The 57,671-nt window shown below is 49.6% G+C and carries 41 protein-coding genes, 1 tRNA gene and 1 riboswitch (1 of these 43 running past the window's edge); of the genes, 21 read left to right on the top strand and 21 right to left on the bottom strand.

All coding sequences use genetic code 11. The features are described from left to right. Together BUB59_RS11105 and BUB59_RS11100 are read left to right on the top strand one after the other, a co-directional pair. Positions 1-883: the 3' portion of a serine/threonine protein kinase gene (locus tag BUB59_RS11105; RefSeq protein WP_073229943.1), read on the top strand. The gene continues 215 nt to the left of window position 1, outside the view; the window shows 883 of its 1,098 coding nt (coding positions 216-1,098); the start codon falls outside the window, past its left edge; the stop codon is at positions 881-883. Between the two features lie 134 nt (positions 884-1,017). Further along, the gene (locus BUB59_RS11100; protein WP_073229941.1) at positions 1,018-2,499 is read left to right on the top strand and encodes an AdipoR/hemolysin III family protein; all 1,482 of its coding nucleotides are present in this window, start codon (positions 1,018-1,020) and stop codon (positions 2,497-2,499) included. A gap of 108 nt (positions 2,500-2,607) precedes the next feature. On the opposite strand, the gene BUB59_RS11095 is transcribed toward BUB59_RS11100, so the two are convergent. Further along, the gene (locus BUB59_RS11095; protein ID WP_234980030.1) at positions 2,608-5,124 is read right to left on the bottom strand and encodes an Ig-like domain-containing protein; all 2,517 of its coding nucleotides are present in this window, start codon (positions 5,122-5,124) and stop codon (positions 2,608-2,610) included. A 184-nt stretch (positions 5,125-5,308) separates the two neighbouring features. Here BUB59_RS11095 and BUB59_RS11090 point away from each other — a divergent pair, with 184 nt between their 5' ends. Then, a complete protein-coding gene (locus BUB59_RS11090) occupies positions 5,309-6,166 on the top strand; it encodes a TIGR02147 family protein (RefSeq protein WP_073229939.1) in 858 nt (285 codons plus the stop codon). Positions 6,167-6,184: 18 nt separating this feature from the next. Here BUB59_RS11090 and BUB59_RS11085 read toward each other — a convergent pair whose 3' ends face one another. The 3 genes from BUB59_RS11085 to BUB59_RS11075 form a co-directional block, all read right to left on the bottom strand. Beyond that, positions 6,185-6,946 (bottom strand): hypothetical protein, encoded by a 762-nt coding sequence (locus BUB59_RS11085; RefSeq protein WP_073229936.1) that lies wholly within the window; start codon positions 6,944-6,946, stop codon positions 6,185-6,187. 19 nt (positions 6,947-6,965) lie between these two features. Continuing rightward, positions 6,966-8,066 carry a TIGR04133 family radical SAM/SPASM protein gene (locus BUB59_RS11080; protein ID WP_073229934.1) on the bottom strand — a complete coding sequence of 367 codons (1,101 nt, stop codon included), beginning with the start codon at positions 8,064-8,066 and terminating at the stop codon, positions 6,966-6,968. A gap of 161 nt (positions 8,067-8,227) precedes the next feature. Next, positions 8,228-10,138, bottom strand: a complete 1,911-nt coding sequence (locus BUB59_RS11075; protein WP_143160358.1) for a T9SS type A sorting domain-containing protein — start codon at positions 10,136-10,138, stop codon at positions 8,228-8,230. A gap of 146 nt (positions 10,139-10,284) precedes the next feature. Here BUB59_RS11075 and BUB59_RS11070 point away from each other — a divergent pair, with 146 nt between their 5' ends. Then, positions 10,285-11,130 (top strand): TIGR02147 family protein, encoded by an 846-nt coding sequence (locus BUB59_RS11070; protein ID WP_073229930.1) that lies wholly within the window; start codon positions 10,285-10,287, stop codon positions 11,128-11,130. Then, positions 11,123-12,676: a hypothetical protein gene (locus tag BUB59_RS11065; protein WP_073229928.1), complete on the top strand. Its 1,554-nt coding sequence runs from the start codon at positions 11,123-11,125 to the stop codon at positions 12,674-12,676. The genes BUB59_RS11070 and BUB59_RS11065 overlap by 8 nt, the downstream gene beginning before the upstream one ends. Positions 12,677-12,735: 59 nt before the next feature. Here BUB59_RS11065 and BUB59_RS11060 read toward each other — a convergent pair whose 3' ends face one another. Further along, positions 12,736-13,617: a prepilin peptidase gene (locus tag BUB59_RS11060; RefSeq protein ID WP_073229926.1), complete on the bottom strand. Its 882-nt coding sequence runs from the start codon at positions 13,615-13,617 to the stop codon at positions 12,736-12,738. A gap of 99 nt (positions 13,618-13,716) precedes the next feature. Here BUB59_RS11060 and BUB59_RS11055 point away from each other — a divergent pair, with 99 nt between their 5' ends. Then, positions 13,717-19,080, top strand: coding sequence for a hypothetical protein (locus BUB59_RS11055; RefSeq protein WP_143160357.1), 5,364 nt, complete (start codon positions 13,717-13,719; stop codon positions 19,078-19,080). Continuing rightward, on the top strand, positions 19,080-19,550 hold the full coding sequence (locus BUB59_RS11050; protein ID WP_233246385.1) for a DUF6941 family protein: 471 nt from the start codon (positions 19,080-19,082) through the stop codon (positions 19,548-19,550). The genes BUB59_RS11055 and BUB59_RS11050 overlap by 1 nt, the downstream gene beginning before the upstream one ends. Before the next feature lie 110 nt (positions 19,551-19,660). Here the strand turns inward: BUB59_RS11050 and BUB59_RS11045 are convergent, their stop codons facing one another. Continuing rightward, complete coding sequence (locus tag BUB59_RS11045; RefSeq protein ID WP_159433364.1) at positions 19,661-20,212, bottom strand: 4'-phosphopantetheinyl transferase family protein; 552 nt, start codon at positions 20,210-20,212, stop codon at positions 19,661-19,663. Positions 20,213-20,311: 99 nt separating this feature from the next. Here BUB59_RS11045 and BUB59_RS15030 point away from each other — a divergent pair, with 99 nt between their 5' ends. Both BUB59_RS15030 and BUB59_RS11035 read left to right on the top strand, forming a co-directional pair. Beyond that, on the top strand, positions 20,312-20,860 hold the full coding sequence (locus BUB59_RS15030; protein WP_073229920.1) for a hypothetical protein: 549 nt from the start codon (positions 20,312-20,314) through the stop codon (positions 20,858-20,860). Positions 20,861-20,927: 67 nt separating this feature from the next. After that, positions 20,928-21,001 (top strand) — tRNA-Val (locus BUB59_RS11035). Between the two features lie 173 nt (positions 21,002-21,174). On the opposite strand, the gene BUB59_RS11030 is transcribed toward BUB59_RS11035, so the two are convergent. From BUB59_RS11030 to BUB59_RS11015, 4 genes are all read right to left on the bottom strand, one after another. Then, positions 21,175-22,344, bottom strand: a complete 1,170-nt coding sequence (locus BUB59_RS11030) for a hypothetical protein (protein ID WP_073229918.1) — start codon at positions 22,342-22,344, stop codon at positions 21,175-21,177. Then, positions 22,308-22,769: a hypothetical protein gene (locus BUB59_RS11025; RefSeq protein ID WP_143160355.1), complete on the bottom strand. Its 462-nt coding sequence runs from the start codon at positions 22,767-22,769 to the stop codon at positions 22,308-22,310. Before BUB59_RS11025 ends, BUB59_RS11030 begins: the two co-directional genes overlap by 37 nt. Positions 22,770-22,914: 145 nt before the next feature. Next, positions 22,915-24,582, bottom strand: a complete 1,668-nt coding sequence (locus BUB59_RS11020; protein WP_073229915.1) for a putative transporter — start codon at positions 24,580-24,582, stop codon at positions 22,915-22,917. Between the two features lie 56 nt (positions 24,583-24,638). Beyond that, the gene (locus BUB59_RS11015; protein ID WP_073229912.1) at positions 24,639-25,169 is read right to left on the bottom strand and encodes an FISUMP domain-containing protein; all 531 of its coding nucleotides are present in this window, start codon (positions 25,167-25,169) and stop codon (positions 24,639-24,641) included. Between the two features lie 232 nt (positions 25,170-25,401). Here BUB59_RS11015 and BUB59_RS11010 point away from each other — a divergent pair, with 232 nt between their 5' ends. Continuing rightward, on the top strand, positions 25,402-26,289 hold the full coding sequence (locus tag BUB59_RS11010) for a LysR family transcriptional regulator (protein ID WP_073229896.1): 888 nt from the start codon (positions 25,402-25,404) through the stop codon (positions 26,287-26,289). A 6-nt stretch (positions 26,290-26,295) separates the two neighbouring features. On the opposite strand, the gene BUB59_RS11005 is transcribed toward BUB59_RS11010, so the two are convergent. After that, positions 26,296-27,123, bottom strand: a complete 828-nt coding sequence (locus BUB59_RS11005; RefSeq protein WP_073229894.1) for a hypothetical protein — start codon at positions 27,121-27,123, stop codon at positions 26,296-26,298. A gap of 63 nt (positions 27,124-27,186) precedes the next feature. Here BUB59_RS11005 and BUB59_RS11000 point away from each other — a divergent pair, with 63 nt between their 5' ends. After that, positions 27,187-28,488, top strand: coding sequence for a CotH kinase family protein (locus BUB59_RS11000; protein WP_083540295.1), 1,302 nt, complete (start codon positions 27,187-27,189; stop codon positions 28,486-28,488). A 24-nt stretch (positions 28,489-28,512) separates the two neighbouring features. On the opposite strand, the gene BUB59_RS10995 is transcribed toward BUB59_RS11000, so the two are convergent. Continuing rightward, positions 28,513-29,268 carry a phosphoglycerol geranylgeranyltransferase gene (locus BUB59_RS10995; protein ID WP_073229890.1) on the bottom strand — a complete coding sequence of 252 codons (756 nt, stop codon included), beginning with the start codon at positions 29,266-29,268 and terminating at the stop codon, positions 28,513-28,515. A 78-nt stretch (positions 29,269-29,346) separates the two neighbouring features. Here BUB59_RS10995 and BUB59_RS10990 point away from each other — a divergent pair, with 78 nt between their 5' ends. Continuing rightward, positions 29,347-30,333, top strand: a complete 987-nt coding sequence (locus BUB59_RS10990) for a GSCFA domain-containing protein (RefSeq protein ID WP_073229887.1) — start codon at positions 29,347-29,349, stop codon at positions 30,331-30,333. Between the two features lie 98 nt (positions 30,334-30,431). On the opposite strand, the gene alaS is transcribed toward BUB59_RS10990, so the two are convergent. After that, complete coding sequence (alaS, locus tag BUB59_RS10985; RefSeq protein WP_083540294.1) at positions 30,432-33,074, bottom strand: alanine--tRNA ligase; 2,643 nt, start codon at positions 33,072-33,074, stop codon at positions 30,432-30,434. 230 nt (positions 33,075-33,304) lie between these two features. On the opposite strand from alaS, the gene BUB59_RS10980 reads away from it, so the two are divergent. Both BUB59_RS10980 and BUB59_RS10975 read left to right on the top strand, forming a co-directional pair. Further along, positions 33,305-35,284, top strand: coding sequence for an ATP-binding response regulator (locus tag BUB59_RS10980; protein WP_073229883.1), 1,980 nt, complete (start codon positions 33,305-33,307; stop codon positions 35,282-35,284). After that, positions 35,284-38,355, top strand: coding sequence for a DegV family protein (locus BUB59_RS10975; RefSeq protein ID WP_073229881.1), 3,072 nt, complete (start codon positions 35,284-35,286; stop codon positions 38,353-38,355). The genes BUB59_RS10980 and BUB59_RS10975 overlap by 1 nt, the downstream gene beginning before the upstream one ends. An 84-nt stretch (positions 38,356-38,439) precedes the next feature. Here BUB59_RS10975 and BUB59_RS10970 read toward each other — a convergent pair whose 3' ends face one another. The 3 genes from BUB59_RS10970 to BUB59_RS10960 all read right to left on the bottom strand — a co-directional run bounded on the left by BUB59_RS10970 (position 38,440) and on the right by BUB59_RS10960 (position 42,042). Then, on the bottom strand, positions 38,440-39,588 hold the full coding sequence (locus BUB59_RS10970) for a family 16 glycosylhydrolase (protein ID WP_234980028.1): 1,149 nt from the start codon (positions 39,586-39,588) through the stop codon (positions 38,440-38,442). A 174-nt stretch (positions 39,589-39,762) separates the two neighbouring features. Continuing rightward, on the bottom strand, positions 39,763-40,965 hold the full coding sequence (locus tag BUB59_RS10965; protein ID WP_073229879.1) for a type II secretion system F family protein: 1,203 nt from the start codon (positions 40,963-40,965) through the stop codon (positions 39,763-39,765). Between the two features lie 9 nt (positions 40,966-40,974). Then, positions 40,975-42,042, bottom strand: coding sequence for a type IV pilus twitching motility protein PilT (locus BUB59_RS10960; RefSeq protein WP_073229877.1), 1,068 nt, complete (start codon positions 42,040-42,042; stop codon positions 40,975-40,977). Positions 42,043-42,096: 54 nt separating this feature from the next. On the opposite strand from BUB59_RS10960, the gene BUB59_RS10955 reads away from it, so the two are divergent. Next, entirely contained in the window at positions 42,097-42,612 is a 516-nt protein-coding gene (locus tag BUB59_RS10955) for a TlpA family protein disulfide reductase (RefSeq protein ID WP_073229875.1), read from the top strand. A gap of 1 nt (position 42,613) precedes the next feature. On the opposite strand, the gene epmA is transcribed toward BUB59_RS10955, so the two are convergent. Together epmA and BUB59_RS10945 are read right to left on the bottom strand one after the other, a co-directional pair. Next, positions 42,614-43,579: an EF-P lysine aminoacylase EpmA gene (gene epmA, locus BUB59_RS10950; protein WP_073229872.1), complete on the bottom strand. Its 966-nt coding sequence runs from the start codon at positions 43,577-43,579 to the stop codon at positions 42,614-42,616. A gap of 12 nt (positions 43,580-43,591) precedes the next feature. After that, positions 43,592-45,052, bottom strand: a complete 1,461-nt coding sequence (locus tag BUB59_RS10945; RefSeq protein WP_083540298.1) for an FISUMP domain-containing protein — start codon at positions 45,050-45,052, stop codon at positions 43,592-43,594. Positions 45,053-45,150: 98 nt separating this feature from the next. Between BUB59_RS10945 and BUB59_RS10940 the strand changes: the two genes are divergently transcribed. Beyond that, positions 45,151-46,389 carry an aminotransferase class V-fold PLP-dependent enzyme gene (locus BUB59_RS10940; RefSeq protein WP_073229868.1) on the top strand — a complete coding sequence of 413 codons (1,239 nt, stop codon included), beginning with the start codon at positions 45,151-45,153 and terminating at the stop codon, positions 46,387-46,389. A 66-nt stretch (positions 46,390-46,455) separates the two neighbouring features. Beyond that, entirely contained in the window at positions 46,456-47,271 is an 816-nt protein-coding gene (locus BUB59_RS10935) for a hypothetical protein (protein WP_073229865.1), read from the top strand. Between the two features lie 104 nt (positions 47,272-47,375). On the opposite strand, the gene BUB59_RS10930 is transcribed toward BUB59_RS10935, so the two are convergent. Beyond that, complete coding sequence (locus BUB59_RS10930; protein WP_073229863.1) at positions 47,376-49,502, bottom strand: glutamine synthetase III family protein; 2,127 nt, start codon at positions 49,500-49,502, stop codon at positions 47,376-47,378. A gap of 432 nt (positions 49,503-49,934) precedes the next feature. Between BUB59_RS10930 and BUB59_RS10925 the strand changes: the two genes are divergently transcribed. After that, on the top strand, positions 49,935-50,915 hold the full coding sequence (locus BUB59_RS10925; RefSeq protein WP_234980027.1) for a sigma-54 interaction domain-containing protein: 981 nt from the start codon (positions 49,935-49,937) through the stop codon (positions 50,913-50,915). A gap of 88 nt (positions 50,916-51,003) precedes the next feature. Here the strand turns inward: BUB59_RS10925 and BUB59_RS10920 are convergent, their stop codons facing one another. Together BUB59_RS10920 and BUB59_RS10915 are read right to left on the bottom strand one after the other, a co-directional pair. Beyond that, the gene (locus tag BUB59_RS10920) at positions 51,004-52,233 is read right to left on the bottom strand and encodes a YncE family protein (RefSeq protein WP_083540292.1); all 1,230 of its coding nucleotides are present in this window, start codon (positions 52,231-52,233) and stop codon (positions 51,004-51,006) included. Positions 52,234-52,302: 69 nt separating this feature from the next. Then, on the bottom strand, positions 52,303-54,309 hold the full coding sequence (locus tag BUB59_RS10915) for a TonB-dependent receptor (RefSeq protein WP_073229858.1): 2,007 nt from the start codon (positions 54,307-54,309) through the stop codon (positions 52,303-52,305). A 28-nt stretch (positions 54,310-54,337) separates the two neighbouring features. Next, positions 54,338-54,562, bottom strand: a riboswitch (cobalamin riboswitch). A 262-nt stretch (positions 54,563-54,824) separates the two neighbouring features. Here BUB59_RS10915 and BUB59_RS10910 point away from each other — a divergent pair. From BUB59_RS10910 to BUB59_RS10900, 3 genes are all read left to right on the top strand, one after another. Further along, positions 54,825-55,706: an electron transfer flavoprotein subunit beta/FixA family protein gene (locus tag BUB59_RS10910; RefSeq protein WP_073229856.1), complete on the top strand. Its 882-nt coding sequence runs from the start codon at positions 54,825-54,827 to the stop codon at positions 55,704-55,706. Between the two features lie 3 nt (positions 55,707-55,709). Then, positions 55,710-56,735, top strand: coding sequence for an electron transfer flavoprotein subunit alpha/FixB family protein (locus tag BUB59_RS10905; protein ID WP_073229854.1), 1,026 nt, complete (start codon positions 55,710-55,712; stop codon positions 56,733-56,735). Positions 56,736-56,745: 10 nt separating this feature from the next. Further along, the coding region (locus tag BUB59_RS10900) for an acyl-CoA dehydrogenase family protein (protein WP_200778833.1) at positions 56,746-57,671 on the top strand (926 nt) is incomplete at its 3' end.

Here is a 57,671-nt window from a genome sequence, read left to right as displayed (position 1 = left end):
GACGGGTCGTAAGACTGCCGAACAGGAAATCGTAGTTAAGATTTGCAAGTATTGGGTTCCTCCTGGAAAGAATCGCATTCATCGTCTGAACATGACCTTGAGCGCATTCCAGGACGAAATCCGCATTAACAACCTGATCCGCGCCACGAATATCGAAGGCGTGGTCCAGAGTATGGGCGGCGGAATTGCAGGCCGTCATCCCTACCTGAAAATGGAATTCATCAAGGGATGTTCCCTGGACAAGACCTTCCACGAAGGCCTGAGCGATGACGATATTCTTCACCGCGTGTCCCAGCTGGCCTATCTAGCCAATACCATCAGCCAGCTGCACTACTACCAGGTTGTCCATAAGGACTTGAAACCGAAGAACCTGCTTCTTTGTCAGAATCCCGAACACAAGAACAACCACAAGATTCTTATCTGCGACTTCGGTTACGCCCAGGCAAAGATGCGCGAAACCATCACGGAATACGGCGGGCAAATCACCCCCTATTATAGCGCTCCGGAACAGGCCATCATGGGCGAGAATCTTTCTGCATCCGTGGATTATTTCAGTTTCGGCATGATCATTCACGAATACTTGACAGGTAAAAAGCTGTTCCCCAAGGCCATGGATATTTTCATGGAAGACGGCTACCGCGTAACAGACCGCTATCTGGAATACATCAGGCGCGGTCGTGAGAACGTTTTTCACGATTCAAGATTCCCCCACCTGTCTCAATGGATTGACAGTTTGACCATGTTCGACAGCTTTGAAAGAATGCAGAACAGCCCCAACCTCTTTGACATCGCACACAAGCTGCGTGAACAGGTGAACGCACAGGGATATCGTGACGTAAACACGGACTTCCTGTGGAACCAGCTCCGTGAATACAATCACTAGAGCATTTTTCCTATCACATTTTGTTTTTTAGATCATCCCATTTTATGGACGGGATGTATATTCTACTTATGCAAGTATCTAAACAGACTTTTAAGAAATATTTTAGGCTCGTCACGGTCCTTCTAAAAAAAGGGATGCGTCGTCTCAAGCCTAGCCATTACGTCATCATAGTCCTGATTCTTGGATTGGGCATTTTTAATGCCACCACCGCGCTCTCCCCCTACATGAAGCAGCACAAGCGGGAAGCTAACATCGAAAGAACTTTTAACCAGTGGTGGAACGACGCTGGCGAAGAGCAGTTCCGCTCCGTAGGAATCCTTCCGTCCAAGAAAATCAAGCAGGAAGAATTCGCCCGTTATCGCGAAAAATATCTGGCACAGAATCCCTCCCTCATCCCCGAAACCCGCATTGAGCAGCTCAAGGCGGAATACAAGGAATGGTGGGACATGGGCGGTGGCCGCGAACAGTTCTTCCAGGAAACAGGACGTTTCCCCGACCCCAAGGATTACGTCAAGCTGGAAAACAAGTACGTGGACAAGTATACCAGTCAGGTTCTCCGCTACAGCATGGCATTCACCCCCCGAAAGGAAAACTTCGAGAATTTGGCCACCAGCTGGATTCTTTTCCCTAACGTCATTAGCTTCCTGATTTTTGCAGGTTTCTTTACCTTCGCCTTTATTCGCCTAGAATCCCGCTGGAGATTTTTACTCTTCCTGGGAGCATTCGCCCTAACTGCTGTGATGGGCGGCATCCTGACTTACGCATTGGCATCCACCAGCTTCTTTGACCACTATGCTGGGGATCGCTACATGGGACTAAGCCTCACCTTGGCATTTATGCTCGGGGCGGCCGCTTTCGGCCCTAAGCGTCTTGAGATTTCCCAGCTGGTCAAAGCCATTGCGATTGGCGGCATCGCTCTGGACATGATTATCAACTGGACTGTTAATCCGGGATTATTCGGGGCAGTTACAATCCTGACTCCCGTTGTATTCGCCCTAGGCGCCCTGGCAGGATTAAAGATTGAAACCCGCAGGAAGACGAAGGAAGAAATCTCCCGAGAGAATATGGAGGAAAAGCTTCGGAACAACGTCAACCGCAATCTCATGGCAGAACGGAAGGCCAAGACCCGCACCTCCATCGAGGAAGGTTTCAAGGCAGCCAAGGAAGGCATGATGGAAAACGCCCAGAGAATTCTGCAGCAAGCCTTCAACAACCTGTTGCAGGAACATCCCGTGGACACCGCCCTCGTCAAGAGCTTAACCCTTCGCCTGACGGGTTCCGACTGCTTTATCGACTTTTCCAGCAATCAGTGGCTGGAGTGGGGCGAAATCGCCAAGACGAAAAACGCCCCGGAAGCCGCAATTCTTCTTTTGAAGAAAGGCCTTTCCCTGGAGCAAAACAAGAACTTCGCCCGTCGCGCCCTTTATATTCTCGGTGAAATCTGCGTGAACAACGGAATTGAACGGGAGGAAGGCATCAAGCGTCTGGAAATGGTGATCCAGATGAACGAGAACGACATGATGGCAAAACAGGCTCGCCGTATGCTGGAAAACGCAGCTTCCAAAACAACGCAGCAAACAAATAGCGCAGAACCACCACAATCCCAAGCTGAATAATCCTTAGTACAACCCGTAGGGACGATACTATCTAGTAACAAATAGGGCTGGTCCAAATGGACCAGCTCTTGTTGGGTTTTGTTGGAGGAAGATTTCTTTACGTCTGGATTATCGAGTCTGGATGTAGCGACGGATTACAGAGCCACCCGCCTTTGTCATCTCGACTACAACCACACGAGCAGCAGGCATCTTGCTGGGCTTCACTTCGCCAGAGAAGAGCGGGCGTCCCTGCATATCGAAGATGCGATAGAAGTGTGCTTCCGCTTCGGTTCCTACGGTAGCGATACTGCGGATAGCGTCCTTCTGTTCAGGATCCGAGACCACTATCTTGCCAGACTTTACGAAGGTAGAATCATTATTGGAGGCAGAGACCTTAAAGGCGAATTCACCTGCTTCCGTGGGAGTTCCGCTGATAGAAACCTTCTTGTTGGCGTTATCAATGTCAGTAATAATGCCCTTGGGTAAACCCTCAACTTTAACAGTTTCAGCGCCAGTCCAGGTGTAGCAGAAATCCGTAATGGAATCGCCCAAGTTAATGGACTGGCTGGAGGAACCGCCACCGCACTTGGTTACTTCGGGATAGCTTTCTCCCACCACTTCGAAGGTCACGAATTCGGACATGTGGGAAAGTCCGTTATTATCCGTCACCACAGCAACTGCGGAATATACGCCGGCAGCGAGATTGTTCACCTTCACGCTATAAGGTGCAGCGGTTGCGGAGCCCACCTTGTCGTTACCGATATAGAAGTCAATGCTCTTGATAGAGCCATCGCCGGCGCTCTTTGCAGCAGTCAGAGCAACGCCCTCACCCACTTCAAACTTTGCACCAGCGGTGGGAGCAGACATCTTGACTTCTGCAGCAGTCTTGCTGATGCCAAAAGCTTGGTTGTAGGAGGGCATGGAACCATAACGGCCGCCAACACCCACAAGGTTAGGCAATTCCGTAGGAATGTTAGCCACAGTACGCTTTTCCCAACTATAGCTAGGGTTGAAAGTTTCCGCCTGGGGAACACCGGATGTTACGGTACCGTTGTAGCGATGCTGTTGCTTTGTATTATCAAAGGTGACACCGCTAAAGTAAACGTAGCCGTTGTCGCCCCATTCAGCCAAGTAGCCGTTACCATTCTTGATGTAGCTATTTTCGTAGCGAACGTAAGCCTTTGCAGTAGCGCTATGACCATTGGCGCCCGCCACGAAGAATCGGTTTCCATCCACCAACTGGTTATAGATGTGGACCTGGGAGCCATCGTTTTCACCGGTAACTTTCGGGACTCGGCCATAGGTATTATGCCAGTAGCTGTTTGCAAAAGTCAGATGGGCATCTTCCACCAGGGACATGTACGGGTCGGTTCCCCAGCAGTTGTATTCGTTGGCACCATCGTTATCCATATAACTGATGGTAGCATTGTCCACGAATTCCATGTCAATGCCATCGCTGATCCACTTGTAACTAATGTGGTCTGCCCAGAAATTCTTGATGTGAGTGTTCTTGTCACCGCTGGTTTCCAGACCGTCACCAGCTTCGATGAGGTGCGGGTTCACATCGTAGATGGCCAGGTTGCGGTATATGTTATTATGGCCGCCTTCATAGGCACGGTTATTCAAGGAAGCACCGCGAAGATTTGCACCACGACCCATACCGATTAAGCTCTTGTTGGCCTTGATAGTAATCCAGTTGCTCCAAGCCTGAAGATTTTCACTTTCCTGAACAATCTGCAGGCCAGATTCACCCAGAGAGGCGCAAGAATTCTTTTCAAAGGCGATGCGATAGAAAGTATTGGTTTTGCCAGTAACCGCATTCTTTTCGGAGCAGGTGGTCTTACACCAAGTGCGACCGGCCTTTGTCGCCTCGGTAACGGCATTGCGGAACTGGCGGAAATCGTAAGTACCTTCGGGAACGAGAATCGTCACTGCGTCGGTGGACTGCAAGTACTTGCGAACTTCTGCGGAATCCTTTGCGATAACAATCTTGCCGGCGTCACCACCTGTAGTTACAGAACCAAAACCTTCAGCCTTAACATTCAGGTTAAACAATAAAATGGCATTCTTATCACTTTCGCTGCTGGTCCAGATCCACTTGGACTGTGTATTCGCGGCGAATCCGCTGAGGGCCGCGCCACTAGGCAACTTATTGTTTGCGTAGCTGAGGATGGTTGCGGCACCCCACTGGGAAAGATCGCGGCCCTTGTTCTTCCAAGCGGTATTACCCACGCTGGGTTTAGCCTTCCAATCGCTGCCACTGTAGTAGGAACGATCCAAGTCGTCAATCTGTACCATAACGCCAGGAGCGCCAGAACCATTGACGCCCACCACAGAGAAGGCGTTTTCACCGGGAAGGAGAGTCATAGGGATGAAGCGGACGCGTCCAGCCTGATTATCCTCGGCCAGCAGGGACCCGTTATGGTAGAGGCGATATCCGCCGTCTGCCACGATCCACACACCAGGACCCTTTCCTGCGTTGTAGGTAACGGCAATGAGCTGAGAGCCCACCTTATCGCCACCTCCCAAATTCACATCCGCAGGAAGCGTCACCACTTCACCGGCAGATACGGCGGCTTGACACATCCCAAATGCTCCAGCCAGCATCATACCTGCGAAAACATTTCCCATTACACTTTTTCCCATTTTACATCCCTTTCTAGACAACGGACTTTTTTATCCAATTACGTCCAAACACAAGTACAATTTACCCTAAAAACGGGGTATTTTCCACCATTTTTTCTTTCCGACCCACTTTACCGTTGTTTCTAGACAACGGCAAAAATGTTTTTTCCATTCCCCTTTTCGTCCTTTTTCTTACATTTTGAGTATGAACGAACCGCAAAAACAGAAAAAAGTCTTCGAATACCTGGATTACAGGGAATTTTTGAGGGACTATTACAACCAGAAGAAGGCAGCAAACGCAGCTTTCTCCCTGCGAGTATTTTCTGACAAGATCGGTTTTAAGGCGAAAGACTTCATTAGCCGCGTCATGAACGGCGAAAAGAATTTGAGCCAGCAAAGTATTCCTAAGGTAGCCTCAGGTCTTCGCCTAGGCAAGCACGAAACGGAATTTTTCATCGCATTGGTGGAATTCAACCAGGCTGAAACTACGGAAGACCGAAACACCGCCTTCGAAAAAATGCAGGCGGCCCTCAAGGTGGTTCGTTTTGCAGAAAAGCAACATTTGCTGGGCCACGCCCAGTACATGATTTATTCCCACCCCCGCCATCTTTTTATTCGCAGTTTGATTGGAATGTTCGGATTTGACGGGGACTACGGGGCACTGGCCAAATTGGTAAATCCAAAAATCACACCGGAAGAAGCCAAACAGTCCGTCAAGCTACTGGAAGAATGCCAACTCATAAAGAAGGATGAGAACGGCAAGTACATCCTGACGGAAAGCGCAATTACTACAGGGGACCGCACTTCTAAACTGGCCCTTCGCGGATACCATCAGAACTGCCTCAAGATGGGGGCAGATTCCATCGATCGGGACCCACCGGGAAAGCGTCACATTTCGGGGCTCACCTTAGGCATTAGCCAGGAAGGTTACGAACGCATTGTTGAACGTATCAACGCTTTCCGTAAAGAAATTGCCCTCATCGCCGAAGAGGATGAGGGCAGTGATAAGGTTTTCCAGATGGAATTCGCCTTGTTCCAGGTTGGCGGAAAGAGCGAAAAATAAATCAGGATCGTTTTCGAATTATTTTGAAGTAGAGACGCCGCACTTGTTTACAAGTTTCTGGAATTCCGCCAGAGCCTTTTCCTTCGCCGCGTTTACAGCAGCCTGGTCTTCATTGTACAATTGAGTGTACTTTTCATCCTTGATGACAGCCCCATCCTTGCACCAATATTCCCAGATGTCGTTGGAGTTTTCAAACATGGGGCTGCCGTACATTGCCGCCAAGCCGCCTTCCAGTTCTTCCTTTACATCGTTCAAACACTGCGTTTTTGTCTTGGACAACTCGCCCGATTCAAGGGCTTCATCAATTGAATTTAAGACTTCGCTTCTCGCTCGAGACTCTCCTCGGTATTCAGCACTTCCCCACTCAGGTTCATACTGGCGGGCGAATTCAAGCCCCCCATGTTCCGCGCAGGTAGAATCCCCACGGGCACGAACACTCTTCAAGTCAATTTCTTCCGTAGGATAGCCCCTTACCCAGGATTTGTCCTCTCCGGAACTACTGCTTTCAGGATTGGCCACAGAGCTGCTACTAATCATTTCATCGCAGCCCTGTTCGCAACTGTCGGAACTGGTAATGGACGAGGAACTTTCATCGTAAACAGGACCTACCCCATAAAGGGCGATCATACCCCCGCATTCAATGCTTTCGTCATCCTCACCACAAATAGAGTCTCCCCCACCAATATAGGCTTTCGGTTCAGAGCTATTGTCATCACAGCTAGCCCAGAAGAAAGCGGTCAAGCTCAATGCAAGTTTCGTGAATGTTTTGCGGATATTCATAACTACACCTCCAAAAAAACTACTTGCCAGCAGCTTCCTTTTCCATTTCCATGGCATGCTGCAAACGCTTTACGTGGCAATACATCAGTTCACCCGTTTTCTCATCACGGAGATGAAGGCTGGAGCCTTCACAGTAACGCCAATACTTACACTTCTTACAATCGCCAGTACGTGCCCAGCTATGATCGCGCATCACCTGATAGCGGTTCTGCCATACATCCCACAGGTCGTCCTTATAGATATTACCCTGGATGTAGTCTCCGCGAAGGCTGGGACAGGCGGAAATATCCCCATTGGCAAGAACAGAACTGACATTTACGCCGGCACGGCAGAAGAAGGGATAGTTACGAGCTTCCTTTTCGTAGCTGCCCAGGAATCCTTCGCAACCGTAATTAGCGTTGATGCGACCCTGCTGTTTCGTTTCGCGGATAAAGTCAAAGACCTGCTTGAATTCATTGTCCGGCAACTTGAAGATGGGATTGTTGGCGGCACGACCCTTAGGGAACACCGTTGCAATACGCCAGCGTTTCACACCAATGGCAATAAGCATTTCGCGAATCTCCGGAAGTTCCGGCAAGTTTTCGCGGTTCACGCAAGTCATTACATCAAAAGTCAAGCCAGGTGTACTTGCTGCCATCTTGATGGCACGCAAAGCATTATCAAAACTCAGTTCCGATCCGCGGAAATGATTGTGGCTATCGTGAAGCCCATCCAAACTAATGGTCAGAGAGCGAAGCCCCGCATTCAACAAGGCCACGAATTTTTCAGGAGTCATGGCGAGTGCGTTACTGACCATGCCCCAGGGGTAACCCCGCTTCTTGATTTCGTTACCGCATTCCACAAGGTCCTGGCGCATCAGAGGCTCGCCACCGGTAATCACCACCATAAAATGTTTCGGGTCAATATGGGGAGCAAGACTATCCAGCACCTTCATGAAATCTTCACGAGGCATATCGGGAATAGCGTCCTTCAAGCAGTCGCTACCGCAATGCAGGCAATGCAGATTACAGCGAAGGGTACATTCCCAAAAGAAATAAGTCAGCGGGTGAGTCGCAATTTCGTTGTGCTTATAATGACGGTAAAATTCGAGAGCAAGACGTTTTTTCAGATTAATATGCATAAGTAAACCTAACCACTTTCACGTTCTGTAAGATACATTCTTCAAAATCTCACGTCAAACTTGAAACAGGTAAAAAAAGCGAGATAAAATGTCTTTTTAAAAAGAAAGACGCCAAATGACGTCTTTCATGATACATTTTGTTCTATATAGAGAATTTTTCTTTACGGCAAATGAATTTGCTGGATTCCAAGAACCTGTTTTCCCTGAGAAATACGGACAACATAGGAGCCGCCGGAAAGGTTATTTCTGAGGTCTATGGAAGTTGCGGAACCATCAAAGTGGGAAACCAGAACCGCATTTCCCTGCATATCGAACAACTTAACAGTCTTCGCACCTGCAGAAGGCGAAACAATGTTCAGCAAACCCGCAGAAACATTCATGCGAAGAGAATTCATTCCCGTCGATTTACCAATCACGAGCTTTTCAGAACTGCTGGATTCAGGAACCATTTCACTGGAACTGCTTAGAACCTCTTCTTCCGGACATTTAGAGATATTCATGGACAGGCTGGTGGTAAAGCAGGCTCGTTTATCCCCATCGTTCACCACACTATAAATTCCGGGAACATTCGAAACTCCCCCGAGATTGGTGTAAGTAAAATTGGCATAATACTCACCCGCGGAAAGAGTCTTCTTTACGGTCACTCGCTGGTGATTGGCATTTCCATTAGGATCGTTATCGACTTCAAAAGCCGATTTATCATAATCAATATACCAGACTAGCACCCCATTCTTACCCCCCGACGCCTTTCCAATATAAGCATCATACTTAACAGCAGGGCGATACTCCACCACATAGTATTCATCATTGTGGTTGGGATTGGTAATAGAATAAGCTTGCATGTCAGAAAGGGCGCTCAGGGAATAAGTGGAGTCAGCCTTTACTTCGATCAGTTCCATCCACCCCATGGATTCTCTTTCAAAAGCAGAGTATGCGGGAGGCGTATTCCAGTTTCCGTTATACATCCCAATAGTCATCACATCATAGGGAGCCGGACCTTTTATAGAAGAATTGTTGACGGAATAAAGGTCCGCAAGACCTAGTACATGACTGAACTCGTGAGCAAAAATACCCATAGCATTTAGGGTTCTCTGAGCAGGATCATCATCATACTGGGCAATAAACAGATATTTGTCAAATGTATATCCTTTGCTCTTGTAACCCTTATTCCAGGCAGAACCCGCCCCATTATACTGCATCCAGTACATATGTCCCCAGAAATCACTACTCTGCTTTAGGGCATCCTCTTCCTTACCCGGGAACAGAAACACGAAGCCATCTACGGAAGTGCCACTAAAACAATACTTGGCCGCATTGCTCATAAAGTCTGCACGAGCAGTCAACGCCTCCACGCCCGCCTTCGTGAAATTACCCTCGCTGTAGGAACTACCAGAACCAAAGCTAGTCAGGGCGACGCCTAACTGCAGGGGATAAACATCAAAATGGAGGCTCAGTTTTCCGCCAGAGGAGTACAAATAGTAATCCCTAAGACTACCGATATTTCCATCCTTGCTATAACCTTCCTGATTCAGCATGTTATAAACTTCTGCGGAGTCCGCATAAGGCTTATCCGTGGTGCCAATCAAGAGAACGGGAATCCATCGTTCTCCTGTTGTCCATTTTTCCGGAGTTGGACGGTTCAATACCGCAGGGGTTTTACGGAGAGCTACGGGGCCTAGCGAGTCCCCCTCCGTATTTTCTTCAGGATATTTATCCACATGGGCGGCACGATGTCTTTTCTTCACATCCTGCTTATCCAGCTTTTTCAAGAACTTCTTGTCACTTTCAGAACGTTTATGAGCATTACGGGCCTTAATCTTGGAAGCTTTACCATCTTCATCTGCATAGACATAGCTGCCATTACCATCCCCCACCACTAAATAACCATCTTCGGTGGTGGTATAATGATAGTGTTCGTCCCCGAAACTCTGGACCGTCACCTCGGAACCATCCGCGTTTTTCACTGTTTTCAACTGATCAGGTGGCGCCGGATGGGCAAAAAGTGAACTGGAACAGAGTCCAAAGCCCAAAAACGCAGCAGGAATAACACGCAAGTGATTAAGTACACCCATAAAAAACAAACCTCCGCATTAAAAATAACCCCTTTTTTCACAAAAAAAGCGCAATTTGACGTAAAAAATGTACCACAAATCACATTTTCAGAACGTTCTCAAAATTTTTCTCACTTTTGTAAAGTTTTTTATCTAAATTTGAGAACGTGGAAAACTATATCGACATATTTCAGTTTACTCATTTCCGTAAGTATTTGGAAGAATATCAGGCCGCTCGCGTACAGTCCGACCCCTCTTTTACCCGCACCGAAATCTGTAATCTGCTGGGCATGGAAAAGTCCCGCAGCTATTTCGCCGACGTGCTCCGCGGTAAAAAGGTCAGCCCCCGCATGGTGGCGAAGTTTATCGAAGTCCTTGGCCTGGAAAAGAAGGAAGCCAAGTACTTCGAAATCATGGTAAAGGTGGACCAGGCCAAGAACGACGCCCTCCGCAAGGACGCCATGGAAGAATTGCTGCAGATGCATCCTAATCCGCAGCACATTATGAACACCGACGCCTACGAATATTACAACCACTGGTATAACAGCGCCCTGTTCGCCATCCTGGATGCCATGGACGTCACCGACGATATGGCCCCCGTACAGAAGAGAATTTTCCCGAAGGTTCCCCTAGGCAAGCTGAAAGATTCCCTGGACCTATTGCAACGTCTGGGTCTTGCCCGCCAGAACGAAGAAGGATTCTGGAAGCCCACGAAGGAATCCATCAGTAGCGGCCCTTACAATAACGCCGATCTGGTGAAGCAATACCAGTTACAGTGCTTCGAGTTATCTAAGCAAGCTTTAATGACTCCGCCTAAGGCCCCCTCCATCATGAGTACCTTGACTTTCAGTGCCTCCACCAAGGCATATAAGGAACTGGAAGCCGCTGTACAGGAATTTAAGGCAAAGGCCCGCCAGATCATTTCTCAGGATACTGAAAAAGCGGATGGAGTCTACCAGCTGAACTTACACATGTTCTCAAACCTTGAGAACAACGGGGGGAACAATGGCTAAGAAATACTTGAACTCTCTGGCAAATGCAAGTCTGAGCATCGCAGCCCTAGTGGCCGCAGGCTGTTTCGTCGCAGGTTGCGCCGAAGACACTACCGCAGGTGTATTTACGGAAACGGAATCTGGCCAGCAGGCCTCCATCGACGTAAACGGAGACAAACTGGTAGTTGACGGCAAACGCACCTACGCCATGGTAGACGTACAGGGTGTCGCCGTAGATGAAAACGGCAACCAGTTGAAAAATGCCCGTGTACTCCTAAAACGCGCCCATATGGACGTAGACAGCGTTCAGGAATCTACTACCGACGAAAACGGCATCTACAAGTTCGACCAGGTGATTTATAAGACCACCTACACCGATGACACCACCCTTGTGGAATACATGAACTACACCCTGCAGGTCATGTCTAGCGACAATTCCGTTGGCAGCTATGAAGTCCTTACCTTCGAAAACAGCAAGCGCGTTACTGAAGGGGAAAACGTCTACCTGGAAGCTCCGGAACAAACCGCCCACAAGACAGTAAGCGCAGAACTGAAGACCTACGGTTACAAGCAGGGTCGCAACGTCTGTCTAGACTACTCCGGCATTTGTCACGAAATAACCGCAGATGAAGCGGAAGCAGGAACCTTCATCATGGAAAACATTCCTGAAGGATTCTACTACAACCTCTGTTCCGTCTATACAGACGAAATGGGAACGGAAAGCAAATGCGCCTTCCTGGACGAGATCCTGGTGACCAAACCTGTGGTTGACACCCTTTCCTACGCATTGCCTGCCGAAGCAGTTTCCCTGCTGGATTCCCTGGAAGACAAGTCCGTCCCCAACATTCTGGTGAGGATCAAGTCCAGCGCAGACGACCCCCTGATGGTAGGCAGCGACTTCTCCAAGCCCATCGCCATCACCGACAACGATGAATACTTCTGGACAGGAATCACCCTGAAGGGAGCAGATACCGCCAACTATAAACTGTTGGAACACAATCCCTCCGATGTTGAATCCAGCGTTCTCATGGCACAGCGCGAAGTGAAGGACAAGAGCCTTCCCAATTCCCTTACCAACGATGGACGAAACAACATTGGCGTAAGCTTCAAGGTCAAGGCTAACGGCGCAGACAGTGAACAGGAACTTGTGATCCTGAGTACCGTAGATTCCGCAAGCGGCAAGGCCGTCGGCTACGAAGTCCGTCAGTGTGAAACCGGATCCAAGAACGTCTGCATTCGAGTTTACAGCGGTCTTGATTCTGTAGCTACCGATACAACAGTCTATGGCAAGACAAATCTTCTGGATGGTGAAGAACACCTGTTCTCCCTGGCTGTAGTCAAGTCCCACCTGACGGTAGCCGTAGATGGTAAAATCATCCGCGATACAGACCTGAAGGTAAGCGAAGGCTTCGGCACCTACAGCGCAAAGGACGTCATGACCATCGGAAGCACCTCTCTGGACGATTTCCTACTGTTCTCCATGAACGAAGACATTCGCAAGAAAGGCGAACCCAACTGGAATCGTCTGAAAGCCTGGATGATCGCCCATCAGACCTTAAGCAAATAAGACAACAGAGTACAGGAAAGGCGACCTTCGGGTCGCCTTTCTTATTTTGACGTTTTTTGCTACTCGCCAATAACAAACTTGAAGTATAGTTCAAGAAGTTTATTGCCCCACAGGTAAACTACGGGAGCGGCAATAGCTAGGAAGGGCCCGAAGGGGATTTGGCCCGGGGCATCTTCCGAATCGTCCACGGAAGCCTTTGCGGCCACCTTCGCCTGCATCTTGGCATAAGGAATCATCACGATGATACCGATAACAGCCGCGATCACCAGAGTCATAACAGCCAGCTGGGCACCCATCAAGGCGCCGTATCCAGCCAGAAGCTTAACGTCCCCAAAGCCCATGGCGTCCTTCTTGAACACCTTACTGGCGACAACGCCCAGCAGGTAGAGGCCGCCGCCTGCAGCCACCGCGCCGATGAAGCTAGATAGAGGCGTAATCCCGCCAGGAATCAAGGACAGCAGAAGACCAGCCACAATCCCGCCAATGCTCATGGAATCAGGAATTAATTTGTACTTAAAATCCACCGCACAAACGGGATATACTGCCAAAAGCAGCCAGAACATAGCCAGAGCGTCAGCCCAGACCACAGGTGAAGTGACCGGAGCGCTGAACAATTCCGGGACGACACCTCCATAATTCACGGCGACGGAGGCGAAAAGAGCCAGAGCGCCCAATAATCCGCACAAAGACTCCCCGATGGGATAAATAATGTTTAGGGGTTTATGGCAGCAGGCTGTCTTCCCTCTTAGAATAATCCAGCCAATAATAGGCAGATTCAGGTAAAGGGGGATTCTCTTTTTGCACAGCGGGCAGTGAGAAGGCGGGTTTACCAGGGAAATTCCCCGAGGCATTCGGTACACAATTACGTTGTAAAAACTCCCGACACAGGCGCCAAAAACAAAAAACACGATTAACCAGTACCAAAGAGGAATAACATCCATTTCAAAGCTCCATCTGTGTATCAAATCGTTTACACTTTCCGTTTAAAAAAGATAGATTATACAAATAAAATTAGTGTTTTGTTTATGGAAGGTTTTACCATGGGTTTACATCGTTTTCTTACAATCATCCTTGATTTGGCCTTGTTAGGCACTCTGGTCAGCTGCTCCAGAGAATCCCCCCTCAAGGAAAACGTCAGTCTACAGAACAACCATTCCAGAGTCTACGTTTCCACAACCAATTTCGAGAATCCCCAGGCATTCCTGGATTCACTTGCCAACACCCCGGTAAACGCAGCGGATTCCCTACCCGACACCCTGACGGTCTCTATAAATGATACCATCTACCTGATGGGTATCCTCCCCCGTAACGTGGACAAGATCTACCGTTTCCAGTGGAACTTGACCAAGAAGGACGGCAAGGACACTATAATCATTGGTGATAACGCCAAGCCCCAGGCATGGGCATACGCAGAAGCAGGGGTGTACTATCCCCTCTTCATTGCAACAGATGGTAATAACGCAACCGACACTGCAGGCACCAATACCAAGCAAGCCTATATTAAAGTCATCGATACTAAGCCTGAACTCAAGGTTCCCACAGACACCCTATGGACCCGTCATGACGGAGACATCACCTTTCCCATTACCGCAACCGATTCTTTCGGTTCTATCGAGAAGATTCTGGTGGATCTAGATGCCAGCGGAAAGGGCGATGCCAAGGAATGGGAATTCACCCAGTCCGAAGACAAGAATGACGTTTACTACATCACCATAAAAAATGATTCCGCCTATATCGATTCCATGGGTAACCAGAAGATTTACGTCATTGTTGTCGATGATGACGGAAACGAAACCAAGGACAGCGTAAACCTTCACTTCAACCAGCTACCCAAGCTCACGATCATCAGTCCTGAAGACGGATCTCGCCATTACACCTCCGAGGGAGCATTCTTCTTCTACTACAAGGTGACGGACGTAGACAATTCCAAAGATATCCGCTACACCATCTGGGCACAGAAGTCCCTGAGCGGCAAGCCCCCTACCACCGCATTTACAGACGACGACCTAATCGTTGAAGATTACGTTTTGAATATGTACGAACCTCGCAATGACGCAGGTGAAAACGTCATTACCCTGCTAAACGACCCCTCCAAGAAATTGGAAGGACGTATCTACTGGGAAATGCTGGCTACCGATGGTTACGACACAGTATGGATGGAACGAATCAAGACGAACAGCAACACCAGCCGCCCCTGGAATTTCTTTATTGGTCAGAAGAATTCCACCGAAGCAGTCTTTACAGGTGTTGCAAAGTTTGAAAATCGGACCAGCCACTCCGGCATTCGCGTAGAATTCAGCGATGGCAACAAGATTTATGACGCAGTCACGGATGCCAACGGTAACTACACCGTTGTCGTAGACAGCAGCGGAACCTTTAACGTCACCGCAAAGTCCTCTACAGAAAAGGAATACGCCCTCTACACTCTAAAAGACTTGTACATTGAATCCGGTGAATATCCTGTTCCGGAAATTGTCCTGAAGGATACGGTTGCTCCTGTAATCCTGGTGGATAATGTAGACACCCTCCGCGTTCGCGAATACAACATGACCGTATACAGCCGCGATTTGGGCAGCTTCATTGACACCCTATTTGCGACATTGGACGACAAGTCCCAGACTTTGACCTGCGGTAAGGTACACAAGGAACCTGTCGTCAACTGCAAGATGAACCTCACGGAACTCACGGACGGCGTCCACCATCTGGTCTACAACGCCAAGGACATCTCCGGAAACAAGACCGAAATCAAGCAAGACATCGTAGTAGACGCAACCACCATGACGCTGGATGTGAACGGAGCTCAGAAGGACGTGATCGCCTCTACCGGATCCCTGGTATTTACCGCCCAGGTGAACAACGCACTTCCAGCAGCAGACTCCGTCATCTGGACTTGGGAAGAACAAGATGGCGATGACATCGTGACCAAGACCAAGAAGACTGCCGCCGATGAAACAGGTAAGGCAACCTTCACCCTCGCATTTGACGACATCCCCACCGCCAAGCCTGACGTGGACTACATCATGACGGCCACTTACAGCGAGAACGGCGTTCTTCTGGAAAGCAAGGTGAAGTTCGGAATTCTGGGACTGAACCCTGTGGTGATGTTCACCGAGCCTGGCTTCAAGACCACCGTTACCATTAACGACCCCATCACTTTCAAAGTAAAAGGCATCAAGGGTCAAGGCGGAAACGACTATACCATTAGCTGGAAATGCGGTGAAAATATTTCCGAAGGATACACCTGTCCCACCAACGAAGAAAGCGGCAAGCTGGCCTTTAGCAAGACCGGCACCTATAAGGTAATCGCAACCGTGGTAGACGTTGTGGACCCCGACATGAAGGGCGCAGACACCGTGACCGTGGAAGTCATTTCCGATCCGCCCTCCGCAAGCGCAAGTGTTGTAGACCCCAGCAGCAAGGGCTACAAGATCCACAGCGAAATTCAAGTTCAGGTTAACGCAAACGACAAGTATGGTACGGTAAACAAGATCAAATGGAACTGCTTCAACGCCCAGAAGGGAGTGACCCCCATTCTCGATCCGGATCAGGAAAAGGCAATCACCGAACCGGCAGCAAGTATTTCGGAAACTGTTTCTATCACGTTGCCTGGTACAGAAACGGACACCTACACCTGCTTCTTCAAGTCTGTCGATGATGACGGTGAAGAAAGTGAACCTGACACCCTGATATTCAAGACATTGCTGGACCTTCCCACGGTTACCCTGGCTACCAAGTCCGCCACCGTAAAGATCAATGCAGTTACGCCCATCAAGGCAATCGCACATGACGAACTGGGTTCCATCGTAGAATACAACGTGGCATGCAGCGAAAAATTGAACGAGCTGAAAGATCCCAGCTGGACCGTAATGCCCGGTGCAGAAACATCCGTCAGGATGCCCTCTACCGACATGGATAAATACTACTGTGTCGTAATGGTAAAAGACGATGACGGCAACGAAGCTCGTGACACAGCCACCTACAAGATCGTTGTAGGCCGTCCCACTGTAACGGCCATTCTTCCAGAAGTATACGAGACCGTAACCATTAAGGATACCATCGAAGTAAGTGCCATCGCCAAGGATTCCCTTGGAACCCTGGTAAAGTACGAATGGGGCTGCGGCGCCGCAGGTTCTGACAACATCGGTACAAACACCACTAGCACTTCCAGTTCTTACGCAAAGCTGGTCATGCCCTCTACAGCGCAGGACAACTACCTGTGCGTCATCCGCGTCACCGATGATGACGGAAATACCGCCAAGGATACCGTCTCCATTAATATCATTCTTGCTCCACCAACCATCACTGTAGCTCAGGACAGCCTGACCATCCGCGAGGGCTATAACATCCAGTTAGGAGCTACAGCAACGGACAACAATGGAGTATCTTCCGATCCTGGTTCCATCGTCAAGCGCGAATGGAGTTGCGGCACTCCGGAACAGATTGCACTGAACTGGAAAACCGTTTCCGATTACGATACCGTGTGGAAAGCCCCGGCACCGGAAGCTTACTACTACTGCGTCGCACGCGCAACCGATAACGACGGCAACATGGTAACAGACACCATGACATTTAAGTTCACCACGGACCAGCCCAAGATCTGGGTCAAGGATGAAACGATCACCCTGAACATTGGTGATGCATTCTCCCTGGATGCAACCGTCAACGACGTCTGGCAAGGCATCAACTGGTTCACCTGGGAATGCGTATCCAAGAACGACGGCAGTTCCCTTGAAAAATCAGTAACCAAGTACAGCTACGAGAAGAACAACAAATCCTTCGCAGTTCCTAAGGATTCCAGCTATTCCGAAAAGGGTACTGATATGTATTGTATCGTATCCGCCGAAGAAGCAAGTACCAAGGCAACATTCAGCGATACGACCATCGTCCGTATTATGGAACAGCATCCCGAAGGCGTCATTACCGCTGCAGATACAGTTTATCCGTGGAGCGGCGATGAATCCATGGACGACCAGGCCATCTACTTCTACACAAAGGAATGGGGTGGCATGAATTCCAAACTAGGCGAATTGGGCGACAAGAACAACCAGACCTTTAACTGGAAGTTCAGTAACCTAGGCACAAAAAGCACCAGTTTCTATCTAGGCAACCCCGACGGTACCATCGACACGAGTTCTCTTGAATTCAACGCAGCATTCATCAGAAGCACCAGTGAAGGATCCATGACCATCACTCTGGACTACTACGACAGTACCATGAATCCCACCACGGCAGCATTCAAGGCCAGACACCAGGCTAAGGAAGTCAAACGTACGGTTTACTTCCGCAAGGCATGGAGAAACTTGGCCCAGGACACCGTTCTTGACGTGACCAAGATGGATGTCGCACCAAACATGATTATGGTGAATAACGTTCCTGTAATTGCCTATCTTGCCAACAAGAATACGGTGAAGGTAGGTACCTTGAAGGACGGCGCTCTTTCTAACGTTGTATCCGCCACCACTACAGATTCCATCACAACCATCAAGATGGCAACTGACGGAACGGACCTGTACGTAGGCGTTCTTGAAACTTCAAACAAGTTCAGCATCTACAAATCTGCCAAGGCAACCTCCGACCTCGCAAGTGCAGGTTCTATCACATCCGTCATTAGTCCCGCGCTGCTTTGTAACCCCTCTACCAAGGCACCCATTGTTGTGTACGTAAAGAAGTCTGACGAACAAAACTACCTGGCAACATTGAACGGCACCTCCACCTGGAATTCCAAGAACATCATTTCCATCAAAAACGGTGATGCATTCATAAAGTTCAGGGAAATTTCCGCACAGTTTATGTCCGATGGTAATTTGATCGTTGTGGCGGTCGACAACACATCAAACTACAAAGCCACTAGCGCATTGTTCAACAGTTCCTACACCCAGCAAACCATCAACAAGAATTTTGCCAATGACGTAAACTCCATCAGCCTCGCAGCAGCAAGCACTGGAACCCTCTACATGGCATTCCTGAGTAGAAACGTTGAAACCTATGGACCCTACGTATACAAGGCTAGCATAAGCAACAAGAACATCAGTTGGATCAAGACAGGAGACGCCTTCTCCAAGCGTATGTCCAATTACTGGACCTATCACATCAACATTACAGCAAAAAATGACAATGTTTATGTGGCGATTGATGACGGGGGACGCCCCAACCTGGCTCAGGTTCACGTATATAAACTGAATGGAGACAATTGGTTCTTCTACGGAGAAAACCAGTTGCCATACTTCTCCGGAAATTTCTACTCTGCAAAAAGTTACTTCCTTCGCGGTTCTATTCCAACTCTGGCTCTTGATAACGACGGAAAAGTCTATATTTCCATGCTAGGTCGTGCATCTAGCGAAGCATCTAATAACAACGGGCCCATCATCATGAAGTATGTGGCCGACAACTGGGAGATCCATTAATGAATATTGAAATTGCAGCTATCTGTGACGCAGCAACCGCAAACGGCATGGGCGGACGCCTGAACATGCTGGGCGCATTTGATCGTATTTTCGCCCCGCAGTTCCCTATGGCAATTCCTCAGTGCTCTGCCGCATTCCGCATCCGCTACCAGCGTGCAGAAGCTGGCCAGCATGACCTGAGCCTGGTGTTCGAAGACGTGGTGGGCAAGCCTATCGTTCCTCCCATGCAGTCCAAGATTCCTCTGGAACCGGTTGCACAGGGTTTCGACACCGCAGCTGTGAACCTGGTTCTGAACCTGCAGCGTCTGCCGATCCAGCGTCCGGACAAGTACATCATCCGTCTTTCCGTAGATGGCGAAGAATTGATCAGCCTGCCGCTGTACGTTCTGGAAGCCCCCAAGCAGCCGGGCGCACCGATTGCTGAAGGCGAACATTCCCTCGGTGACGGTCCTGTCGACGGCAACGCGTAATAAGACCGTTCGCACAGTACGTTAGGAAGCGAACCTACGATTTGTGCTCACTCTCGCAAAAGGTCCTCGTTGATACGAGGGCCTTTTTTGCTGACATCTCTCAAGCAAAATTAGTCCGTCGTGACGGCGATGCAGAGGCTGGCGGGTCCGTCCCAGGGGAGGTCGACGAAATGGACTAGACAGGAACGGTCAGGTTGTGGATTGTCCAGGACATCACGACTGACGGAACCTTCAAAGAAGGAGCCACCGACACACTTGAAAAGAGCTTCCTTACGACACCACAGGCGGTAGAATTCCTGCTGGCGGAGGTTCTCGTCCAAGGATTCCAGATAGGTGTTTTCCCGAGGGCTGTAGAAGCGCTTGGCTACCCGCAGGTGCTTGGGAGAATGGACTTCCATGTCCACACCCAGATGGAGCCCCACGTTGTTTTTTAGCGAGTGGCGGGGACCATAAGCCACCACACATTCACGTCCGGAGTGAGTCCAGTTGACGTCAAAGTCCAGCTTGGGGAACGTTGGCCTCGGGGTGCCACTAGCGGATTCACTCTCCACCAGGATAAGATCGCCGGCGGTTACGGGAGTGCCAATATAGTCGGACAAAATCTTGAAGATGACTTCCCGATGGGGAGGAACGCCTTCCCCACCTTTGGGAAACGCAGCCACATGAACCCCCCCGCAGGGCGTGTCCACATCCATCCGTCTTATGTTGAAATCGTCTACCATAAGGATATCCAACCCAAAGATAATTTCTAGTTTAGGGCTATGAACTTCAAGACCGTCAAAACCACTCTCGCATTGGCTACCGGAGGGCTCCTCCTTTCGTGCGCAGAAATAAACAGCAGTTGGGAAGTAGACGGTGGCGGCTACATCAAATATAAGGTGAACGGCGAAGGCCCCTTCACCATCGAGCTGTCCGAAGACGACGTGGAAGTTCCCGATGCGTACCGCCATTACCTCTACCTCAAGACAAGGAAAGAAGAAAGTAAGCGAGGCGATCAGATTTCCTTAATGGTAAGCGCCCCCAAGACCGCAAGCAAGCTGGATCCAGTAAGCAAGGCCAACGTCAACGGACATATCCAGGACATTACCTGGATGGAATTGCAAAATTCAGAGGGTCAAGGTCCTCTGGTAGACGATAGTAGCCACAACAGCTACATCAAATTTGACGAAATCATCAAGGATTCTCTGTATACGGCAGATTTGAACCTGTATTTCCAGGACTGCCGTAGGGGGGCCTGCGACGAAAATCTGCCCCCCATCCATGTTACAGGCCGCCTAAGATACTGGATCCCCATGGACGAACGGGACTGAACCAACAAAAAACTTCAAAAACCCTTGACAAAGCCCCACAACATTTCTATCATTGGGCTACCTTAATGGTCGATTAGCTCAGTTGGTTAGAGCGCTACCTTGACATGGTAGAGGTCACAGATTCGAGTTCTGTATCGACCACTGAAAAAGAACCTGTTGCTTTTGCAACGGGTTCTTTTTTTATGCAGGGGGCTCCGCGCCCCATGGACCCCTAAGAAAAAAGGATTCGGCGTAAAACCGAATCCTTTTTCACTTTTAAAGAGAAGCGAAGCTTTCTCCTCAAATACGTCTCCGATAGATACTTCGTTCAGCGTCTAGAAAGACTTCACGTTTACGAACGCGCTTTCAGTCAAGCGGCCGTTCACTTGCAGGGTCACGATGTAACGGCCCTTGGCCAAGGACGCAAGATCCAGGGTCTTGTTATAAACACCTGCTGCAAGTTCCCCAAGGGTCTGTGAATAGACGGAACGTCCACGGACGTCCATGAGGCGGATTACCACCTCACCTTCCTGAGCTGTACGGAACTGAACGTTGGCGACGCCACCTGCAGTAGAAACCTTCAGACCGGACTTTCCAGAAACCACGGTAGAGGCAACGAACAGCGGGCCTTCGCCAGGAATTTCATATTCCGTATTCATCGGCTTAGCCTTCTTGAAGTAAGGATAGGACATGCCTTCGTCGATAGTCCACACGTTTTCAAAGTCCCAGCCCACATAGTTTGCTTTCGTCACCATCTGGACCGTAGTGCGGGCGGAATCACCGGTAACCTCACCGGACTTTTCAACATCGTAGTAGTTATTCTGCCTCGTTCCTGATCCATAGGCAATGCCACCTACATTTTTCACGCCCTTCAGCTCGTTGGCGGAATAAGACCTTTTGATGGTTCCACCGTCTATACCGCCCGCAATGCCGGAAACATAGCTATCACCTTCAACTTTACCAACGGAATAAGCGTTGGTCAACGAGGTTTCCAGAAGGCCAACAACACCGCCCACATAGTCATCCCCAGAAACATTACCTGTGCTGGCGAGCTTGTTGTACAGGCTTTCACCAGTAGTTCCCTGTACACGACCTATAAGTCCGCCCACACGATCCTCCCCAACAACAGTACCATTATAGGAAATCACATCTTCAACATTTGCCCAAGAAGCGCGCCCCGCAAGCACACCGACATCATTACCACCCTTTACGGTTGCGTTTTCAAAAACAAGATTTTTCACGGAACAAACACCAAGTCCAGCAAACAGGCCTACACCGTTGGCTTCCGGCTGGTTAATGGTCAAGTTCTTGATCGTATGCCCCTGGCCATCCAGTTCCCCAGCAAAGAAAGCCCCATCAGATCTTTTAATAGGCTTAAAGTCAACGCCCTCAAAGTCAAGATCCGCAGTCAAGAAATAGAGGCCTCCATTGGGATGATACATATCCTGACCAATCTTCTGAAGTTCTTCTACAGAGGAAACTTCAAATATGTTGGATGCCGCCATATGGCTAAATCCACCCCAGAGGGTATATCCTGGTCGCCTGCAAGAACAGTCAGTTTGTCGAAATTGACATTAACCAACTTCGCGTAATCCAAGGACTTGATAAAACCGACGCCGTTCTGCCCTTGGGTCTGGATCTTCAGATTTTTAATAGTATGGTTTCTGCCATCAAAGGAGCCACTGAAATTCGTTTTTTCCGCAGCATCCTCCAAAGTACCGATGGGCGTAAACAGAGATGCAGAAGCATCGATGTCTGCCACCAGTACATAATGATTACTATAAAGATAAGATCCCGAGCCAATGGCCTTCAGGTCATCGTAATCTTCAATCTGCCAGGGATTCGATTCCGTACCCGCGCCCTTCAAGGTTCCGTTTGCGGCAAATGCAACCATGGGCAACAGAGACAATACGCTTAAAAGCTTCCTCACATAAACCTCCTTTATACCCCGCAAATATAACAAACACGCATTTTTTTTGAAATAACCCATTTTGATTATGCCTTATCCAACATATAAAAAGTCCCGGTTCCAAAGAACCGGGACTTCACTCATTTGATTGGAAATTCAGGAGGGTTTATGCCACGCTGTACAGAATAATCGCTAGCACCTGGCCACTGAGGATTCGGAGTAGCATGGTCAAGGGATAGACGGATGCGTAGCCCACGTTCACAGCTTCGCTGTTGGAAAGGCCGTTAGCAAATGCCAGGGCGGGAGGGTCCGTCATGGAACCGGCGATAGCACCGCAGAGGCTCAGGTAGTTGACCTTGAAGACCAGCTTACCGACGATACCAGCAATCATCAGCGGGATGAAGGTAATCATGGCGGCGAGGCCCATGTAGTAGAATCCGTCACCGTTCAGAAGAACATCGAAGAACTTGATGCCAGCATTAAGACCCACGCAAGTGAGGAACAGGGTGATACCCAATTCACGAAGCATTAGGTTTGCACTTGCAGCCATGAAGAAGTTCAACGGGCCGATCTTACGAGCGCGGGACAAGACGATGGCAATAACCAGAGGGCCACCAGCAAGACCCAGCTTCAGCGGGGTGGGCATGCCAGGAATTGCGATAGGGATAGAACCGACGATGATCCCCAGGAAGATGCCTACGAATGCAGGAATGATTTCCGGATGTTCCAGCGCCTTCAGGGAGTCGCCCAAGTACTTGCCGGCAGCGTCGATGCTTTCCTTCGTTCCCACCACCAGGATCTTGTCTGCAAATTTCAGACGGAGGTCCAGGCTACCCGTGAATTTAAATTCGCCACGAACCACACGGCTGGCGGTTACACCAAAGCGTTCCAGGGCAAGTTCGCCCAAGGTCTTTCCCAGCACTTTCTTGTTGGTCACCAGGATACTGCGGGTTTCAAGTTTGGAGTCCGTTTCCGTAATGGGTTTCGCCAGACGGCTACCAATGATTTTTTCCATCTGGGCAACAGCTTCCGGGAAGCCCACAATATGGAGGCAATCCCCTTCCTGCAGCACCACCTTGCCGTCAGGCATGGAAACGTTACCGTCACGAAGGAGGCGGGTAATGACCACACCGCTGGAGCGGATGTCCGGAATTTCCTTGATCATGCAGCCAAACAGGTTCTTGTTATCCAGAGAGAGACTGCAGGAAACAATGTCCTTGCGGGTAGCTGCAATTTCGGCAGCGTAATCGTCGGCAGACTTCTGAGGATTCTGTCTGAAGAAAACTCGTATGAGGATCATCACCAGAATGATGCCGATGACGCCAAACGGATATGCAACAGCGTACCCGATACCCGTGAGGGATGTGTCTGCTCCGGCCGCGACAAAGGCTGAATTTGCGGCACCAAGAGAAGGCGTATTTGTGACAGCGCCACAAAGCATCCCTATAAGCACGGGTACGTTGTTATGCATATCCGTAAAGAAGTAAAGACAGAGAGTAACAATCACACCCATAAGCACAATACTTACAGCAAGAATGTTCAACACCAGGCCGTGACGGCGAATGGAGTCGATGAAGCCCGGGCCCACCTGCATACCGATGGTATACACAAAGAGGATCAGGCCAAATTCCTGCATGAAGTGCAGAACGTTGGGTTCTATGCGAAGGCCCAGATGGCCCATCAAAATACCTACAAAGAGAGCACCTGCTCCCCCAAGGCTAATACCTTTGACCTTGATTTTACCCACCATAAGGCCAAGGGCTGCGGTGAAGGAAAGCACAACAACTTGCTGAGCGACTGATGTTCCGGTAAAGAGATTAACGAGCCAATCCATATTGCAAATTATGAGTTATGAGTGATGAGTTACGAATTATAATTCATAATTTATAATTATTTCTTGATGCAGCGTACAGAGTAGGCAATGCTCTTGCTGAAGTTATCGTAAGCAACGCCATCGTCAGTCACGCGGACAATAGTAGCGCGGGCATCATCATAGGAATCTGCAGTCCAGAAGCTTGCGCTTACGCCTTCATCAGCGAACTTACCGTTACTTGCATAGCGGTAGCCTGCCTTCAGCACATTGAGAGCCTTCATGTCGACAGCTTCAAAATCAGCCTTGGAAGGAAGAGCCCAGCCATCGGGGCAGATGGTGTTTGCAGATTCATAAGGATAGAGACGGCCATACTTTTCGCAGTTGTCGTGATTGCTTGCATAGCAGAAGCTGGAGTCAGAATCGAAGCGGGCCAAGTTTTCAGCCATCCAAACCTTGCCACCGGTCTTTACAGTCTTATAAGTCTTTTCCTGGCAAGAGAGGGTATTTGCAGTTTCGTCATAAGAACAGGAATTAGCCTTATCGCATGCAGTGAAAGTAAGAGTTGCAAAAGCAACGAGGGCCATGGTAGCAATGAACTTGAGCTTCATAATTCAATCTCCTTAAAGTGGGATTTTTTGTTTTAAAATTTTAAGAGCTCTTTTTACGCAGCCAAATGTAGATGGATTCATCACTTTTGACTAATATTTTTTCAGTATTGAATTCATAATCACAAGTGATTAGTACAAAAAACTTTCATCACGTCAAATTATCATGTCATAATCAAATATTATGAATCAGAAGTCTAGAAACCTAGACTGGATTTGCTTATATTTACAGGCAATGGAACTGACTCAGCTTAAATACTTTCTGGAAGTGGCGCGTACAGAGCATGTAACTCAGAGCGCCAAGAATCTCTGTATCGTGCAGCCCGCCCTCACCCAGGCAATCCACAAGCTGGAAGACGAACTGGGCGTAGCCCTATTCAAGACCGCCGGCCGCAACATCAAGCTTACTGAAAGCGGAAAGTTTTTCTACGATAAGCTGCAACCTCTTTACGAAAGTATGATGGCCCTGCCCGATCAGTTGCGAGCCACTGCCGACCAGCAGAACAACAATGTGAAGCTGAACGTTCTGGCAGCCTCCACCCTCATTACCCATGCGGTTATTGAATACAAGCAGGACAATTCCGAAATGAACGTGGACTTGGTCCAGAACGAAGAGACCAACGTCTTTGACATTTGCGTAAGAACCTATTCCACCTATAGGCCGGAACTGGACAACACCAACAGCGACGAAACGTTCATCTATAGCGAAAAGATTTATCTGGCAGTTCCCAACACTGCCCAGTACAAGAAGACGGAATCCATCTCCCTCTTCGACCTGAAGGACGAAAAATTCATCAAGCTTTACGGTTCCAAGCAGTATCGCAAGATCTGTAACGAATTGTGCAACCGCATCGGTTTCCATCCCAACGTCACTTTTGAAAGCGATAACGCAGCCGCCATCAAAGAAGCCGTTGCCGCAGGCATCGGCGTCAGCTTCTGGCCGGAACTTTCCTGGGGTAAGATGGACCACAAGAAGATTAAACTTCTTGAAATCACCAACACGGAATTCAAACGCGATCTGGTGATTTCCTTACGTCGCAACAAGCAGGACAATTCCAAGACGGAACAGTTCTACAACTTCCTGACCAAGTACATTCACCAGAAGTCCAGAAAGCACGGCTAACACTCCTTAATTGAAGGAGATATGGGCACCAATCCGGTGGCCCGTCTCAAAGCCAAAGAGGGTTCCCGTGTGGATTTCATAATCCATACCCACCCCAAAGGGAACCTTCATAAAATCAAAATACCGCCTGACGGACAATTTCATCTTAAAGCCTTGATAGATGTCATCCATCTTCTGATAGGCTTTTTTCATATTGAGGTTTTTCGATTCCTCAATACGTGCCTGGAAAAGCGCCACGCCCGAGAAAGCCCAAAGGGGTGATTCACCCGGTTCGTCAAAGGGACGCCAAGCTACACTTGCTTTCAGCCCCAGTTCGTCACCAGGCTTGTAGTTCTTATCTTCTAGGAAGGTGTTATAGCGGAACGAGGCGCCCAGTTCCAGATTCTTTGCCAACCGCAACACGCCATAGGGCTCCACATTCAACCGATGGAAACGATTCTTTCGAGAGCCATCCCTCGGAGGAAAACGCCAGTTCACATCCACACCGAAATTGCGGTAAACCGTCGTCTCGAAACCTAGATAAGTCTCGTTAAGCCCGCTTACATGAAGATTGGCATAATTATGGATATAGCCCTCGGTGGAATACTCGTAGCTGTAGCTGAGCATGCGGTAGGCACCATCCAGATAAATCCCGAAACAATCACAAGGGGCGTATTCCGCAGAAAGAGACAAATCCCCGCTATACACGTCCTCATCCAGCTCCGCCTCGAAGGCGTATTCCACAAAGGTGCGGGGAGCGGCAACGGGACGCAAGGATTCCACAGCCCCTCCACTGCCCAGCCCTAAAAAGCAGGCGCAAAGCAAAACCAAAATGTTGCGGAAGGATTTATTCATGATGCGTTAAATATAGTTAGCGGCCGGACCAATGCGTATAAATTATTTATTTTAGAGAGGGTTATGAGGTTTCCATTGGACATTCTAAAAAATACAGGCAAGGAGATCCTGCGGCATATAAGTACCGCAGGTCTTGGGCTGCTTGCAGCCGCTTTCCTGTCAGGATGTTTCTGGGACGAAACTGATCCCGTCCTGTTGGACGCTAACGGCAAGGAATACCTTCCCCTAGACGATTCGGAATACCCATACGCAGGCCTCCCCCGCGTCGTTATTGAAACCAAGGACTACGCCCAGATTCGAGATGTCACTACGGAACACAAGGCCAAGCTGCAAATTTATGGAGCCGATGGTCCCCAGGATTCAGTATTGGAATTAACAGTTCGCGGCCGCGGAAACTCCAGCGCCAAAATGCCTAAATACGGATTGAAGTTGGAATTCAATGAAAAGCAATCCATGTTCGGAATGCCCCAAAATCGAGATTGGGCGCTGATCGCCAACTACGGTGACAAGACATACATTCGCAACCACATGATCTTTAGGCTTTCGGAATGGCTAGAAGCCAGCTACACCCCTAGGGATCAATTCGTGGAACTCTTCCTCAACCGCAAATACATGGGGCTCTATCAATTCACGGAAACCGTGAAGGTGGCCAAAAATCGCGTAAACATTCCCAAGAACGAATATTCCTTCCTATTCGAAAAGGAAGACTCAAAAAAATTGGATACTCCTTACGTCTCCACCAAGCAGGATCGAAGTTTCCACATCAAAAGTCCAAAGAATCTTACGAAAGAATCCGCCGAACTTCTTAGAGAAAAACTGATTTATTTCGAGTATTATTTATCTCAAATCACCTACAACGCCCAAAACCAAATGGACGATTGGATCGACCTGGAATCTTACGTTCTGCAATATTGGCTGCAGGAATATTCTAAAAACGAAGATGGCAATTTTTCCCGAAGCATTTTCATGACCTGGGAAAAGGATCAGCCCATTCATTTCGGTCCTATCTGGGACCTGGATCTCGGCTTCGGAAATCAGTCCTATCCCAAAAATCGCGGTGCCGATGGATGGTACATCCGCAATGGACACTGGCATCGAGACATCTTCAAGGATCGTGACGTCAGAAATAAGGCCGCCAGTTTTTGGGCGGAACACCGAGAGCAGTTCCGCGCCCTCATCGACAGCATTCCTCTATACGTAAGCGAGATCCGAGACGCTATCGACAACGAATACAAGCGCTGGCCCATTATCACGAATACGGAGAACTGGGCATTAAAAAAGCCCTACGACTCTTATGAGGAAGCCGTAGAGAACTTAAAGGACTGGACCTTAAAGCGATTCCAGTGGATCGAGGACAATCTTTAAATTCGCTGAGTTGCTCCGAAGCGTCTATCCCTTGGTATGGATAGCGGCGGCGAATTCAGACAGAAGCTTCGGGTCCTGAACCTTTTCCCACAGGGTGCCGGTCACAATGATATTTGCGCCAGCAGCTACACGAACCGCAGCAGTCTGAGGGTCCTTAATGCCACCACCGGTAATGATGGTCATTTCGGTAGCCTTACGAGTATAGGCAATGTGTTCCACAGGAACCGGTTCTTCGGCACCACTGCCCGCTTCCAAATACACATAGCGCATACCCATCAACTCTGCAGCGATAGAGTTCACCATGCTGAGCTTGGGCTTGTTGGCAGGAACCGGCATGGTGTTGCTAATGTATTCCACCGTAGTACGTTTACCGCTGTTAATCAGCTGGTAAGCCGTAGGAATAGCTTCCATGTTCAAGGCACGGACCAGGGCGCCACCGCGAACCTGTTCGTCGATCAGGTAGTTGGGATTGCGACCGCTGACCAAAGTCATGAACAGCATGGCATCAAAGCCCGGCACCACCTGAGAGGCGCCACCAGGGAACAGAACAACGGGAAGATCCACGTTTGCCTTAAGAGCGGCAACAGCCTTGGGCAGAGTAAAGTTACCCAGATAGGAACCGCCCACCAGGAGCAAGTCCGCGCCGTTTTCGGCAGCCATGGCACCAGCCTTCACGAAGGCGGCTTCATCAGAAGTGTCCGGATCCAAGAGCACTGCGAACAGGGCGCCGCGCTTTTCGATTTCTGCATTCAGACGAGCTTCAGTCTTTCCGATTTTCATAATATGCCTTAAAAGCTAAAATTATGGGTTCAATATAGCACTTTTCGTTCAAGATTCTATTATGTTTGTCTTTGAATTATGGAACTTTTCACGAAAATAGACATTCCCCAGGCCGATTTCAGAATCGACTACAAGTCCAACCTGGTATTCATCGGTTCCTGCTTTGCAGAAAACATCTCCAGGCGTTTCGCGGACAGAAAGTTTCATGTCCTGGCAAATCCCCTAGGCGTCGTCTACAACCCACTTTCCATTGAAAACCAGATTGCAAAAATCGTAGGTTCCCCGGAGTTTGGAGATGGTTGCGCCGATAATTGGAGTCGTTGGGATTACCAGGGATCCTATCCCAGCGAGGAGCTCCGTCAGGTAATAAAAAACACTCGTGACAGTTTAGCCAAGGCCGACGTGGTGTTCATTACTTTAGGCACCGCATTCGTGTACTTCTTGAAGGAAACGGGTAAAGCCGTGGCCAACTGCCATAAGGAACCCGCTAATTTATTCGAAAGAAGACTGATTGCAGTTGAGGAAGCTGCAGAAGCGATAAGGAACATTTGCCACTGGATTCTTCGCTCCGCTCAGAATGACGAAAGAGTGGCTCAGAATGACAACGGGACGACTCCGAAGGATGTCAAAATTGTCTTCACAGTTTCACCGTTACGTCATTTGAACGATGGCGCCCACGGGAACAATCTTTCCAAAGCAACGCTGCACTTGGCCATCGAAAAGGTTTTGCAGGAGTTCGCCGATACCGCTGGAGCAAATAGTTCCGCAGTGTCCTACTTCCCTAGCTACGAAATCGTCATGGACGAGCTGCGGGATTACCGTTTCTACGCAGAAGATATGAGTCACTTAACTGCCACCGCCGAGGAATACATCTTCGAACGCATGCGCGATACCTATTGCAATGAAAAGACTATCGCCGACATGAAGCAGGTGGAAAAATTCATGAAGACAGTGAACCACAGAATCGTGGACACATCTTCACCCAAGGCTGCAGAATTGACACAACTGATTGCAGAAAAAGCAGAGCAATTAGAAAAGCAAATTCTCGGATTAATACTTCGCTAAAAAACACAAAAAGACTCCGTTCTTCACGGAGTCTTTTCGCTAGACCCTTCGACTACGCTCAGGGTGACATTTGGGAGAGGCGCGCGGCCTCCTCCTGATTAGCCCAACTTAGCTCTAATCCAGTTGTTGGCATCCTTGATAGCTGCGGAAATCTTTTCAGGTTCGCGGGTACCAGCCTGAGCGCGGTCCGGACGGCCACCGCCCTTACCGTTACATGCTGCAGCAAGGTCACGAACCATGTCGCCAGCCTTGATGCCCTTAGCCTGAACGTCCTTGCCCACGATCACAGCGATGGAGCCAGCGCCGTTAACCTTGTTAGCAATGACAGCCACAGCGCCCTTGTCCAGCTTGTTCTGGATACCGTCCAAGAGTTCCTTGTACTTGTCTTCCGGCATGTCGAATTCGCGAACGTAGAGCATCACGCCCATCACGTCCAGAGCGCCGTTCAGAACATCGCCAGCGATCATGGTTGCCAGTTCCAGCTTCACGGACTGCAGAGTCTTTTCCAGAGACTGAGTCTTTTCGAAAGCCTGCTGGATACGTTCCAGAACTTCGGCATCCTTACAACGGAGGCGATCGCGGAGAGCGTTCACAATCTGAGCGCCAGCGCGGAGCATGGTCATGGCACCGCGGCCAGAAACAGCTTCGATACGGCGAACACCAGCAGAAACGCTGGATTCAGAAATAATCTTCACCATGCCGATGTTACCGGAGTTCACCACATGCAAGCCACCGCAAAGTTCCTTGGAGAATTCTTCGCCGTTTGCACCCATCTTCACGACGCGTACGGTATCGCCGTACTTTTCGCCGAAGAGAGCCATAGCACCAGAAGCCTTAGCTTCGTCCACGCCCATGACGTCGGTGTGAACCGGCAGACATTCCATGATCTTTGCGTTCACGATGTCTTCGACCTTCTGAATTTCTTCGGCAGTCATACCGTTGAAGTGAGTGAAGTCAAAGCGGAGAACTTCCGGAGAAACGTAGCTACCCTGCTGCTGAACGTGAGTGCCAAGTACTTCGCGGAGAGCGGCCTGGAGCAAGTGAGTTGCGGAGTGGTTGCGACGGATGTCAGAACGGCGTTCGTCATCAACGGTTGCCATGAAGACGCCGCCCATGGTTTCTTCGTTAGCTTCGCCCTTCACCACCTTGGCGCGACAGAGAGCGGTGTCGTTCACCTTGACGGTGTCGAACACAGCAAGTTCAAGATCCTTGGAAACAAGAGTACCCTTATCGCCAACCTGGCCGCCCATTTCTGCATAGAACGGAGAGGTTTCCAGAGCGATGGAGAGAACGCCCTTGTCTTCGCGATAGCGAACAACCTTAGTTTCGCAAGCGGACAGTTCGTAACCCACGAAGTTGGTGGAAGCTTCAGAGTACTGGGTCCAGCCTTCGGTACCCATGGTGTTGATGCCCTGCTTCATATTGGCGCGAGCACGTTCCTTCTGTTCTTCCATGCACTTTTCAAAGCCAGCTTCATCGATGGTGAGGCCCTTTTCTTCGGCCAGGATGCCAGTGAGGTCCGGCGGGAAGCCATAGGTATCGTACAGCACAAAGACCTTGTCACCGGGAACGACCTTAGCAGAACCCATTTCAGCAACGATGTTTTCAAAACGTTCGAGACCTGCATCCAAAGTCTTGATAAAGCGATCTTCTTCGCTCTTGATCACTTCGGTAACGAAAGCCTGACGCTGACGGATTTCGGGGAATGCATCACCCATGGTGTCAGCAAGAACCTGAACCAGCTTGTAAATGAAAGCGTCCTTCTGGCCAAGCAGGCGAGCAAAGCGGCTTGCACGGCGAAGGATACGACGGAGCACGTAACCGCGGCCTTCGTTAGAGGGCAGAGCGCCATCGGCAATAGCGAAGGACACTGCACGGATGTGGTCGGCAATCACGCGGTGGGGGGTGCCGTTCACGTCGTCGGTGTAAGGTACGCCGGAGAGTTCGGCAACCTTGGAGATAATCGGGGTGAACACGTCGGTATCGTAGTTGCTCTTCTTGCCCTGAAGAATAGCGCAGATACGTTCAAAGCCCATGCCGGTATCAACGTTCTTGGCCTTCAGCGGAATGAGAGAGCCATCGCTGATACGTTCGTACTGCATGAACACATTGTTCCAGATTTCGATGTAACGGTCGTTTTCACCGTTCACGCCCAGGATCGGGTCCTTGAAGGTTTCCATCTGGGTAGCAAGGTCACCACGGTCGTAGTGGATTTCGGAGCAGGGGCCGCAAGGACCGGTGTCGCCCATTTCCCAGAAGTTGGAGTGAGCGTCGAAACGCATGATGCGGTCATCGGGGAGACCGGAAACGTCCTTCCAGATCTGCCATGCTTCGTCATCATCTTCGTAAACGGTTGCAAAGAGACGTTCCTTGGGGAGCTTCCAAACTTCAGTCAGGAGTTCCCATGCCCAGCTAATTGCTTCTTTCTTGTAGTAGTCACCGAAAGACCAGTTACCCAGCATTTCGAAGAAAGTGTGGTGGTAGTTGTCGCGACCCACAACGTCAAGGTCGTTATGCTTACCAGAAACACGGAGGCACTTCTGGCTATTGCAAGCACGCTTCCAACCCTTGGGATTGTCACCCAGGAAGATGGCCTTGAACTGGTTCATACCAGCGTTAGTGAACATCAAAGTCGGGTCATCGTGGGGAACCACGGGAGAACTGCGGACGAACAAGTGTTCCTTGCTCTCGAAGAACTTGATGAAGGATTCGCGCACCTGCGCAGAAGTCATAGTAGGCATAATGTGTCCCTTTATAATTATACAGGCGCAAATTTAGAAAAATCAGGAGTTTTTTCTACCAAACCGTCTTTGGAATACTAGCGTACACAGGCCTAACGAGTCTTTTTCCACTTTACGCACTATTTTATTATAATAACCTTACATATTTTTCTATTTTGTTCCTTTGTATGGAAGAGCAAAAAGAGTATAAAACCCTATATCACATCGTATATCTAATCATCAGTACATTAATGAGCATTTTGCTCGCCACGGTCGCCACTCTCCTAAACTGGGGCGAATGGATTGTGTACGTCATCGCGGCCATGATCGTTTTTTCGTGGTACCTCCACATTTCCAGGGTGGTATCCAACCAGACTCGAATGGCAATTTATACGCTAGAAGTGGCAGGACTAATGCTCTACTACGGATCCGACCCCGTTAGCGTAGCAGACCTCCCCCTAGTAGTCATCATTTTCATTTTTCTTTCTGCAATCAACAACGCAAAAACGCCCGTGTTGATTCTCGCCCTGATTTTTCCCGTCGAACTTGCATACCTCATTATAACAGGCCGATTTGAAGCAAAGCCCGACACCACCATGGCCATGCGACTAGTTCTAGGAGCACTTTCCATCTTTAGTGCAACGGCCATCGCCCTATTCCATCAGAAATTCCAGCAGGTAGAACGAGATTCCCGACTGAACTTGGAAAAGCAAGCCATTACCGCCCGTGAAGACAATAAAATCTTCATGGAAAACATCTCCCATGAATTAAGAACGCCCATCAACGCCGTCAACGGAATGAGCCAAGTGATTTTGAAAAAGGACCTGGACGAGGAACTTTTCAATAGCATGGATTCCATCTACAAGGCAGGGCGTAGGCTTTCCGACGACATCAGCAACATTCTGGACTATTCAGAAATTCTTACCAACAAGTTGCAGCTTTCGGAAAACGATTACGAAATCATGTCTGTAGTCAACGACATTTCCACAGGATTCATCTGGTACGATGAATACGACCAGCTGGAGCTCGCCATTGACGTTAAGCAGGATGTTCCCGCCATCCTTCATGGCGATGAAGGAAAGATCAGACGCATCCTCACCCTCCTTCTGGATTACTCCATGAAGGATACCACCAAAGGCGGACTTTACCTGGGAGTATCCTCCAGCCCCCATGATTACGGTTGCAACCTGAATATCGACATTCTTAACGTCGGCAAGAGTTTGACCAAGGACGAGATTGCTGACATCTACGCCAGTTTCAATACTTCCAAAAACATGGTCAAGGGAAAGAACGGTTTGGAGCTGGGTCTTGTGGTCGTCCACGGAATCGTGGCAAAGATGGGCGGTTTCATCAAGATTGACAGCCCCGACAACGCAACGAGCCGCATTCACGTTTCATTCCCCCAGAAGGTGGTTAGCCCCCGTCCCACGTTGGTCCTGAAGGATGCCGAAAAATACAAGGTGGCTTGCTATTTCAACCAGGACAAGTACGTCTACCCGCAAATCAACGAAATCTACAAGCGCATTATCGAGAACTTCAAGAGTATTGTGGGAATCGAAATTTACGTAGCAGATTCACTCAGTCGCCTAAAGAACATCATTTCTTCCAGAAGTATCACCCACATCTTCGTGGCTGAATGGGAATACAAGATGGATCCGAAATACTTCGAAACCTTGAGCGAGACATACCATACCAGCATCTTCGCAGGAAAGAGTTTCCAGCTACCGAACCATAGCAATATCAACATCTTCAGAAAGCCCATCTACACCCTTTCCATCTTGAACAATCTTCAAGCACTTACCCCGGGTCAGAAGGATTTCCAGCATTCTGATGAATTTGAAAACGCCCAGTTTAACGGAATGAAAGCTCTGGTGGTTGACGACGACGCACTGAACCTCCGTGTTGCTCGCGAAATTCTCCAACAGTTGGGAATGAACGTACAGACGGCATCCAGCGGGGAAGACGCCATCGAACGCTGCAACTTCGAGGAATTTGACATCATCTTTATGGACTACATGATGCGCGGTATGAACGGCATCGAGTGCATGAAGAAAATTCACGAAATCAGGAGCGCCCGCTACAAGGCAATTCCAATCATCGCACTTACTGCAAACGCAGTAAGTGGCGCTCGCCACATGTTCCTGAGCGAAGGCTTTGACGAATTTATTTCCAAGCCCATTGAAGTTTCACGAATGGCTCGCGTCATCAAGAAGTTCTATAGGGAGGCGTAATGAGTCTGCATAAACTTGTACAGATTTCTACGGAAAGCCTTGCCGACTTAAACTCCCAGCTGGCAGCAGATTTCAACGTCGCCGTCATGCCCTTCTACGTCAAGACCAACGAAGGCCAATTCATCGATGGCGTAGACATTGACCAGCGGGACTTGCTGATCTATATGGCTAAGGAAGGTGCCTCCGCCGTTTCGGAACCTGCATCCGTAGCAGAATACAAAGCCTATTTTGAAAACCAGCTTAAACAAGCGGACTACGTCATTCATTTCTGTATGGGACGTAACGCTAGCCGCGGTTACGAAAACGCAACCGCCGCCGCAAAGGACCTTCGAAACGTCACCATCATGGACACCCCGCTGGTTTCCTGCGGAATTGGCATTCTCGCCATAGAAGCTTCCCGTATGGCAATGGCCGGAGCTACCGCAGACGAAATCATCAAGCAAGTTCCAAAAATCACAAGACGCATTTCCTCCAGCTTTATCGTCAAGGAAACGGATTCCCTCACCAAGCGCGGAAACATCAAGCCTTGGGTCAAAACTATCTGCGACCGTTTCCTACTTCACCCTTGTCTAGAACCTAGAGGGACAAAGCTGAATGCCCGCGATGCCTTCATCGGCAAATGGGACAAGGTTGCCAAAAAGTACATCGCACAGTGTCTGCGACTACCTTATCTAATCGACAAGGAAGTGCTATTTATCGCGCACATCGGTCTTAACGCAACCGAATTAAAGGAACTGACCGACGAAATCGAAAAGCACTGTCATTTCGAGAAAATCATTATCCAGGAGGCCTCCGCCACCATTTCCGTCCACGGCGGTGCAGGATGCTTCGGTCTGATGTTCAAGCGACGCAAGCACGAAAGCAGTTCCAGTTCGTCCAAGAAATGCACAGTTGCAAGTAGAGTCAAGAACGTAATCAACGCGGTAACCAACACCATTCTAAAAGAAGAATACAGCATCAATCAGAAAATTCTGCATTTGATGATTATCGCAGTCTTTTTCACAGGCTTTATTTCGACCATTATCACTTTCGCGAATGGCGAAAAACTTTCAGCGCTAGTCACCATCTTCAGCGTATTCTTCGTTTTAATCGCACTCTACGCCTCCGTAGTCAAGAGTAACACCAGAGCGGCAGCGATTCTCATCTGTGTTGTCATCAACATGATCACATTCCCCATCGCCTTCTTCTCCTCTGGCGGTTTTGACTCCGGCATGCCCACATGGCTCGCTCTAGGCCTAGTGTGTTCCTGGTTCCTCTTCAAGGGCAAAGAATGTGTAGCCATGATTGCATTGAACATTGCCGTAGTCGTCACCACATTGACCATAGCCTATATCCATCCGGAATTTGTGAAGGTCGTTTCCAATAGATACACTTTCCTAGACACATTACAGACAATCGTTTGTGTATCCGTCATCCTAGGCGCCACCTTTAAGTTCCAGAACCACATTTACGAAAAGCAGCGCAAGCAATATCTAGAACGTGACAAGGAACTACAGGCAGCCAACAAGGCAAAGAGCCAGTTCCTTGCCAATATGAGCCACGAGATCCGCACGCCCATCAACGGCATTATCGGCATGGACGCTATGCTCATGAAGGAATGCGGCGAAGACCTGACTACTCTAGAATACGCACGTAATATCCAGAGTGCAAGTAATTCCCTGCTATCCATCGTGAATGACATCCTGGACATTTCCAAAATCGAATCCGGGAAGCTGGACCTTGTCCCCGTCAACTACAAGGTATTCAACCTGATCAACGACGCCTACAACTTGACAGCTCAGCGCGCCTTCAGCAAGGGACTTAACTTCATTCTGGACATCAATGAGGCTCTTCCCACGGAACTGAACGGCGATGAAGTTCGCATCCGTCAAATTATTAACAACCTGCTGTCCAATGCCATTAAGTACACTGAACGAGGCAACGTTCAGCTCAGTGTTTATCATCGACCTCTCAATGATGCCCAGGTAACCCTCTGTATTGAAGTTTCCGATACCGGCATAGGAATCAAGAAAGAAAACTTGAATCAAATTTTTGACAGTTTCACCCGTCTGGATGAGAAACGCAATCGCAATATCGAAGGAACCGGTCTTGGACTGAACCTTACCAACAATTTGGTTCATATGATGAACGGTGAAATATCCGTAGACAGCGTATACAATGAGGGATCCACCTTCAAGGTGCGCATTCCCCAGCGCATCAAGAATCGTGAACTGTTGGGCGATTTCGAAGAATTGCAGAGACAAATGCTCAACCAGAAGCAAGTTCAGGAAACCGCCGTGGCAATGCCCAATGCACGAGCTCTCGTGGTAGATGACGTTCACATGAATTTGCTGGTGGCCAAGGGATTCCTGAAGCAGACCCAAATGACCGTGGATACCGCACTTTCCGGCCAGGAAGCATTAAAGCTCATGGACGAACACAAGTACGACATTATCTTCCTGGATCACATGATGCCCGTTATGGACGGCATTGAAGTGTTCCGTACGGTCAGGGGAAAAACAAACTGCATCAACGTCACAACCCCGATTGTCATTCTGACTGCAAATGCAGTCCTTGGAGAAAAAGAAGAATACCTGCGAGTGGGATTTGACGATTACCTGTCCAAGCCTATTCAGGAAAAGGAATTGTTCCGCGTCCTCAAGCAATTCGTAAAAACACCCGAAGCCAAGGAAGCGGCCCCCGCAAAAAGTTCACAGCCTGTAAACGAAACCAAGGTTAAGAAAAATTCTGGACTAGACAGCATTACGGGTCTAGATACAAAGGCTGGGCTTTCTCTGGCCATGAACGACATGGATTTCTACAAGGAACTGCTCCAGGAATACATCGAAGGAAACAAGCTCCAGTCTATGGATGAATTCTTCAAGGCAGCCGACTGGAAGAATTACCAGATTAACGCCCACTCCCTGAAGAGCACCTCCATGAGCATCGGGGCAAAGACACTTTCCGAGCACGCCCGCCTAATGGAAGCCGCCTGCAAGTCAGGAGACACTTCCTACATCGAAAGCAATCACGACGCCCTCCAGAAGGAATACGCCGAACTGCTGAAAAAGCTAAAGGAAGCCCTCTCTTAAACATCTAGGCGCAAGCGCTTGCCTAACAAAAGTTAAAAGCCCCGGATTGCTCCGGGGCTTTTGGATGTTGTCTGTCAGGAGATCTTAGTTAGCAGCTTCCTTGAGTTCGCGGCTCAAGAGGAGCTTGCAGTAGCCATCAGCTACAACAACGTTTGCGGGACGGAGAGTGGTGTTTTCCATCTTCCAGTTACCAGTCTTCCAGTGAGTCTTATCCAGAGCGTCACCATCGAAGTCGTCCTGCCAATTCAGGACAAAGCCCTTAGTAGCCGGATCGTAGTCGTATACACGGACGTAGTCAATAAGCTGTTCCTTGGGGCCGTCAGCCAGTTCGCCACCGGTGAACTTGCCAACCCAACCAGTGCTAGCAGCAGACCAGAGGTTGAAACGGAGGGACTGTTCCATAGTCATGAAAGCAACCTGATCCTGTTCCGGGCCGTTCTTTTCGGTACGGGTCTGACCGATGTAGTCACGACGGATTTCCACGCTATCGATTTCCCAGGCGATGTATTCCGGAGTCCAGATCATGCCAAAGAGATGGAAGTTTTCAGTTGCGTTGTCGCCAAACTGATGGATGTATTCAGAAGTGATATTCTTATGCTTCTTAGTTTCATCATCCGGATAGCGGGTAATGATGTTGGACTGCCAGGAGCCAGGATTCTTACCCAGAACTTCGATATCGATTTCATTCCAAGGTTCGTCTTCCTCCATATAGGAGTTATCGTAGTACAGGAACATGGAGCTGACGGAACCAGAGATGGAAACCATCTTCATACGGGCTTCAAAGCGACCGTAAGTGAACTGGTCACGACCAGTCAGTTCTGCGCCATAGTAGTTATAGTCGCTCTTGTTGTCCACATGGACGGTATCGTTGTTAGGAAGCTTGGGAAGAGCAGAATCGTCAAAGATTTTGCTGGTGATCTTACCGTTGGCATCCACCGGAGCGTTGGGGTCAATAGCGATATTGGATGCGCTAGAAGCCGGGGCAACATCAGGATCTGCAGCAGCGGAAGAAGTGGGGCCCACAACCGGATTCTGGGTAGGATCAACAGTCGGATCCACCACAGAGGAAGAGGAAACACCAGCAGTCGGATCAACGATAGGATCCACTACAGCTGCGGAAGAACTTGTGGGATTTACAACCGGAGAAGCGGGAGAACTGCTGTCATCAGAGCAAGCGAACATGCTCATAGAAAGAGCTGCAGTAACGATGGGGAGAAGGATTTTAGTCTTCATATTGTACCTCTTGTTTTATGTCCATAATATACCCTAATTCAAAACCGCCTGCAAAACAAGCAACACGCATTTAGAATTTCACTGTATCAAATGTATTCTGAGCCAGCATAAAGAAAGGGCAGGCATAAAGCCTGTCCGTTCTTCAAATTAAGGAATGATTTGCGTAGGTTTGTTTTAACCCTTAACGCTATCAGACATAGAGAACATGGGCATGTACATTGCAATAAGCAAGCCACCCACAGCGCCACCCAGGAACACGATGATCATAGGTTCCATCATGCCCACAACGCCGTCCACAGCGGCATCCACTTCTTCATCATAGAAGTCCGCCAATTTCAACAGCATGCCGCCAAGGTTACCCGTCTTTTCACCCACACCCGTCATCTGGATCACCATAGGCGGAAACAAGTGACATTCTTCCATAGGTTCCGCAATGGATTTACCACCAGCAATACCAATGGAAATCTTACCGATAGCCTTTTCGATTACCTTGTTGGAGACGGTAGAGGCCACCACCTTCAAGGAGTCCATCACGGACACACCAGCATTCAGAAGAGTACCTAAAGTTCGAGCAAAACTTGCCGTTGCAGACTTCACCTGAAGGTCCCCAAGTTTCGGAACCTTTAGCATAAAGCCGTCCCACGCAAACTTGATGGATGGAACCCTCATGGCAAGCTTAAAGCCCACAATTGCAAGCACAACCATAATGCCGAGAATCATACCGTTATCGCGGATGAAGTCGGAAATATTCATCACCACCTGAGTCGGTGCAGGAAGTTCAGCGTCAAGAGCAGCGAACTGTTCTGCGAAGGTAGGCACCACAAAAGTCATCAAGGCGATCACCACCAACACACCCACGATAATCAACATCACAGGATAGGTCAGTGCTTTTTTCACCTTACGTTTCAGACGTTCGCCGTTTTCCAAGGTATCAGCAAGACGGGCAAGAATGCCATCCAGAATACCGCCCGCTTCACCTGCAGCCACCATGTTGGTATAAAGAGTATTGAACACCTTAGGATGCTGAGAAAGAGCATCGGCCAGGGAAGAACCGCCGTTAATGGACATGGTCACCTTATGAACCACTTCCCTAAGGTCAGGGTTTTCGCACTGGCTTTCCAGAATGTTCAAGCACTGCAACATGGGAAGACCTGCCGAACTCATGGAGGAGAACATACGGGTAAATCTGGAAATGTCAGCAGGCTTAATGCCACTACCAAACTTGATCTTGATTTCCGTAGGCTTTTTCTTCAAGCTTTCGATAATCAAGCGTCGACGCATCAAGAGGGCTTCAGCTTCGGCCTTATCCTTCGCTTCGATGACGCCATCGAACTTGTTGCCTTGGGCATTACTGGCTTTATAGAGAAATTCTGGCATGAGCTACTCCTACACCCCTTCCTTCTGCATCAGCTGTTCAAGCTGGTCAGGACTGGGGGAACGGGAAAGGGCTTCAAAACGGTCCACCTTGCGATTCTTCACCAGGTCGCAAAGGCACATGTTCATGGTGTTCATACCGAACTTCTGACCGATTTCAATCATGGATTCAATCTGATGAACCTTGTCATCACGAATCAAGGCTCGAATACCCGGAGTCACATTCATCACTTCGTATGCCATTACACGACCGCCGCCAATGCGGGGTACGAGAGTCTGACAGATTACGCCCTGAAGCACGAAGGAGAGCTGAGTACGAACAGTCTGCTGTTCACCCTTGGGGAATGCATCCACCACGCGGTTGATGGTCTGCACGCAGGAGTTGGTATGCAAGGTTGCAAAAGCCAAGTGGCCCGTTTCTGCAATGGTCAATGCAGCACGGATGGTTTCCAAGTCACGCATTTCGCCGATAAGCACCACGTCCGGGTCCTGACGAAGAGCCATCTTCAAGGCGTTGGCAAAGCTGTTGGTATCACTACCCACTTCACGCTGGTTGATCATGCAGTTCTGATGCTTGTGCAAGAATTCGATAGGATCTTCCACCGTCAGAATGTGGTCATGACGTTCCTTGTTAATCTTATCGATCATAGCAGCAAGCGTAGTGGACTTACCGGAACCGGTAGCACCAGTCACCAGCACCAAGCCGGAAGGACGGGTGGTAAATTCAGCCATGATCTTGGGAAGACCCAATTCCTTAAAGGTCTTAATGTCCAGCGGAATAATACGAAGGGCCAAAGCCACGCAACCACGCTGGAGGTAAGCGTTAGCACGGAAACGTGCCAAGTTTGCAATACCGAAAGAAAAGTCACATTCCTTGCTCTGTTCGAAGGACTTTTTCTGGCCTTCGTTCATCAAGCTATAGGTCATTCGCATGGTTTCGTCCGGCTTCAGCTTATTTTCACCAATAGGAGTAAGCTTACCGTGGAGACGAACTAAAGGAGGGGCGCCTGCAGTAATGTGCAAGTCAGAAGCGCCACGCTTCACCATTTCTGCGAGAAGATCTTGAATATTGTATGCCATATGGAAGAATATAACTTAAAAGCTGATTAAAAATTTCATAAATTCAGTCCAGATATGCGTTCTTTGGCCGTCAAAATACTCCTGATTGCAATACCAGTCCTGATACTGGGTTCTATGGCGTATCGGCAGCTGTCCCTAGACAACCAATTCCAGGAAATTTCTAGAAAAATCAACAATTTTACAGCAATTGACGTGGAAAATGGCAGAACGACCTTCCAGGAATTGAAGGGGAAAGCCACCTTTATCGTCCTGAGCGCCAGTTGGTGCCCCGCCTGCATGGCTGAAATTCCCATGTTAAAAAACATCCATAACGAATTCGCCAATCAGGGGCTCAATATTTTGATGATTAGCGAGGACGATAACGTCAAAATCGCAGCCAAATTCAAGAAGAAGCATCAACTTCCCTGGACAGTCCTTCACTGGAATTACGATTTGATGAATCTTTTAGGCAACCCCGGATTCATTCCAGTCTCGTATTTGGTAAACGACCAGGACAGCATCGTCCAAATCCACGCAGGCATCTTCAAGGAAGACGAAGTCCGCAAGGAAATCCAGAAACTTTTGAAATAGATTAAGCAATAGGGCTGGGGAAGAGGATCACATCCCCAATCTCAGGCTTGTTCATGGCCAGCATAAACAGGCGGTCCAGCCCCAGCGCCACCCCAGAACAAGACGGCATACCCGATTCCAGAGCCGCCAGGAAATGTTCATCGATGGGAGGCATGGGCTTCCCCATACTTTCACGAATTTTCTGATCGGCGTTAAAACGGCGGCGCTGTTCGGCGGCATCCGTCAGTTCCGTATAGCCATTGCAAAGTTCCACCTGATCTACAAAAAGTTCAAAGCGCTTCGCCCAGGTCAATCCATCGGCATCTACGTAAGTCTGGGCAAGGGCAGCCTGAGAAGGCGGGTAATCCAGAATGAATTCCGGACCGTTACTGGCGAGAGCGGGTTCAATTATGAAAACCATCAGATAGTCCCACCAGTCTTCACGACTCATGGAACCGCCCTCGGGAACAGGAATCTCACGACGGCGGCAAGCATCCGCAAAGAGGTTCAAATCTTCACAGAACGGATCCACTCCGGCGTAATTCCTGAAAGCATCGATCCAGCGGGTACGGCGAGCATTAATAGGCTTACCTAGAATTTCACTGACGAGAGCTTCTACTTCGTCCATCAGTTTTTCCTGAGGCCAACCCACACGATACCACTCCACCATACTGAATTCATTATTGTGGTGGCTACCGAATTCATCCTTACGGAAGGACTTTGTAATCTGAAAGATGTCCCCAAAGCCAGCAGACAGCAAGCGCTTCATATGAAACTCAGGACTCGTCATCATGAAGCGAGGAGGTTCACCTTCTACACCTACCTGAAAGTAGTCCAGCTGGGGATCCGTACCGCCTGCATTGGAAAGAGTGGGGGTTTCCACTTCCAGAGAATCGCGGGAAACGAAGAATTGACGGACCTTGTTCATCAAGGCCTGGCGTTTGATCCAGTTTTCGCGACTGCAGGTAGGTTTGAATCCAGCGTTCATGACATCCTCTAATTATTCAGCAGCAGATGCTTCAGCCGGGACTTCTGCAGCGTTAGCGGGAGCCACGGGAACTTCCACCGGGAAGCGTCCGTTAATTGCACAACGTACGGACATGTAGTAACCGTTATCCACAGGGATACGGGATACATCGCGGTCGGTAGCGAACATAGAACGTGCATAGCTGCGACCATCGTCAGCAGCATCTTCCATCCAGAAGTAAGCGCCTTCGCCTGCAGTGACGGAGAAGCCGTTCTTGTTGGTATGACCGCCAAACAGGGCGGTAAAGGCAAAGTCATCGGAACCGTTACTGCGGAGCTTTTCTGCAGCGGAGCTTGCGCCACCAGCCAGGTCTTCCAGAGCAGACCATTCTTCTTCCGTAGCCAAGTGAGTGCCTTCCGGACAGACGGTCAAGGCTGTAGCATGATTGTACTGACGGCCATAGGCCTTGCAGTTATCGTCTTCACGGTCGTAGCAGAGAGAACCATCTTCCACAGCATAGTTCAAGTTCTGGACAAACCACTTGAAGCCTTCAATATTTTTGACCTTGTACTTCTGCTTGTCGCGAGGATCCACGAAGGTTTCAAACACAGGGCAGCGAGTAGCAATTTCCTTAGCCGTCAGGATGGAATCCACCTGAGGTTGCCAGGAAGCACAGAAACGGAACAACTGACCGCCGGGAAGAGCGGAACCAGCGGCCTTGTGAGTTTCAGCCCAGCGATCAACGAAAGCCAGATTTACCACAGAAGTATCCGCAATCGTCAGAGGCTTTGCATATGTCTGAGCCAGCTTGGAGAACTTTTCTGCTACAGACATGGGAGCCTTCCAGTAACCATCAGCGATTTCCGCACGAAGCATTTCGAAAAGCGGAGACGGTTTGGAAATCGTGAGCGTTGTTTCGATGAACTGTTCCGGCTTGGAATCGCAGAGAGCCTTATGGGCAGCGTCTTCCAGAGAATCGGACTGAGTCTTGCACTGTTCAATGCAAGCGATGCGGTCCTTACCCTTCTTGGGGCAAGCCACCCAAGCGGTGGTATCCACCTGTTCCTTCACAGGCTTTGCGAAAGCCTTGTTCTTGACGATCGACTTCAGCACACCATCCAGAGTTTCGATGGCATTCACATTGCCTGCCTCCCCATCCTTCAGCAACAACTTAGTCACTTCGGAACAGGCGTCCATTGCCTTGGCGTTAGCACAAACCTTTGCACCGTAACCATAAGCAAACTGGGTGGGACAATTTTCAAAAGATTCGTTAGGCATTGCCTTGAAAATCTTTTCGTACACCTTCACGGCGTCATTGGGGTTCAACTTGCCGCAGTAAATTTCCTCGGCGACGCCCTTCTTCACCATTTTCTGAGCAGCGGCGATATCACCATTGTCTATAGCATCGTGAAGTTCCTGTTGTGCAAAGCTTGCAGAGGCCAGCGAGAATACCACGCCAGTAATAGATAAAAACTTTTTGTAATTGATGTCCATGCCAAAACCTTCCAATTTTTTGGCAACAAATATACAAAACCCAACCTAACAAGGCATTAAAACAATTCTTAACATTTTCAATTTCTATTTTTGGCGCCATGATTGATGTAAAGTTTGATGCAGAAAAAATCCGTAGTGAATTTCCCATGCTGGTAGCTGGCGATCAAGAAGCCAAGCCCTTGGCCTTCTTGGACAGCACCGCTACCACCCAGAAGCCCGATTGCGTCATTGATGTTATGAACGACTTCTACCGCGAACATTACAGTTCCGTAAAGCGCGGCGTGTATCGTCTCAGCGCTCGTACTACCGAAGCCTACGAAGCCACCCGCAAGAACATCGCCAAGTTCATCAACGCCAAGAGCGAAAACGAAATCGTCTTTACCCGCGGCACCACCGAAAGCATCAATCTGGTGGCCTGGAGCTATGGACGTAAGTTTTTCAGCGAAGGCGACGAAGTTCTCATTAGCGGCCTAGAGCATCACGCCAACATCGTAAGCTGGCAGATTGTAGCCGAGATGAAGGGCGCAAAAATCAAGGTCATTCCCGTAAAGGATGACGGCGACTTGGATTTGGAAAAGTTGCCGGAACTTCTCACCGAAAAAGTGAAGATGGTGGCGGTCACCCACGTGAGCAACGCCGTTGGAACCGTCAATCCTATTAAAGAAATTATCGTAACTGTACGCAAGAACGCGCCCCAGGCAAAGATTCTCATTGACTGCGCCCAGAGTTCCTCTCACTTGAAGATCGATGTGCAGGAACTGGACTGCGACTTTATTGCATTTAGCGGACACAAGATGTACGGCCCCACAGGCATCGGCGTTTTGTACGGCAAGTACGATGTACTGGATTCCATGCCTCCTTGGCACGGCGGTGGCGAAATGATCAAGAACGTCACCTTTGAAAAGACAACCTACGCCGACGTCCCCGAACGTTTCGAGGCTGGTACGCCCGCCATTGCAGAAGTTCTGGGCTTGGGCAAGGCTGTGGAATGGATTCAGGAAATCGGTCTGGACAACATTCGCGAACACGAAGAAAAAATCGTGAAGTACGCTTTGGAACAGCTGGCCACCATCCCGCAGATTAAGGTCCTTGGCAGTCCCAAGAATCGCGGCGCACTCATTAGCGTAACGCTGGATGGAATCGCCGTCAGCGACGCCGCCATGATCCTTGACGAAGAAAACGTCGCTGTGCGCAGTGGCCACCACTGCGCTCAACCGGTCATGGACCGGTTCGGCGTTGACGCCACCCTGCGATTGTCCTTCGGAGTCTACTCTCAGGAACGTGACGTAGACCGATTCATCGCAGGCATCAAGCGAGTCATTAAGTTGTTCGCATAAAGATAAAATCGCTCTCACTTGAGGGCGATTTTCATTTACTAGATTTGGAATATACGAGGAGAACCTATGTCAGAACAACAAGATTCCGTTCACATCCACATTAAGTCTTTAGGCAGAGCCGTAGAATTTCCAGTAAAGAGTTCTGAAACCTGCAAGAAATGCAAGGGCACCGGCACGAAAGACAAAAAGCCCTGTCCTTACTGCTGCGGCTCGGGACAAGTCAAGATGTTGGATTGCATTCAATGCAACGGAACAAAGGTTGCTTCCGACAGATCTCCCTGCAAGTGTTGCAAAGGCACCGGCACCCTCACCGAAGTCAAGACCCGAGAATTCTTGGATGCCCGCGAATTCTGCGAAAACTTCAAGAAGAATCCTGCAAAGACACTTTTGATTTGCCTCGCCTGTTTAGCAGCGCTGGGCGTTTGCTCACACATCATTTCTGGCTATGTATTCGTTTACTTCATGTTCCTGAAAACTTGGCCCTGCTACGTTTCCCTTCTGGTTGGTATGGGCGGCGCGTTCTACGTTCTGGTTTGCCTCAACAAGATGAACAAGGGTTCCTATCTACCGGCAACCACAAAGGGCTTAATCAATTTCGCAGTTATCGCAGTTTGGATTGCAGCCATCGCCATTCCAGGCCCTGTCACCGGGCGCTACTGGTGGGTTGAAAAAGAAACCAAGAACACCATAACCGACGCCCTCGTGGAACAAGGTCTCGCATGCCAAAGCGTGAAAGTTGACCGCGCTGATGGCGATGATTACCATGCCATAGCAACGCTCTCTAATGGAGACAAAGTCGAAGTGATCACCCACTTCAAGAACGAGCGCGGACACGGCAATAAGATTGCATACTCCATTCATGTGGAACCCGTGAATCAATAATCTTAAAAGAAAGTCCCCGGCACTTCATAAGAAGTGTCGGGGGACGTTTTTTCGGTTTAAGTGCGGCCCCTCGGCTATGCTCGGGGACCTTAACCGGAATGCAATTAGTAAATGAACATCATCTCGCGGTACTTGGGCAGGGGCCACATTTCGTCGGAGACGACTTTTTCAAGAGCGTCAACGATCTTGCGGGTTTCTGCCATGGCAGCGAGAATGCCTTCATGTTCGCCAGCGAGAGCAGATTCAACCTTAGCCACAGCGGCCATCAGGTCCTTGCAGCCTTCACCCAAAGACTTCACGTAGGCATCCACACCGGGGAAACCCTGGTTGAGAGCCATTTCGTTGGTCTTGAGGGCGCAGGAGTAAGCCTCCACCACCTTGGGCAAGATAATGTTCTTGGCCATGTCGCGGCAGATTTCGCCTTCGATGCGAACGCGCTTGTGGTAGTCTTCCACGTTCACTTCGTAACGGGATTCCATTTCCACGCGGTTCATGACGCCGTACTTTTCGAAGAGGGCAATGTTGGCTTCGTTCTTGAGAGCCTTCAGAGCTTCCAGAGAAGTGCGGATGTTGGGAAGGCCGCGGCGTTCTGCTTCGGCAATCCACTCGTCGGTATAACCGTTTCCGTTGAAGATGACTCGCTTGTGTTCCTTCACGATCTTCTGAAGAATCTTCTGGAGACCGGTGTGGAAATTCTTGTCATCCAACTTTTCCAGCTGTTCGGCAATCATGTCGAATGCCTCTGCAACGATAGTGTTCAGAACCACATTGGGTTCGGAGCAGGACTGGCTGGAACCCGGCGCACGGAATTCGAACTTGTTGCCAGTGAAAGCAAAAGTACTGGTACGGTTACGGTCCGTAGCATCACGGGGCAGCGGCGGCAAACTGTCGGAGCCAAGCTTCATGGCGCCGGCCTGCTTACTAGACTTGGGAGCGCCCTGTTCCAGCTGTTCAATCACATCCATGAGCTGGTCGCCCAAGTACATAGAAACGATGGCCGGAGGCGCTTCGTTAGCACCCAAGCGATGGTCATTGCCTGCGCCAGCGGTAGTCATGCGGAGCAAGTCTGCGTGAGAATCCACCGCATAAATCACAGCGCAAAGAGTGGTGAGGAACACGGCATTTTCGTGAGGATTGCTACCCGGATTCAGCAGGTTGCCGGAACCATAGGAAACGCTCCAGTTGTTATGCTTGCCAGAACCGTTCACACCAGCGAAAGGCTTTTCGTGAAGGAGGCAAACCAGACCATTCTTGTCAGCCACATTGCGAAGAACTTCCATCACCTGCATGTTGTGGTCGCAAGCCAGGTTCACTTCTTCGAACATGGGAGCAAGTTCAAACTGAGCAGGAGCCACTTCGTTGTGACGAGTCTTTGCAGGAATGCCAAGCTTCCACAGTTCCATTTCCACTTCGTTCATGAAGTTCAAAATACGAGCGGGAATAGAACCGAAGTAATGGTCATCCATCTGCTGATGCTTTGCAGGAACAGCACCGAACAGAGTGCGGCCAGCCTGATACAGGTCCGGACGCTGTAAATAGAAACGCTTGTCGATGAGGAAGTATTCCTGTTCGGCACCGAGAGTAACGGTGGTCTTCTTCTTGCCAGCCTTGAAGCAAGCCATCAAACGTTCGGTGGACTTGGAAAGAGCCTGCAGGGAGCGCAGCAGCGGAGTCTTCTTGTCCAAAGCTTCGCCAGTGTAAGAGCAGAACGCAGTAGGAATGCAAAGAGTTGCACCATTGCCATGACGCTTGATGAAAGCGGGGCTAGTGGGATCCCAGGCAGTATAACCGCGGGCCTCGAAAGTAGAACGGATGCCGCCGCTGGGGAAAGAGGAAGCGTCCGGTTCGCCAACAATCAGGTTCTTGCCGCTGAACACCATGATGGCTTCGCAACCGCCGAGGCCATCCGGTTCCAAGAAGGAGTCATGCTTTTCGGCGGTGGAGCCAGTGAGGGGCTGGAACCAGTGAGTAAAATGAGTGGCACCGCGATCCATTGCCCACTTCTTCATGGCATGAGCCACTTCGCCGGCAATGTTCGGGTCCAGGGGAGCACCCTGTTCAATCGTAGCAAGAAGCTTCTTGCAGATATCCTTGGGCAGGTAAACCTTCATGGCGTTGGCGTTAAACACATCTTCGCCGTAGTAATCCACGTTGACGGTTTCGGCAGGCTTTACCGGTGCGGTTGCGGCCTTGGCGATTTCGTCAATGGTATTCTTTCTATAGGTGCTCATAATGTTTTTCCTTGTGTGTGAAGGCAAAAGTAGGAACAAAGAAGCGGTCTTTCATCATTTTTTTAGGGTATTTGCCCATCATTTTATTACAATTTTGTAAAAAAGAACAATTATTTTACAAAAAAGTAAAACAAAGCCAAAATTATTTAGTATATTTGGGTCACATTTCTCTCCTAGAACATGCTGCGTCGGGGTTAGTACTCCTTTAAAATCACCCTGACGCAGCAACTTCTTTATAGCCCGCCCCTGCGGGATGAGATAGATATGGATTTTGTAGCGCTTGAAAATTCAGCTTTTGAAGAAATTGCCGAGACACTGCGCTCGGTACGCAAGCGTGATGAACAATTAAGCAAAATCCAGAACATTCTTTCCCAAAAATTCGATACCGCAAGCGCCGCCCATCAGGACGAATGCGATAAAATTCGCGACCTAGTGAAGGGCAAGCCAGGCGAACTCATCGGCAACACTAGCGAAATGCGCGCGGTTCGAGACCAGGTAAGGCACATCGCCCCCTCCATCGCTTTAGTTCTAGTCCGAGGAAATGCAGGCACCGGCAAGGAGTACGTGGCCCGAAGCATCCATCAGCTTTCCGACCGTAGGGACAAGCCCTTCGTCATGCTGAACTGCAGCACTCTGAGCGAAGTAAACAACGCCAACTCCTTCGAAAGCGAGCTGTTCGGTTACGAACGCGGAGCATTTACAGGCGCAACCAGCCGACGTTTAGGAAAAGCGGAGCAGGCCTTAGGCGGCACCCTATTTCTAGACGAAGTAGCCAGCCTCAACATTAACGCCCAGGTAAAACTCCTGCAGTTTATCCAAGACGGGAAATTCAGCCGTCAGGGAAGCAACATCGTGCAGAATGCCGACGTGCGCTTGATTGCCAGCACCGCACGAAACCTGGAGCAAATGATCCAGCAGGGGCTTTTCCGCGAGGATCTTTATTACCGTCTCAATGTTTTCCAGATTCATCTCACGGATCTTTTCCAGCGAAAGACGGACATCCTACTATTGGCGGATTATTTCATCGCCAAAATGAACTTGAAATACGGCAAGAACATCACTCGCCTTAGCTCCCCCGCTATCGACATGCTATTAAGCTATCACTGGCCCGGCAACGTCCGCGAGTTGGAGAACTGTATTGAACATGCCTGCTTAGTAACGACGGACGTGGCTATTAACGCCTATGATTTACCGCCTACCCTACAGACGGACGTTACATCCGGTACGGCTCTTTTGCCCGAGGGCACGGCACCGCTTTCCACGTTAATTGACAGCTACGAGCGCGAAATTATCAGCGAAGCCCTGCGCCGCCATAAAGGCAACATGAGCGCCGCCGGCAGAGACCTTGATCTAAGCCCCCGCGTGATGCACTATAAAGTCAATCGCTTGGGAATCGAAGTGAATAAAAGTTAAAAAGGCCCGGCATAAGCCGGACCTTTTCCCTTACCCCCAGGATTTACCTAACCCACCTGGATTCACCCTTTTAAGGAAATCTCTTTTCTTACTCAACGATAGCGATGCTGTAGGGAGCAAGAGCCTTTTCAGCGGCGGAAGGAACCTTAGTCACTTCCTTACCATTGTAGGCATAAATGGCTTCTGCACCATAGGTGCGATCACCCACATAAAGGATACCGGTAGCAGCGTCAATGGCCAAGCCGCCTTCAGCATCATCAATGCCCTTGATGGTTTCTACAGAACCGCTTGCCAAGTCAACCTTAACAACCGGAGCTTCAGTTGCATAGGTGGTCATGTCCATGCCCTTGTAAGCAACAGCATAGGCAACACCGGCTTCGTAATCAGCGACAAAGTTGTAGACGCCTGCACCAATCTTCTTGCCGGAGACGTACAGTTCAGAAGACTTCTTAGAAAGATCAACCTTTTCAACGCCGCGTTCGTCATCAGCGTCGGTACCATAGCTAGCGTTGTAGGCACCCATGGTAGCAACATAGACGTTACCCTTCACCACCTTAACAGCAGAAGGGTTGGAAGTTGCAAGCTGGATGGTATCCAGAAGAGCGCCATCATTCAGCTTATACATAGCCAAGAGGCCCTTGGGGTAAGAAGTGCCCGTCCAATTGCCAGCAGAATCGTATTCGGAGATATAACGCTGGAAGACAGCGAACAGAGTGTCACCGCTAACTTCGAAGTCAGCCAGGTTCGGAGAGTAACCACCCTTAGAAATGAAGTCCGTGGTCTTCACAGTCTTCACCACCTTACCGTCCTTCAGGGAGATCTTCACGAAGCTATCGGTACCTTCCAGAGCAACCCATGCTTCATCCTTACCAGCGGCAACAATGTCGGTGGGGTTGGAATAGTCATCCAGAGAGGCTTCCCAGGAAACCTTCTTGCTCTTGGTATCAATGAGGGCAACGTTATCAGAACCGGAACGTTCCAGAGCGTAGAGCTTGCCGTCAATAGTCACCAGCTTGGTGTCCTGATAAATGTCGAGGGACTTCTTGGAGATGGAGTCATTTTCAACCCAGCGAATTTCACCAGTCTTGTAATCAGAGCCAATGACAAATACAGAACCGGAAACAACTTCAGCAGAAGAGGAAGAAGACTTTTCATCTTCCTTAACAGAAGAGGAAGACTTATCTTCCTTAACGGAAGAGGAAGAATCATCCTTGTCGAAAGCAGGTTCGCCAGCGGCAATAGAGTTGTGATCGCAAGCCTGCATAAAGAAAGCAAAGGTGCTTGCAGCGAGAAGAGTCAAGTATTTTTTCTTCATCATGTTTTTTCCTTTTTGTGTCGTCACAAAGATTTCGCATTCCACTTGGTCAACAAAATCCCTGCGCGGGGGCTAGAACCCCTGGGTTAGTGTAAGTTTGTATTCCCTCCCCGGAGTGGGAAATGGAGTGTAAAAATTGCGGTAGGATTCATCCGAGATATTGTCTACAGAAAAAGCCAGACGGGTGGATTCAAAAGGTTTAAATCCGAGAACAGCCTTATGGATGGCTACGGCGGGCTGTTCCATTCGGTTCGCACGGTCACTATAAATTTTGGTGCGATAACTGGAGGACCAGCTAAAGTCAAAATGGAAGGGCAGGTTCAACTGCAGTTCCGCATAATAGGAACGAGCAGGCTCTCCAGGCAATTTATTATTGCGGTAGGCCTTTTCCCTAGACTGATCCACGGCATCCTGGAACGTGGCACGGAGAATCGCCCGCATGAAATCCACCGGGGCACTTTCCACTTCTACTTCGAAGCCTGATATGCTGGCGTCATCCAGATTAAAAGGTTTCATGAAGGAAGCAGAATTCACCCAGAAAATTCCGTTTTCCATCTGAGTATGATAATAGGTCGCACGCAAGATCGTCTTGCGATTTTTTGTTGCAGCAAAGGCGCTTGCCTCAAAACGGTAAGCTATTTCGTCCTTCAAATCGGGATTGCTGATCACCCCCGGATACACGCCATAAAGTTCCATCAAGTCTGGCTTTCTATAGAAGCGTCCAAAGCTTGCTGACCCGCCAAATCGGGAATCCTCGCGGCCAACCTTCAGCAAACCGCGGGCGGAATAAGACAAGTTCTTTTCCGCAGAATTCTCCAGAGTTTTCGTGAAGGTCGGCAAGACCATGGTTCCCCCGTGAACTTCATCGGAAACACCCAGCAAGGAACCTTCGGTACCTACAGCGAACCAGGGAAGAAAACGAAACTCCCCATCGCCAGCCAGAGAGAAGGAGTAACGATCCAGAGCCCAGCCCGCAGAATTGCCCCGCGGGGTATAGTAATCAGCTCCACCAGCCACCCGAAGGTTTACATCTAGCCGTTCTCCATAATAACTAGCAGTCAGCTCCGGAATAAATTTATAGCCACCCGTTCCATATTCCAGATTGTCCGTAGAGACGTATCCAATATGATCTACCGGATAGTAGGAATGGGAAACCGACTTTTCAAATTTTCCCGTCAGGCCCAATTCCAGCCAAAGCCATCCAAAGTATTCGGGAAATTCCATGCGGTAGCTGGCCTGGGCATTTTGCCCTTCGAAGCCGGCAAATGTGGTCTGGTAATCTTCACGACCGGGGTTACCCGCATCGGACATGGAGGCATTCAAGGAGAATGTGGAGAAACCTCCAAAGCCATGGAGGATGCGGTACTTCACATTACCGGAATATTCCGTATACTGGGCATTCTTTCGAACATCCGTAAAGTCATCATCCTTATTATAGTTGGTGCCGTTACGGTTGGTAAATTCGTAATCATTGTCGGAATGGCGAGCGGACAGTGTGGCCGCAAAAGTAGCGCTATCCGTCACACGAGTCTGGACCTGCGCAGATCCTTCCCAGAAGTTATGACTTCCATAACTGGCGAGGATTCGTCCTGACGTTTTTGGGCCACCGCGATCCACAGCGGACTTGGTCACAAAATTGACGGCACCGCCAATTCCTGCGCCACCGAATCTCGCAGGGACACGATCCTTGTAGACTTCAATTTTTTCAATCTGGTTCAAGTCAATCTGCCCCAGATCCACCGCACCGCCGCTGCCATCGTTCAAGGGAACCCCATCCATGCAGATAACCACATTCTTAGCAGCAATTCCTCGAATGCTTATGGTCTGGAAACTACCCAGGCCACCCTGGCGATAATACTGAATTCCAGGCAGAGTAGCCAGAAGTTCAGCGGCGGAATAAGGTTTACCTTCCCAGGCATCCTTGGTAATTTCGGTAAAACTGGTGCTTTTTTGAGAGACTGCGGGGGCTTGGGCAACCACGTCGGTAGAACCCAGGTCCTGAATAGGGCCATCCTGGGCACATACGCAACAGGCCGCTGCTAGTGCTAGCGCGGCAAATCTTGTCCATGTCTCTCGCATCGGACTCCAGATGGACACGGCACACGACCGTATTCCTTAGCTACCTCACAGTTCTTCTGACTGGGGGATCATTCTACTCCTGACTCCTTCACACGAGAGTTCGAATCGCTTATCTCGCATTGGTTCATGTCAGTTTCGTCCTCCCTTACAGCGGCGGGACCGTTCCCGGTTTTCACGGGATTCTCTTACGGGCAAAAAGTTTTTTTCTTCTCGCCACGCAGCCTTTCACAGCACAAGGCAACTTTTTGTTAACATAATATAAAAAAGAGTAACATACCCCTCAAGAGCAAGGGCTATCAGTAATTTTTATAAACGGCACCATAGGACGTCCAATGGCACGCCCTACAATACGTACGAAAATAATCACAAGATTGTAATAATTTCAGCCATTTTCTCCTCTTTTTTTAAAGTATTCCACCCAACTTCACCATTTACATTTTTCAAAAAAGGTAAATTTGGCTCAAATAACATTAAACTAATCACCTTGGCGGTTCATCCGCTAAAGATCAATAACTATGAGCCTAAAAATCGTTGTACTTGCTAAGCAAGTTCCTGACACACGAAATGTGGGTCCCGACGCCATGACGGAACAGGGTACCATCAATCGTGCTGCCTTGCCTGCAGTCTTCAACCCTGAAGACCTGAATGCATTGGAACAGGCCCTTCGCCTGAAGGATCAGTTCCCCGGTTCCACCATTTCCGTTGTGACCATGGGTCTCCCCAAGTCCGCCGAAGTTGTTCGCGAAGCTCTCTATCGCGGCGCTGACGAAGGTTTCGTTGTTACCGACCGTACTCTCGGTGGTGCAGATACCTTGGCTACCAGCTACACTCTGGCTCAGGCTATCAAGAAAGTTGGCAACTACGACATCATCCTCTGCGGCCGTCAGGCTATCGATGGTGATACCGCACAGGTCGGTCCCCAGATCGCTCAGAAGTTGGGCCTCACTCAGGTGACCTACGCCGAAGAAATTCTCTCCCTGGACCCGGCAGCCAAGAAGGTTGTGATCCGTCGCCTCATCGACGGTGGTGTCGAAACCGTGGAAGCACCGCTGCCGCTGGTCGTAACCGTTAACGGTTCCGCAGCTCCCTGCCGTCCCCGTAACGCAAAGCGCCTCATGAAGTACAAGGCAGCAACTGCTGTTGCCGAACGTGCTCCCGAAGCCGCTGAAAAGTACGCAGCCCTTATCGCCGAAAAGCCCTACCTGGACATCGCCCAGTGGGGTGCAGCCGACATCGATGCAGATCCTGCACAGATCGGTAAGGCCGGTTCTCCGACCAACGTTAAGGCCGTCAAGAACATTGTGTTCAAGGCTAAGGAAAGCCGCACTCTCACCGCTAGCGATGAAGATGTGGAAGGCCTGATCAAGGAACTCTTAGAAGGAAAGATTATCGGTTAACCTATGAATAACGTATTTGTATATTGCGAAATTGAAGGGACTACCGTTAAGGACGTTTCCCTCGAATTGCTCTCCAAGGGCCGTAAGCTGGCCGACACCCTGGGTGTTCAGCTGGAATGCATTTGCGCAGCCTCTGGTATCGACGGCATTGAAAAGCAGGTTTTCCCCTACGGTGTGGACAAGGTTCATGTGTTCGACGCTGAAGGCCTGTTCCCCTACACCACCAATCCCCATGCATCTCTCGTGATCAACCTGTTCAAGGAAGAACAGCCCCAGATCTGCCTCATGGGTGCAACCGTGATTGGTCGTGACCTTGGCCCCCGCATTTCTGCTGCTACCCACAGTGGTCTGACTGCAGACTGTACCGAACTCGAAATCGACAGCTTCGAAATGAGCATCGGTGGCGTCAAGAAGTTCTACGAAAATCAGCTTTGCCAGATTCGTCCGGCTTTCGGCGGTAACATCGTTGCTACCATCGTGAACCCGGAACACCGCCCGCAGATGGCTACCGTCCGCGAAGGTGTGATGAAGAAGGAAATCAAGGACGCTAACTACAAGGGTGAAGTTGTCAAGCACGACGTCGCCAAGTACGTCCCCGAAGCAGAATACGTGGTAAAGGTTCTGGAACGCCACGTTGAAGCCGCCAAGAACAACCTGAAGGGAGCTCCCATCGTTGTTGCCGGTGGTTACGGCATGGGCTCCAAGGAAAACTTCGACCTGTTGTTTGAACTGGCTAAGGAACTCCACGGTGAAGTGGGTGCAAGCCGCGCTGCTATTGACGCTGGCTTCGTTGACCACGATCGTCAGATCGGTCAGACCGGCCTCACTGTCCGCCCGAAGGTTTATATCGCTTGCGGTATTTCCGGCCAGATCCAGCACATCGCTGGTATGCAGGACTCCGGCATTATCATCTCCGTGAACAATGACCCGGACGCTCCCATCAATGCAATTGCTGACTACGTCATCAACGGCAACGTTGAAGAAGTGGTTCCCAAGTTAATCAAGTACTACAAGGCAAACAACAAGTAGGTTTAGCTCTATGGCAAATTTTTATACTGACCATCCGGAGATTAAGTTCAATCTCGAAAGCAGCCCCTTGATGAACCGCATTGTGGAACTCAGGGAAAATGGCTTTGCTAATGAAGAAAAGTCCGATTACGCTCCGGCCGACTACGCCGACGCAATCGACAACTACAACAAGGTTTGCGAACTGGCTGGCGACATCGTTTCTAACGTGATCGCTCCCAACGCAGAAGCAGTTGATGCAGAAGGTCCTCATTGCGAAAACGGACGCGTCCGCTACGCAAGCAAGACTTACGAAAACCTGGAAGCAACCGTAAAGGCAGGCCTTTGCGGCGTTACCATGCCCCGTCGTTTCGGTGGCTTGAACTTCCCCGTTACTGCATACACCGCCATTAACGAAATGATCGCCGCCGGCGACGCAGGTTTCGAAAACATCTGGTCCCTTCAGGACTGTATCGAAACTCTGTACGAATTCGGTGACGAAGACCAGCGTTCTCGTTTCGTCCCCCGCATTTGCGCAGGCGAAACCATGTCCATGGACTTGACCGAACCGGATGCAGGTTCTGACTTGCAGCGCGTGATGCTGAAGGCAACCTACAGCGAAGCAGACAAGTGCTGGTACCTGAACGGCGTGAAGCGCTTCATCACCAACGGTGACTCCGACATTCACCTGGTTCTTGCCCGCTCTGAAGAAGGCACCAAGGATGGCCGCGGTCTTTCCATGTTCATCTACGACAAGCGCGACGGTGGCGTCGATGTTCGTCGTATCGAAAACAAGATGGGTATCCACGGTTCTCCGACCTGCGAACTGGTTTACAAGAACGCTAAGGCAGAACTCTGCGGCCGTCGCAAGTTCGGTCTCATCAAGTACGTGATGGCCCTCATGAATGGCGCTCGTCTCGGTATCGCTGCACAGGCAGTGGGTATCAGCCAGGCTTCCTA

The sequence above is a fragment of the Fibrobacter sp. UWEL genome (assembly GCF_900142535.1).
In the GTDB taxonomy this organism is placed as follows: Bacteria; Fibrobacterota; Fibrobacteria; order Fibrobacterales; family Fibrobacteraceae; genus Fibrobacter.
This window is presented reverse-complemented; position numbering and strand designations above follow the sequence as displayed.

Excerpts from the sequence above, each read along its gene's own strand:
- BUB59_RS11100 (WP_073229941.1), top strand. The coding sequence starts at position 1,018 with ATGCGTCGTCTCAAGCCTAGCCATTACGTCATCATAGTCCTGATTCTT.
- BUB59_RS11095 (WP_234980030.1), bottom strand. The coding sequence starts at position 5,124 with ATGGGAAAAAGTGTAATGGGAAATGTTTTCGCAGGTATGATGCTGGCT.
- BUB59_RS11090 (WP_073229939.1), top strand. The coding sequence starts at position 5,309 with ATGAACGAACCGCAAAAACAGAAAAAAGTCTTCGAATACCTGGATTAC.
- BUB59_RS11085 (WP_073229936.1), bottom strand. The coding sequence starts at position 6,946 with ATGAATATCCGCAAAACATTCACGAAACTTGCATTGAGCTTGACCGCT.
- BUB59_RS11080 (WP_073229934.1), bottom strand. The coding sequence starts at position 8,066 with ATGCATATTAATCTGAAAAAACGTCTTGCTCTCGAATTTTACCGTCAT.
- BUB59_RS11075 (WP_143160358.1), bottom strand. The coding sequence starts at position 10,138 with ATGGGTGTACTTAATCACTTGCGTGTTATTCCTGCTGCGTTTTTGGGC.
- BUB59_RS11065 (WP_073229928.1), top strand. The coding sequence starts at position 11,123 with ATGGCTAAGAAATACTTGAACTCTCTGGCAAATGCAAGTCTGAGCATC.
- BUB59_RS11060 (WP_073229926.1), bottom strand. The coding sequence starts at position 13,617 with ATGGATGTTATTCCTCTTTGGTACTGGTTAATCGTGTTTTTTGTTTTT.
- BUB59_RS11055 (WP_143160357.1), top strand. The coding sequence starts at position 13,717 with ATGGGTTTACATCGTTTTCTTACAATCATCCTTGATTTGGCCTTGTTA.
- BUB59_RS11050 (WP_233246385.1), top strand. The coding sequence starts at position 19,080 with ATGAATATTGAAATTGCAGCTATCTGTGACGCAGCAACCGCAAACGGC.
- BUB59_RS15030 (WP_073229920.1), top strand. The coding sequence starts at position 20,312 with ATGAACTTCAAGACCGTCAAAACCACTCTCGCATTGGCTACCGGAGGG.
- BUB59_RS11030 (WP_073229918.1), bottom strand. The coding sequence starts at position 22,344 with ATGGCGGCATCCAACATATTTGAAGTTTCCTCTGTAGAAGAACTTCAG.
- BUB59_RS11020 (WP_073229915.1), bottom strand. The coding sequence starts at position 24,582 with ATGGATTGGCTCGTTAATCTCTTTACCGGAACATCAGTCGCTCAGCAA.
- BUB59_RS11015 (WP_073229912.1), bottom strand. The coding sequence starts at position 25,169 with ATGAAGCTCAAGTTCATTGCTACCATGGCCCTCGTTGCTTTTGCAACT.
- BUB59_RS11010 (WP_073229896.1), top strand. The coding sequence starts at position 25,402 with ATGGAACTGACTCAGCTTAAATACTTTCTGGAAGTGGCGCGTACAGAG.
- BUB59_RS11005 (WP_073229894.1), bottom strand. The coding sequence starts at position 27,123 with ATGAATAAATCCTTCCGCAACATTTTGGTTTTGCTTTGCGCCTGCTTT.
- BUB59_RS11000 (WP_083540295.1), top strand. The coding sequence starts at position 27,187 with ATGAGGTTTCCATTGGACATTCTAAAAAATACAGGCAAGGAGATCCTG.
- BUB59_RS10995 (WP_073229890.1), bottom strand. The coding sequence starts at position 29,268 with ATGAAAATCGGAAAGACTGAAGCTCGTCTGAATGCAGAAATCGAAAAG.
- BUB59_RS10990 (WP_073229887.1), top strand. The coding sequence starts at position 29,347 with ATGGAACTTTTCACGAAAATAGACATTCCCCAGGCCGATTTCAGAATC.
- alaS (WP_083540294.1), bottom strand. The coding sequence starts at position 33,074 with ATGCCTACTATGACTTCTGCGCAGGTGCGCGAATCCTTCATCAAGTTC.
- BUB59_RS10980 (WP_073229883.1), top strand. The coding sequence starts at position 33,305 with ATGAGCATTTTGCTCGCCACGGTCGCCACTCTCCTAAACTGGGGCGAA.
- BUB59_RS10975 (WP_073229881.1), top strand. The coding sequence starts at position 35,284 with ATGAGTCTGCATAAACTTGTACAGATTTCTACGGAAAGCCTTGCCGAC.
- BUB59_RS10970 (WP_234980028.1), bottom strand. The coding sequence starts at position 39,588 with ATGAAGACTAAAATCCTTCTCCCCATCGTTACTGCAGCTCTTTCTATG.
- BUB59_RS10965 (WP_073229879.1), bottom strand. The coding sequence starts at position 40,965 with ATGCCAGAATTTCTCTATAAAGCCAGTAATGCCCAAGGCAACAAGTTC.
- BUB59_RS10960 (WP_073229877.1), bottom strand. The coding sequence starts at position 42,042 with ATGGCATACAATATTCAAGATCTTCTCGCAGAAATGGTGAAGCGTGGC.
- BUB59_RS10955 (WP_073229875.1), top strand. The coding sequence starts at position 42,097 with ATGCGTTCTTTGGCCGTCAAAATACTCCTGATTGCAATACCAGTCCTG.
- epmA (WP_073229872.1), bottom strand. The coding sequence starts at position 43,579 with ATGAACGCTGGATTCAAACCTACCTGCAGTCGCGAAAACTGGATCAAA.
- BUB59_RS10945 (WP_083540298.1), bottom strand. The coding sequence starts at position 45,052 with ATGGACATCAATTACAAAAAGTTTTTATCTATTACTGGCGTGGTATTC.
- BUB59_RS10940 (WP_073229868.1), top strand. The coding sequence starts at position 45,151 with ATGATTGATGTAAAGTTTGATGCAGAAAAAATCCGTAGTGAATTTCCC.
- BUB59_RS10935 (WP_073229865.1), top strand. The coding sequence starts at position 46,456 with ATGTCAGAACAACAAGATTCCGTTCACATCCACATTAAGTCTTTAGGC.
- BUB59_RS10930 (WP_073229863.1), bottom strand. The coding sequence starts at position 49,502 with ATGAGCACCTATAGAAAGAATACCATTGACGAAATCGCCAAGGCCGCA.
- BUB59_RS10920 (WP_083540292.1), bottom strand. The coding sequence starts at position 52,233 with ATGATGAAGAAAAAATACTTGACTCTTCTCGCTGCAAGCACCTTTGCT.
- BUB59_RS10915 (WP_073229858.1), bottom strand. The coding sequence starts at position 54,309 with ATGCGAGAGACATGGACAAGATTTGCCGCGCTAGCACTAGCAGCGGCC.
- BUB59_RS10910 (WP_073229856.1), top strand. The coding sequence starts at position 54,825 with ATGAGCCTAAAAATCGTTGTACTTGCTAAGCAAGTTCCTGACACACGA.
- BUB59_RS10905 (WP_073229854.1), top strand. The coding sequence starts at position 55,710 with ATGAATAACGTATTTGTATATTGCGAAATTGAAGGGACTACCGTTAAG.